Annotated in this window: 51 protein-coding genes (2 of these 51 running past the window's edge); 21 read left to right on the top strand and 30 right to left on the bottom strand. The window is 72.4% G+C overall.

Translation table 11 applies throughout. The annotated features are described in order from the left end of the window. Positions 1-437, bottom strand: partial view of a DUF3151 domain-containing protein gene (locus tag ACNTMW_RS11075; RefSeq protein WP_426633453.1) — the 5' portion only. It extends 19 nt beyond the left edge of the window; only the first 437 of its 456 coding nucleotides appear in the window; its start codon is at positions 435-437; its stop codon lies off the left edge, out of view. Positions 438-562: 125 nt separating this feature from the next. On the opposite strand from ACNTMW_RS11075, the gene ACNTMW_RS11070 reads away from it, so the two are divergent. Then, complete coding sequence (locus ACNTMW_RS11070) at positions 563-1759, top strand: LOG family protein (RefSeq protein ID WP_426633346.1); 1197 nt, start codon at positions 563-565, stop codon at positions 1757-1759. Between the two features lie 60 nt (positions 1760-1819). Here ACNTMW_RS11070 and fbaA read toward each other — a convergent pair whose 3' ends face one another. Next, positions 1820-2845, bottom strand: coding sequence for a class II fructose-bisphosphate aldolase (gene fbaA, locus ACNTMW_RS11065; protein ID WP_426633345.1), 1026 nt, complete (start codon positions 2843-2845; stop codon positions 1820-1822). A 202-nt stretch (positions 2846-3047) separates the two neighbouring features. Here fbaA and ACNTMW_RS11060 point away from each other — a divergent pair, with 202 nt between their 5' ends. Then, a complete protein-coding gene (locus ACNTMW_RS11060; RefSeq protein WP_426633344.1) occupies positions 3048-3353 on the top strand; it encodes a hypothetical protein in 306 nt (101 codons plus the stop codon). Between the two features lie 7 nt (positions 3354-3360). Here the strand turns inward: ACNTMW_RS11060 and ACNTMW_RS11055 are convergent, their stop codons facing one another. The 5 genes from ACNTMW_RS11055 to amrS all read right to left on the bottom strand — a co-directional run bounded on the left by ACNTMW_RS11055 (position 3361) and on the right by amrS (position 8582). Then, positions 3361-4743, bottom strand: coding sequence for an FAD-dependent oxidoreductase (locus ACNTMW_RS11055; RefSeq protein WP_426633343.1), 1383 nt, complete (start codon positions 4741-4743; stop codon positions 3361-3363). Between the two features lie 93 nt (positions 4744-4836). Continuing rightward, positions 4837-5931, bottom strand: a complete 1095-nt coding sequence (locus ACNTMW_RS11050) for an LCP family protein (protein WP_426633342.1) — start codon at positions 5929-5931, stop codon at positions 4837-4839. Then, positions 5931-6434, bottom strand: coding sequence for a SigE family RNA polymerase sigma factor (locus ACNTMW_RS11045; RefSeq protein ID WP_426633341.1), 504 nt, complete (start codon positions 6432-6434; stop codon positions 5931-5933). The genes ACNTMW_RS11050 and ACNTMW_RS11045 overlap by 1 nt, the downstream gene beginning before the upstream one ends. 226 nt (positions 6435-6660) lie before the next feature. Beyond that, a complete protein-coding gene (gene amrB / locus ACNTMW_RS11040) occupies positions 6661-7452 on the bottom strand; it encodes an AmmeMemoRadiSam system protein B (RefSeq protein ID WP_426633340.1) in 792 nt (263 codons plus the stop codon). A 32-nt stretch (positions 7453-7484) separates the two neighbouring features. After that, complete coding sequence (gene amrS / locus ACNTMW_RS11035; RefSeq protein WP_426633339.1) at positions 7485-8582, bottom strand: AmmeMemoRadiSam system radical SAM enzyme; 1098 nt, start codon at positions 8580-8582, stop codon at positions 7485-7487. 171 nt (positions 8583-8753) lie between these two features. Here amrS and ACNTMW_RS11030 point away from each other — a divergent pair, with 171 nt between their 5' ends. After that, positions 8754-9491, top strand: a complete 738-nt coding sequence (locus ACNTMW_RS11030; protein WP_426633338.1) for a DedA family protein — start codon at positions 8754-8756, stop codon at positions 9489-9491. Positions 9492-9495: 4 nt separating this feature from the next. Here the strand turns inward: ACNTMW_RS11030 and ACNTMW_RS11025 are convergent, their stop codons facing one another. From ACNTMW_RS11025 to ACNTMW_RS10990, 8 genes are all read right to left on the bottom strand, one after another. After that, entirely contained in the window at positions 9496-11145 is a 1650-nt protein-coding gene (locus ACNTMW_RS11025; protein WP_426633337.1) for a substrate-binding and VWA domain-containing protein, read from the bottom strand. A 198-nt stretch (positions 11146-11343) separates the two neighbouring features. Further along, on the bottom strand, positions 11344-12030 hold the full coding sequence (locus ACNTMW_RS11020; RefSeq protein WP_426633336.1) for a class II aldolase/adducin family protein: 687 nt from the start codon (positions 12028-12030) through the stop codon (positions 11344-11346). Between the two features lie 31 nt (positions 12031-12061). Next, positions 12062-12442 carry an ArsR/SmtB family transcription factor gene (locus ACNTMW_RS11015; RefSeq protein ID WP_168074893.1) on the bottom strand — a complete coding sequence of 127 codons (381 nt, stop codon included), beginning with the start codon at positions 12440-12442 and terminating at the stop codon, positions 12062-12064. 57 nt (positions 12443-12499) lie between these two features. Continuing rightward, complete coding sequence (pyrE, locus tag ACNTMW_RS11010; protein ID WP_426633334.1) at positions 12500-13039, bottom strand: orotate phosphoribosyltransferase; 540 nt, start codon at positions 13037-13039, stop codon at positions 12500-12502. A gap of 251 nt (positions 13040-13290) precedes the next feature. After that, on the bottom strand, positions 13291-14073 hold the full coding sequence (locus tag ACNTMW_RS11005; RefSeq protein WP_426633452.1) for an SDR family NAD(P)-dependent oxidoreductase: 783 nt from the start codon (positions 14071-14073) through the stop codon (positions 13291-13293). Positions 14074-14168: 95 nt separating this feature from the next. After that, on the bottom strand, positions 14169-14522 hold the full coding sequence (locus ACNTMW_RS11000) for a hypothetical protein (RefSeq protein WP_426633333.1): 354 nt from the start codon (positions 14520-14522) through the stop codon (positions 14169-14171). Positions 14523-14645: 123 nt separating this feature from the next. After that, entirely contained in the window at positions 14646-17237 is a 2592-nt protein-coding gene (clpB, locus tag ACNTMW_RS10995) for an ATP-dependent chaperone ClpB (protein WP_426633332.1), read from the bottom strand. Positions 17238-17503: 266 nt separating this feature from the next. Beyond that, positions 17504-18055 carry a DUF1707 SHOCT-like domain-containing protein gene (locus ACNTMW_RS10990; protein WP_426633331.1) on the bottom strand — a complete coding sequence of 184 codons (552 nt, stop codon included), beginning with the start codon at positions 18053-18055 and terminating at the stop codon, positions 17504-17506. A 211-nt stretch (positions 18056-18266) separates the two neighbouring features. Here ACNTMW_RS10990 and ACNTMW_RS10985 point away from each other — a divergent pair, with 211 nt between their 5' ends. Then, complete coding sequence (locus tag ACNTMW_RS10985) at positions 18267-18698, top strand: hypothetical protein (protein ID WP_426633330.1); 432 nt, start codon at positions 18267-18269, stop codon at positions 18696-18698. A gap of 38 nt (positions 18699-18736) precedes the next feature. Here ACNTMW_RS10985 and ACNTMW_RS10980 read toward each other — a convergent pair whose 3' ends face one another. From ACNTMW_RS10980 to dnaK, 4 genes are all read right to left on the bottom strand, one after another. Then, entirely contained in the window at positions 18737-19180 is a 444-nt protein-coding gene (locus tag ACNTMW_RS10980) for a heat shock protein transcriptional repressor HspR (RefSeq protein ID WP_426633329.1), read from the bottom strand. Further along, positions 19177-20388 carry a molecular chaperone DnaJ gene (gene dnaJ, locus ACNTMW_RS10975; protein ID WP_426633328.1) on the bottom strand — a complete coding sequence of 404 codons (1212 nt, stop codon included), beginning with the start codon at positions 20386-20388 and terminating at the stop codon, positions 19177-19179. Before dnaJ ends, ACNTMW_RS10980 begins: the two co-directional genes overlap by 4 nt. Positions 20389-20480: 92 nt before the next feature. Further along, positions 20481-21242 (bottom strand): nucleotide exchange factor GrpE, encoded by a 762-nt coding sequence (locus tag ACNTMW_RS10970; protein ID WP_426633327.1) that lies wholly within the window; start codon positions 21240-21242, stop codon positions 20481-20483. Beyond that, complete coding sequence (gene dnaK, locus ACNTMW_RS10965) at positions 21239-23089, bottom strand: molecular chaperone DnaK (protein ID WP_426633326.1); 1851 nt, start codon at positions 23087-23089, stop codon at positions 21239-21241. Before dnaK ends, ACNTMW_RS10970 begins: the two co-directional genes overlap by 4 nt. Before the next feature lie 216 nt (positions 23090-23305). On the opposite strand from dnaK, the gene ACNTMW_RS10960 reads away from it, so the two are divergent. The 7 genes from ACNTMW_RS10960 (at position 23306) to ACNTMW_RS10930 (ending at position 33605) form a co-directional block, all read left to right on the top strand. Continuing rightward, a complete protein-coding gene (locus ACNTMW_RS10960; RefSeq protein ID WP_426633325.1) occupies positions 23306-25222 on the top strand; it encodes an ABC transporter in 1917 nt (638 codons plus the stop codon). Further along, the gene (locus ACNTMW_RS10955) at positions 25219-26889 is read left to right on the top strand and encodes a GTPase (RefSeq protein ID WP_426633324.1); all 1671 of its coding nucleotides are present in this window, start codon (positions 25219-25221) and stop codon (positions 26887-26889) included. Before ACNTMW_RS10960 ends, ACNTMW_RS10955 begins: the two co-directional genes overlap by 4 nt. A 10-nt stretch (positions 26890-26899) precedes the next feature. Further along, positions 26900-27775, top strand: a complete 876-nt coding sequence (locus tag ACNTMW_RS10950; protein WP_426633323.1) for a fructosamine kinase family protein — start codon at positions 26900-26902, stop codon at positions 27773-27775. Between the two features lie 61 nt (positions 27776-27836). Beyond that, a complete protein-coding gene (gene moaA / locus ACNTMW_RS10945) occupies positions 27837-28856 on the top strand; it encodes a GTP 3',8-cyclase MoaA (protein ID WP_426633322.1) in 1020 nt (339 codons plus the stop codon). 9 nt (positions 28857-28865) lie between these two features. After that, entirely contained in the window at positions 28866-29105 is a 240-nt protein-coding gene (locus ACNTMW_RS10940) for a MoaD/ThiS family protein (protein WP_426633321.1), read from the top strand. Beyond that, the gene (locus tag ACNTMW_RS10935) at positions 29102-30337 is read left to right on the top strand and encodes a metallophosphoesterase (protein WP_426633451.1); all 1236 of its coding nucleotides are present in this window, start codon (positions 29102-29104) and stop codon (positions 30335-30337) included. Before ACNTMW_RS10940 ends, ACNTMW_RS10935 begins: the two co-directional genes overlap by 4 nt. 16 nt (positions 30338-30353) lie before the next feature. Then, the gene (locus tag ACNTMW_RS10930; protein WP_426633450.1) at positions 30354-33605 is read left to right on the top strand and encodes a UvrD-helicase domain-containing protein; all 3252 of its coding nucleotides are present in this window, start codon (positions 30354-30356) and stop codon (positions 33603-33605) included. Between the two features lie 8 nt (positions 33606-33613). Here the strand turns inward: ACNTMW_RS10930 and ACNTMW_RS10925 are convergent, their stop codons facing one another. Further along, a complete protein-coding gene (locus ACNTMW_RS10925) occupies positions 33614-34225 on the bottom strand; it encodes a prepilin peptidase (RefSeq protein WP_426633320.1) in 612 nt (203 codons plus the stop codon). A 517-nt stretch (positions 34226-34742) separates the two neighbouring features. Between ACNTMW_RS10925 and ACNTMW_RS10920 the strand changes: the two genes are divergently transcribed. The 4 genes from ACNTMW_RS10920 to ACNTMW_RS10905 all read left to right on the top strand — a co-directional run bounded on the left by ACNTMW_RS10920 (position 34743) and on the right by ACNTMW_RS10905 (position 40215). Continuing rightward, on the top strand, positions 34743-36356 hold the full coding sequence (locus ACNTMW_RS10920; protein ID WP_426633319.1) for an LppU/SCO3897 family protein: 1614 nt from the start codon (positions 34743-34745) through the stop codon (positions 36354-36356). Positions 36357-36521: 165 nt separating this feature from the next. Continuing rightward, on the top strand, positions 36522-37730 hold the full coding sequence (locus tag ACNTMW_RS10915; RefSeq protein ID WP_426633318.1) for an AAA family ATPase: 1209 nt from the start codon (positions 36522-36524) through the stop codon (positions 37728-37730). A gap of 100 nt (positions 37731-37830) precedes the next feature. After that, positions 37831-38565 carry a DoxX family protein gene (locus ACNTMW_RS10910; protein ID WP_426633317.1) on the top strand — a complete coding sequence of 245 codons (735 nt, stop codon included), beginning with the start codon at positions 37831-37833 and terminating at the stop codon, positions 38563-38565. A 234-nt stretch (positions 38566-38799) separates the two neighbouring features. Beyond that, positions 38800-40215: a glycosyltransferase 87 family protein gene (locus ACNTMW_RS10905; RefSeq protein ID WP_426633316.1), complete on the top strand. Its 1416-nt coding sequence runs from the start codon at positions 38800-38802 to the stop codon at positions 40213-40215. A 22-nt stretch (positions 40216-40237) separates the two neighbouring features. Here the strand turns inward: ACNTMW_RS10905 and ACNTMW_RS10900 are convergent, their stop codons facing one another. From ACNTMW_RS10900 to moaC, 4 genes are all read right to left on the bottom strand, one after another. Next, positions 40238-40666 (bottom strand): molybdenum cofactor biosynthesis protein MoaE, encoded by a 429-nt coding sequence (locus ACNTMW_RS10900; protein WP_426633449.1) that lies wholly within the window; start codon positions 40664-40666, stop codon positions 40238-40240. A gap of 2 nt (positions 40667-40668) precedes the next feature. Beyond that, positions 40669-41850, bottom strand: coding sequence for a molybdopterin molybdotransferase MoeA (locus tag ACNTMW_RS10895; protein WP_426633448.1), 1182 nt, complete (start codon positions 41848-41850; stop codon positions 40669-40671). A 135-nt stretch (positions 41851-41985) separates the two neighbouring features. Beyond that, positions 41986-42474 carry a MogA/MoaB family molybdenum cofactor biosynthesis protein gene (locus ACNTMW_RS10890; protein WP_426633315.1) on the bottom strand — a complete coding sequence of 163 codons (489 nt, stop codon included), beginning with the start codon at positions 42472-42474 and terminating at the stop codon, positions 41986-41988. Beyond that, positions 42456-42932 carry a cyclic pyranopterin monophosphate synthase MoaC gene (moaC, locus tag ACNTMW_RS10885; RefSeq protein ID WP_426633314.1) on the bottom strand — a complete coding sequence of 159 codons (477 nt, stop codon included), beginning with the start codon at positions 42930-42932 and terminating at the stop codon, positions 42456-42458. The genes ACNTMW_RS10890 and moaC overlap by 19 nt, the downstream gene beginning before the upstream one ends. Positions 42933-43521: 589 nt before the next feature. Between moaC and ACNTMW_RS10880 the strand changes: the two genes are divergently transcribed. From ACNTMW_RS10880 to ACNTMW_RS10870, 3 genes are read left to right on the top strand one after another with little or no spacing between them, the layout of a single operon-like run. Continuing rightward, positions 43522-46044, top strand: coding sequence for a putative bifunctional diguanylate cyclase/phosphodiesterase (locus ACNTMW_RS10880; protein WP_426633313.1), 2523 nt, complete (start codon positions 43522-43524; stop codon positions 46042-46044). A gap of 18 nt (positions 46045-46062) precedes the next feature. Beyond that, a complete protein-coding gene (locus ACNTMW_RS10875; protein WP_426633312.1) occupies positions 46063-47343 on the top strand; it encodes a glycosyltransferase family 87 protein in 1281 nt (426 codons plus the stop codon). Then, the gene (locus ACNTMW_RS10870; RefSeq protein WP_426633311.1) at positions 47340-48002 is read left to right on the top strand and encodes a phosphoribosyltransferase; all 663 of its coding nucleotides are present in this window, start codon (positions 47340-47342) and stop codon (positions 48000-48002) included. Before ACNTMW_RS10875 ends, ACNTMW_RS10870 begins: the two co-directional genes overlap by 4 nt. Positions 48003-48027: 25 nt before the next feature. Here the strand turns inward: ACNTMW_RS10870 and dnaB are convergent, their stop codons facing one another. Further along, positions 48028-49455: a replicative DNA helicase gene (dnaB, locus tag ACNTMW_RS10865; RefSeq protein WP_426633310.1), complete on the bottom strand. Its 1428-nt coding sequence runs from the start codon at positions 49453-49455 to the stop codon at positions 48028-48030. 393 nt (positions 49456-49848) lie between these two features. Here dnaB and ACNTMW_RS10860 point away from each other — a divergent pair, with 393 nt between their 5' ends. Further along, positions 49849-52449, top strand: coding sequence for a hypothetical protein (locus ACNTMW_RS10860; RefSeq protein WP_426633309.1), 2601 nt, complete (start codon positions 49849-49851; stop codon positions 52447-52449). 107 nt (positions 52450-52556) lie between these two features. On the opposite strand, the gene rplI is transcribed toward ACNTMW_RS10860, so the two are convergent. From rplI to ACNTMW_RS10835, 5 genes are all read right to left on the bottom strand, one after another. Then, positions 52557-53009 (bottom strand): 50S ribosomal protein L9, encoded by a 453-nt coding sequence (rplI, locus tag ACNTMW_RS10855; protein ID WP_426633308.1) that lies wholly within the window; start codon positions 53007-53009, stop codon positions 52557-52559. A 13-nt stretch (positions 53010-53022) separates the two neighbouring features. Beyond that, the gene (gene rpsR, locus ACNTMW_RS10850; RefSeq protein WP_426633307.1) at positions 53023-53262 is read right to left on the bottom strand and encodes a 30S ribosomal protein S18; all 240 of its coding nucleotides are present in this window, start codon (positions 53260-53262) and stop codon (positions 53023-53025) included. A 22-nt stretch (positions 53263-53284) separates the two neighbouring features. Then, positions 53285-53797, bottom strand: a complete 513-nt coding sequence (locus tag ACNTMW_RS10845; RefSeq protein WP_426633306.1) for a single-stranded DNA-binding protein — start codon at positions 53795-53797, stop codon at positions 53285-53287. Between the two features lie 96 nt (positions 53798-53893). Continuing rightward, positions 53894-54184 (bottom strand): 30S ribosomal protein S6, encoded by a 291-nt coding sequence (rpsF, locus tag ACNTMW_RS10840; RefSeq protein WP_168113688.1) that lies wholly within the window; start codon positions 54182-54184, stop codon positions 53894-53896. 281 nt (positions 54185-54465) lie between these two features. Continuing rightward, the gene (locus tag ACNTMW_RS10835) at positions 54466-55284 is read right to left on the bottom strand and encodes a hypothetical protein (protein ID WP_426633305.1); all 819 of its coding nucleotides are present in this window, start codon (positions 55282-55284) and stop codon (positions 54466-54468) included. A gap of 129 nt (positions 55285-55413) precedes the next feature. On the opposite strand from ACNTMW_RS10835, the gene ACNTMW_RS10830 reads away from it, so the two are divergent. Beyond that, a complete protein-coding gene (locus ACNTMW_RS10830) occupies positions 55414-56184 on the top strand; it encodes a deoxyribonuclease IV (protein ID WP_426633304.1) in 771 nt (256 codons plus the stop codon). Between the two features lie 19 nt (positions 56185-56203). Continuing rightward, positions 56204-57671, top strand: the 5' portion of a protein-coding gene (locus ACNTMW_RS10825) for a hypothetical protein (protein WP_426633303.1). 410 nt of this gene lie beyond the right edge of the window; 1468 of the gene's 1878 nt are visible here — the first part of the coding sequence; the start codon lies at positions 56204-56206; its stop codon lies beyond the right edge, outside the window.

Here is a 57671-nt window from a genome sequence, read left to right as displayed (position 1 = left end):
CCGGCGGCCGGATCGCAGTCGCGCAGCAGTTGGGCGCAGCGCGCCGCCTCGTCGGACTCGCCGATCGCGTCGGCGGCCAGGGCAAGGACGTTCACGCAGCGCAGGAAGCCCTGGTTGGGGACGTGCGACCACGGTACCGGGCCGTGCCCGCGCCACCCGTTGCGACGCAGTTGGTCCAGCCCCCGGTGGTAGCCGGTCCGGGCGTACGCGTACGCGGTGACCGGGTCACCGGCGGCGAGTGCCAGGTCACCGAGGCGGGCCCAGGCGGCGCTGTAGGTGGGGAACCTGGCCGCGACCGCCTTCAGGTCCGACCAGCCGCGATCCGCACCGGCCGGGACGGTGTCGTCGTCACCCGCCCCAGCGGCGTCGAGCGCCGCGTCGGCGTCCTGGTCGGCGGGCAGCAGCGTGGGCGGCGGTGGTGGTAGCAGGTTCTGCATGTCGCCATTCAACTCCTGGGCCGGCGGCGTCGATGGCTGAAGGGCTGAGGTATTCGTCACGCCTACGGATACTGTGCCCACCGCCGCTCCACCACATCCACCGGCGACTACGGCAGGATGACCGGGTGCCGACACCACCACCCACCGATGTCATCGCGCTCCACGACGACACCCCGCACGAGATCGAGACGCGCGCCGAACTCGAGATACACCTGTCCGCCGGTACCCTCGGCGGCCTCGTGATCCTGGACCTGGACCTCGACGGCACGGCTGCGACGGCGGCGCTGTCCAGCGTGGACGTGCGCGACGCGCTCTTCGTCGGCTGCCGGTTCGCCTCGCCGGAGGTCAGCGCCGACCTGGTCCGTCGCGGCGCTCTCGTGGTGCCGTCGTTCGACGGCGTGCCGTACCCGACGCACCCGGGGCGGCTGTACACACCGGACGACCTCGCGGCCGGGTTCGCCCGGGGCGGTTTCGACAGCATGTACGACACGGTCGTCTACCACCACTTCCGCGCGGCGGGCGGTGCGCAGCCGGCGCCACGCGAGGCACTGGTGCAGCGGCTGCACGACAGCGGGATCGACAACGCACTGGCCGCCACCACCGACAGCTGGGTGGGCGCACACGGGCGGTCTGCCGCGATCGGGGTGATGGGTGGGCATGCGGTGCTGCGCGGCTCGACGACCTACCGGCTGGCCGCGACGCTGGGCCGGGAGCTGGCGCGGGCCGACCGGCTGGTCGTCACCGGCGGTGGGCCCGGCGTGATGGAGGCCGCGAACCTGGGCGCCTTCCTGGCCGAACGCACCACCGAGGACCTCGCCGCCGCGGTCGACACGCTCGCCGCCGCGCCGGACTTCCGCGACCACGACCCGTACACCGCCGCCGCGCTCAAGGTCCGCGCCGACTTCGCGGCGGATTCCGACGGCGGTCTCGGCTGGGCGCGGCACGGCGGCCTGTCGATACCGACCTGGCTGTACGGGCACGAACCGGCGAACCTGTTCGCCGCCCGGATCGCCAAGTACTTCTCCAACGCCATCCGGGAGGACACGATCCTGCGACTGTCCCGCGGCGGCATCGTCTTCGCGCCGGGCTGGGCCGGCACAGTTCAGGAGATCTTCCAGGCGGCGACGAAGACGTTCTACGCCACCGACGGGGTCAGCGGGCCGTACGTCTTCCTCGACACGGCGTACTGGACGCAGCGACTGCCGGTACGCGCACTGCTCGAACCGCTGCTGGCGAACGCGCCGGTCGGTGACCTGAGCGGCCTGATCCACGTCACCGACGACGTGGCCGAGGCGGTGGCGCTGCTGACCGCCGCCCCCTGACCGCGATCTTGGACACGTGGACCGGCCGTGGGCGGTCCACGTGTCCAAGATCGCCGGAAATCACTTGCTCATGCTCGTGCCGACCGAGCGCAGGTGCTGGCAGGCCTCCACGACCCGCTTGGCCATGCCCTCCTCGGCCGCCTTGCCCCACGTGCGCGGGTCGTACGACTTCTTGTCGCCGACCTCGCCGTCGACCTTCAGCACGCCGTCGTACTTGCGGAACATGTGGTCGGCGACCGGGCGGGTGAACGCGTACTGGGTGTCGGTGTCGATGTTCATCTTCACCACGCCGTAGTCCAGCGCCGCCCGGATCTCCTCCAGCAGCGAGCCGGAACCGCCGTGGAACACCAGGTAGAGCGGCTTCTCCCGGCCGTACTTCTTGCCGATCGCCTCCTGGATCTCCTTGAGGATCTCCGGCCGCAGCTTCACGTTGCCCGGCTTGTAGACGCCGTGCACGTTGCCGAACGTCAGCGCCGCCATGTAGCGGCCCTTCTCGCCCAGCCCGAGCGCCTCGACGAGGGCGAGCCCGTCATCGACGGTGGTGTACAGCTTCTCGTCGATCGCGCCGACGATGCCGTCCTCCTCACCGCCGACGACCCCGACCTCGACCTCGAGGACCACCTTCGCGGCGGCGGCCTCGCCGAGCAGTTCCTCGGCGATCTGCAGGTTCTCCTGCAGCGGCACCGCCGAGCCGTCCCACATGTGCGACTGGAACAGCGGGTCCTCGCCGCGCGCCACCCGGTCGGCGGAGATCGCCAGCAGCGGCCGGACGAACTTGTCCAGCTTGTCCTTCGGGCAGTGGTCGGTGTGCAGGGCGACGGTCACCGGGTACTTCTTGGCGACCTCGCGGGCGTACGCGGCGAACGCGGCGGCGCCGGTGACCATGTCCTTGACGGTCGGGCCGGACAGGTACTCGGCACCCCCGGTCGATACCTGGACGATGCCGTCGCTCTCGGCCTCGGCGAAGCCGCGTAGCGCGGCGTTCAGCGTCTGCGACGAGGTGACGTTGATCGCCGGGTACGCGAACGCACCGGCCTTGGCGCGGTCGAGCATCTCGGCGTAGGCATCTGGCGAAGCGATGGGCATTGCGGTGCTCCTTGGCTCTCAGGTCCGTCGGGGGACCCCGCTGTCCTCGACCCGCAGTATCCCGCAGCACTCCCGCCGACCGCGCGCCGACCCGGGCAACTCAACGGCTCCGGCAACCACCGGGTGGGTATCGGCCGGTTCGGAGAGCGCCAGCCCGTGTCTGGTGCGTACCGTATGAATGGGACGAGCGGTGGAGGCAACCATGACGCAGTCTGACGAGGTCTTCCCGGGCGACGGCAACGGCGACGACATCCCCGCGCCGGCGACCGAGGACCTGGAGGCGCCGCCGGCGGACGCGTTCGAGCAGACGATGCCCGTACACCCGGAGGACCTGCCGGAGCGCCCGCACGTGCCGCTCGACGCCAGCGAGGGCGACGCGATCGAGCAGGCGCTGCTGGCCGTCCCCGGCCACGAACCGGACCGGCCGCGGGTGCCCTTCGAGGCCAGCGAGGGCGACGCGGTCGAACAGGCGCAGACCGTAGAGTTCGACGACGACTACGACCGGTGACCGGCCGCTACGCGGGGTCGTCGGCCGTCTCCACGGCGACGGCCGCCTTGCGGGCCGCGACCAACACCGGGTCCCAGACCGGGGCGTACGGCGGCGCGTACCCGAGGTCCAGGGCGGTCATCTCCTCCACCGTGGTCCGGTGCCACAGCGCGGTGGCCAGGACGTCGATCCGCTTGGCGGCCTCGGACCGGCCGACGATCTGGGCGCCCAGCAGCAGGCCGGTACGCCGCTCCGCGAGCAGCTTGACCGTCATCTGCTCCGCGCCCGGGAAGTAGCCGGCCCGGTTGGTCGAGGTCACGACCGCGGTCACGTACTCGTAGCCGGCCGCCGTGGCGTCGCGCTCCCGCAGGCCGGCACGCCCCACCTCCAGGTCGCACACCTTCGTCACGGCCGTGCCGACCACTCCGGGGAACGTCGCGTACCCGCCACCGATGTTGATCCCGGCGACCCGGCCCTGCTTGTTGGCGTGGGTGCCCAGCGGCACGTGCACCGGTCGCCCGCTCACCCGGTGCACCGTCTCGACGCAGTCACCCGCCGCCCACACCCCCTCGGTCACGCGCATCCGCAGGTCGGTGACGACCCCGCCGGTGCGGCCGACCGGGAGCCCGGCCGCCCGCGCCAGGTCGGTGGCCGGGCGTACGCCCAGGCCCAGGACCACCACGTCGGCCGGTAGCACGCCGGCGTCGGTGACCACGCCCGACACCCGGCCGTCGCGCTCGCGCAGGCCACCCACCGTGACCCCGGTACGCACCGCGATCCCCAGACCCTCGACCGCCTCGCGCACCAACGCGCCCATGTCGGGGTCGACGGTCGACATCGGCTCGCTGGCCCGCTCGACGATCGTCACCCGCAGGCCCCGCCGGACCAGCGCCTCGGCCATCTCGACGCCGATGTAGCCGGCGCCGACGACGACCGCCTCCCGCGGCCGGGGATCGGAGTCCAGCCAGGTCATCAGGGCCGCGCCGTCGTCGAGGGTCTGCACGCCGAACACACCCGGCGGCTCGCCGTCGGCCCACTCCGGGCGTACCGGAACCGCGCCCGGCGCGTACACCAGGTCGTCGAACCGCTCGTGGACGGTTTCCCCACCGCGGTCGAGATCGCGCGCGACGACCTGGCGGCCGTCCAGGTCGATCGCGACGACCTCGTGGCGCAGCCGGACGTCCATGGCGTACTCGTCGCGGAACGTGGCGGGGGACCGCGCCACGAGGTGGTCGGGGCCGTCGACCAGACCACCCACCCAGTACGGGATGCCGCAGGAGGAGTACGAGGTGAAGTGGCCCCGCTCGAAGACCACGATCTCCAGGTCGTCGCGGCCACGGCGGCGGCGGGCCTGGGAGGCGGCGGACATCCCGGCGGCGTTCCCGCCGATCACCACAAGTCGTCGGGCCATCGCACCATTGTCTATGCCGGGGTCCACGTCGTCGGAGTCCGGTCCCGGCCGCCGGTCCTCCGAGCACTGCCCCGGACGCCGGTCGACGGGGCCCTACCTCGTCGGGCCTCCGTCCGGGACGACGATCATCGGGGTTGCGGACGGGGAAGCCATCATCAACTGCCTGTGGGCCAGCCACCGGTCGATGTTGTCGTCGCGGAGCGCGGCGAACAGCTCGGCGGCCTTGGGCGTGGCCGTCAGGGCCGAGACACCGGACTGCTCGTCCTGGACGACCGGCACCTCGTCGCCGTCCAGACGGGTGTCGGGCAGGTCGCGCAGCTCCGCGACCAGGTCGACCAGCTCGAAACGCGGCAGGGTGAGCGTCATCGCGTCGCCGACGGCGCGGAGGACCCGGTCCAGCGTCACCGGGTTGGTCAGCAGGTCGGTGTGGCCGGCCTCGTCGAGCAGCGCCGCGATGAACTGCCGGGCGTGCCGGTCGCGGTCGAGCGCGCCACCGGGCAACCCGTACCGCTGGCGCAGCAGGTCGAGCGCCTGGTCGCCGGACAGTCGCTGGCACCCTGGCTCGAACACCCGGTCCGTGTGGATCGACACCACGCGCTGGTCGAGACACATCGGTACGCCGCCGAGCGCGTCGGTGAGCCGGCTGAGCCCCTCGAACCGCATCTCGGCGGTGCCGTCGACGGTCAGCCCGGTCAGGTTCTCCACGGCCTTCCGGGCGAGGTCCGCGCCACCGAACGCGTACGCCGCGTTGATCTTGTCCCGGCCGTGACCGGGGATGTCGACCAGCAGGTCACGGGGGATGGAGACGAGGTACCCGCGATCATGCGACGCCGGGATGTGCATGATCATGATCGTGTCGGCCCGGACCGGATCGGCCGCCGCCTGACCCGGCCTCCGGTCCAGCCCGAGGACGAGGAGGTTGAGCGGGCCGGTGACGGCCGCGGCGCGGGTCCCCCCGCCGGCCGCGGTCCCGACCCCGGGCGCGTACCGGTCGCGGAGCAGGTGGGGCACCAGGACCGGCCCGGCCGTCACGACGAGCGCCGCGCACGCCGCCGTGACCGACGTCCACACCGCGCGCCGCCGCCGCACCCGCCGGACGCCCGCGTCGATGGCGGGGCCGAGCAGCGCCGCGTCCGGTACCAGGTCCTCGTGCCGGGCGAAGGTGGTCCGCAGTTCGTCTTCGATCATCACTTCGCATCCCCACTGACAGCCATGGCGGGCACCATCCGGGTCCGTAGCGTCGCGAGCGCGCGCGAGACGTGCGCGCGCACCGTACCGACGGCACAACCGAGAACCTCGGCGATCTCACCGTCACCGAGGCCCTCGTAGTAGCGCAGTACCAGGGCGGCGCGCTGGCGGCGTGGCAGCCGGGCCAGCAGCGCCCACATCTCGTCCCGCGCGGCCGTCCGTTCCGCGTGGTCGCCGGTGCGTTCGCGCGGCTCGTCCGGGTCCGCCCGCAGGGTCACCAGTCGCAGCCAGGAGCCCCGACGCAGGTCGATGTATGCGTTGGTGAGCATCCGCTGCACGTACCGCTCGGGCTGGTCGGCCCTCGACACCCGGCGCCACTTCAGCTGTACCCGGATCATGGTCTCCTGGACCAGGTCCTGGGCGGTGTGCGGATCGCCGGTGAGCATGACGGCGTAGCGCAGCAGCGCCTGCAACCGGGAGCGGACGAACTCCTCATATGTCACGCGTACCTCCGAAGGCCTCACCTCATAGACGGGCCGAGTCCGCCGCTCTGTTGCACCCGCCGTCAATTCCCCGTCGACAGGTCCGGCCGTGGGCTCTCACGGAGGTGTACGGCAACGCCCGGCCGGACCCCGGTCCGGCGACCCTACCCCCGGTCCGGCGGCCCTGGGTCCTGGTCCGGCGGCCCTGGGTCCTGATCCGGCGATCCTGGGTCCTGATCCGGCGGTCCTAGTCCGGCGCGAAGGCGATGGCGGCGTAGCCGACCACCCGGGTCGGGTCGCCGGTGCTCTCGGCGCTGGTCGAGTAGTCCAGCAGCCGCGCCCGCAGGTCGTCACGGCGAGCCCACTCCACCAGGCCGCGCAGTGCGAACACGCCGCACGCGTCGGACACCCCGATGGCGTCGGCGGCCAGGTCGTCGACCGCCCGGAGGGTCTGCCGGTCGTGCCGGCGGGCCCGTTCGTCGGGCAGGTAGTGCGACAGGTCGGTGCTGCACAGGACGACCGTGCCGGCCGGGTCCGGCGCGACGGCGGCCCGGACCGCGTCGGCCACGTCGGCCGGCTCGGCCCGGCCGACCACGACCGGCAGCACCGGTACCTCGCCCAGCGCCCGCCGCAGGAACGGCAGTTGCACCTCAAGGGAGTGCTCGGCGGCGTGCGGAACGTCGTCGACGGCCGCGTACCCGGCCGACGCCAGGCTCTCGGCGCGCCGGTCGACCGGCAGCCCGCCGAGCGGGGTGTCCCACCGCTGGGCACCGGGGACGACGCAGCCCCGTACCGGTTGCCGGTGCGACGGGCCGGCCACGACCACGCGGTCCACCTCGGCGGCGTGGGCACGCAGCCGGGCGTACACCTGCGCCGCGGTCGGGCCGGAGTACCGGTAACCGGCGTGCGGTACCACGTACGCCGGCGCCAGCACGTCGTCGTCCGGTACGGCGACCGCCTCGAGCAGGTCATCGATCTCGGCGGCGAGTTCCCGTGGGTCGGCCGGGTAGAACAGCCCGGCGACCGCGGGCGGACGCACGGTGGTGACGGCAGTACGGGGGCGCAGCGCCATCACAGCCCCAACCGCACCGGTACCCGCCGTGGCCCCCACGCGCCGACCGGGCCGTCGAACCGGCCCGGCAGGGCGGTACCGCAGGCGGTGCACCGGCCGTCGTCGGTCAGCCGGTAGTCGTCGATGACGTACCAGTCACGCACCACGACCGGCTGGTGGCAGCCCGGGCAGGTGGTGGTCTGGCCCTCCGGGTCGTGCACGTTGCCGGTGTAGACGTAGCGCAGGCCGTGCTCCCGCGCGATGTGCCGGGCCCGGCGCAGGGTCGCCGGTGGCGTGGGCGGGACGTCGCGCATCTTGAAGTCGGGGTGGAACGCGGTGAAGTGCAGCGGCACGTCCGGACCGAGGTGCTCGGCGAGCCAGGCGCACTCGTCCGCGATCTCGGCGTCGGAGTCGTTGTGGCCGGGGATGAGCAGCGTGGTGATCTCGAACCACACGTCGGTGCCGCGCAGGTACTCCAGCGTCTCCAGTACGACCGGAAGCTTCGAGAACGTGATCTTTTGGTAGAAGGACTCGGTGAAGCCCTTGAGGTCGATGTTGGCCGCGTCCATGTGCCGGTAGAACTCCGCGCGCGGTGCCGGATTCATGTACCCGGCGCTCACCGCCACCGCCCTGATCCCGCGCTCCCGGCAGGCGTCGGCCACGTCCATCGCGTACTCGATGAAGATCACCGGGTCGTTGTAGGTGAACGCGACGCTGCGGCAGCCGAGGTGCTCGGCCGTCGCGGCCAGCGCCGACGGCGCCGCGGCCGAGGTGAGCGTGTCGATCTCCCGGGACTTGGAGATGTCCCAGTTCTGGCAGAAGCGGCAGGCCAGGTTGCAGCCCGCGGTACCGAACGACAGCACCGCCGAGCCGGGCAGGAAGTGGTTGAGCGGCTTCTTCTCGATCGGATCGACGCAGAACCCGCTGGATCGGCCGTAGCTGGCCAGCACCACCCGGTCGTCGACCCGGCCGCGCACGAAGCACAGGCCGCGCTGGCCCTCGTGCAACTTGCAGGCCCGGGGGCAGACGTCGCACTGGATCCGCCCGTCGGCGAGCCGGTGCCAGTACCTCGTGGGCACCGTGTACGGGTCATCCAGGCTGAGCGTGTCAGCCGCCACGGCTCCCACGCTACGCCCGCGCCGGCCTCGCGACGACGGGTATCCGGCCGGGCGGCGCGGGTATCCGGCCGCGCGGCGGGATGGCCCCGGATCGGATGAACCGGACCACCCGGTACGGGCATACCACCGGTAACCTGGTTGCCCGTGGATACCGCCGAGAAGACACGTGCCTTGAGCGACACCCTTTCGCTCAACCCGCTCGATGCCAAGGGCCTGCTCAAGACGTTCGGCCTGGTCGGCATCTGGGTGATCATGTTCGCCGAGACCGGCCTGATGGTCGGCTTCTTCCTGCCCGGTGACTCGCTGCTGTTCCTGGCCGGGATCGCGGCCTCCCCGGTGGCGGAGGAGATCGTCAAGGTCAAGCTCTCGCTGGGCTGGATGCTGCTGGTCACGCCGCTCTGCGCGATCGCGGGCGCCCAGGTCGGGCACTGGCTCGGGGCGCGCTACGGCCGGCCGCTGTTCGCACGCCCCAACTCGCGGCTGTTCAAGCAGGAGTACGTGGAGAAGGCGGAGTACTACTTCAACAAGTACGGGCCGGCGAAGGCGGTCGTGCTCGCGCGGTTCATCCCGATCGTGCGCACGTTCCTCAACCCGGTCGCCGGCGTCCTGCGGATGCCCGCCCGGGAGTTCTTCATCTGGAACGTGATCGGCGGCATCCTGTGGACCGACGGGATCATCCTGGCCGGCTGGGCCCTGGCCAAGCAGATCACCAACGTGATCCCGCCGGAGAAGATCGACTCGTACATCATCCCGGTCACGCTGCTGATCGTGGTGCTGTCAGCGATCCCGATCATGATCGAGACCGGTCGCGGCTATGCCGAGCGCCGGCGTAACCGGGCCGCGGCCGGGCGGCACGAGGCCGCCACGGCCCGCCGCGAGCCGGTCGCCCCGCGCCGCGACGAGGTCTGACGGTTCAGCTACGCAGGAGCGCCTCGAGGAAGATCGAACCGATCTCCTCCGGGCGCTCCACCTTGAAGGCCTTGCCCCCGGAGGTCTTCGCGATGGCGTTCAGCTCGTCGAGGTTGACCTCCGGCCCGAAGCCCAGCAGCACCACCCGGATCGGTTTGGTCGGGTCGGTCAGTTTCTCCAGTTCGAGCTGGACGTCGTCGAGTGTGAGCCCGTCGGGCTTGGTGTTGCCGCCGCTGGTGAACACCAGCACGGTGTTCGAGCGGTCCGGGTCCCAGCCGTCCCGGACCGCCCGGTACCCGGCGAGCACCGTCTCGTAGAGCCCCCGCTCGGTCGTCGGCACCGACTGGCTGCTCATGATGCCAAGGTTGATCTTGTCGCGTTGCACCGCGCCGAGCTGCCCCATCGGCACCTTCTCGCGGTAGGCCCGGCCGCCGTCCAACCCGGCCGCGAACTCCCAGGTCGCCATCTCGCTGTCATCGGTGAAGAGCTTGAGGCCCTCCAGCTGGGTCTTCTGCACGATCTGCAGCAGTGGCGGCCCACCGGGTACCAGCGGCCCGGCCGTGGCAGCCGTGATGTCCGTGGACGACACGATCCGGGACGGGATCTTCGCCGCGCTCCAGACGCCGAGTACGTCGGCGATCTTCTTCGGGTCGTCCAACGGATTGCCCGCGACCGGATCGGCCGTGACGCCGTGACCGGTCGGGAAGCCCGCGTCCGCCGCGCCGCTCGGGTCCCGGAACGCGGCCCTGGCCAGCACCTGCCGGGCTGCCGGCGCCTGGAGCGCCGCACGGAACAGGTCGGCCGCCCGGGCGACCGCCCGGGGCTTGCCCGCGACCCGCGCGTACGGGTAGTCCAGGACGTACCCGGCATCCAGCGGTACCGCGACGAGCGGCGTGGCGGGCGAACCGGCGTCGTGGGCGACGACGGCCTGCTCGGTCAACGGGGCCACCGTCTGCCCCTGGCCGAACCCGGCGAGCACGGCGGCCCGGTCGGCACCGACGGCAACCGTGCGGTACGCACCGACGAGCGCTGGGAGCTGGGCCGGGCCGGTGGCCACCGCGTCGTACGTCAGGACCGCGCCGACCAGGCCGGCGGCGTCCCGACGAGGCTCTGCGATCCCGAGCCGGACGTCCTTGTCCTGCCCGCGCAGCGAGCGTCGCAGCAGGTCGGCCACCTCCTGGCCGGTCAGCCGGCGTGGCGCGCCGCCGGTGACCGTCCCGGCGAGCGGCTCCGGCATCGCGAGGACGACCGGGCTTGTCGCCACGGACGCAAAGTCGTCGTCGAAGGCGTCCCGGTTGACCGCCCGGACCCGGCCGGTCCACGAGCTCGAGTCGGGGATCCAGACGGCGGGTACCTCGTCGTCGGCCGGCGTGGGCACCGGCCTGGCCGCGACGTTGATGTAGGCGCCGGCACCCGCGCGGACCGCGAGCGCGTTCGCGACGTCGGCCGCCGGTACCGGGTTGACCTGGATCCGGATGCAGTTGTCGTCCACCCGTGGGTCGGTGGCGGCCCACCGCGCCGCGATCTCACGTACCGGCGGGTAGATGTCGGGGTTGACGGCGACCGTCAGGGGCACCCCGGCGGTGCAGCCGGCCGCGCCGGCGGTGACGGCACGGACGGCGACGACCGTGCCGGCGACGAGTAGGACCACCACGCCGAGGCCCACGGGCCCGCGGATGGAGCGGCCACCGGGTCTCTGCCCGGTCGCGGCGTGCCGAGGCTCCACAGTTCCCCCTGCTCAGACCGTTGGCTCCGGCGCAAGCTTAGGGGTAGATCGAACGAACACGATAGGTACGCGGCGCAACAGCCACCCGAGATGACGCAGCGCCGGCCGCCGCCTCACCCAGCGTGGTCAGACGGTGCCCTGGGTACCCGCTTCAACGGCCCGGACGAACTCCGGCGGGCAGTCGGGCAGTGCGTCGCCACGCCCCAGCACGAGCGCCTGATACGTCAGCCGGGCCGCCTCCTCCAGGTACAGCGCCCGCTTGTGGGCCAGCTCGACACTGTCGGCCAGCACGGAGCAGCCGTGGTGGGAGAGGATCACGCAGTTGGTGCCGTCGCCGACTGCGCGCGCGACGTCGTCGGCCAGCTCGGCGGTGCCCGGCAGCCGGAACGCGGTGGTGACGATCCGGCGCAGGTAGAAGGCGTGGTCGGTGGTGACCAGCCGGATCCGCTCCCCGAGGGCGTCCAGCAGCAGCACGGTCTGCGGGTGCAGGTGGACGATCGCGGCCACGTCGGGGCGCTGCCGGTACACGGCGAGGTGCAGCGGCAGTTCGGAGGTCGGCGGAGGGCCGGCCGCGGGTCCGGGCCGGGCGTCCGTCGCGGTCGGGACCGTGGCGCCGTCGGAGACGCGCACGCGTGCGAACGCCGCGCGGTTCAACCGGTCGAGCCAGGTACCGGCGGCGGTGACCCAGAAGTCGCCGCTGTCGGGGACCCGGGCGGACAGGTTGCCGCCGGAGCCGACGACGAGACCCGCGCGGACCATCTCGCCCCCCACATGAGTGAGCTGGTCGCGCGGATCTCCATCGCTGTAGTTCACGTCCGCCCCGGATCAGGGGCGCGGTGTCCGGTCAGCGCGCCGACTTCTTGGTGGCGCGCTTACGCGGCGGCGTGAGCAGGTCGGCAATCGTCCCGATCGCAGCCGGAACGATCCGGTAGAACGCCCACACGCCCCGCTTCTCCCGCTCGAGCAGTCCAGCCTCGGTCAGGATGCGGAGGTGGTGGCTGACCGTCGGCTGGGACAGGCCCAGCGGAGCGGTCAGGTCGCAGACGCAGGCCTCGCCCTCCGGCGCCGACTGGATCAGGCTCAGCAGCCTGAGTCGGGCCGGGTCGGCGAGCGCCTTGAGCACCCCAGCGAGGCGCTCGGCGTCGGCACGGTCGATCGGTTCGCCGGCAAGCGGCGAAATCTGAGGCATTGTCATCTCGGCCAGCGCAGTTCCCACGAAATCCATCCTTCCACCAACAGCATCGACCCGCCTGCATATCCGCAGGTCCGAATCGACAATTTTTCAGACCGCAAGGCCGAGGTCGGTCAGCGAGAATACTGAGCGGTAGTTCAGCCCCGCGGTCCGAACGGCATCCCCCGCTCCGCGATCCACGATCACCGCCACGCCCACCACCTCGGCTCCTGCCTGCCGGAACGCCTCCACCGCCGTCATGACGCTCTTACCGGTGGTAGAGGTGTCCTCGACGGCGAGCACCCGACGTCCCGCCACGTCGGGGCCCTCAATCCGCCGCTGCAAGCCATGGACCTTCTCCGCCTTGCGCACGACGCACGCGTCAACCGCCCGGCCACGCTCGGCAGCCGCGTGCAACATAGCCGTGGCGACGGGATCAGCACCCAGCGTCAACCCGCCCACGACGTCGAACTCCCAGTCCGCGACGAGATCGAGCATCACTCGCCCCACCAGTGGTGCGGCTGCGTGATGAAGGGTGATCCGGCGAAGGTCCACATAGAAATCCGCCTCGCCACCCGAAGACAAGCTCACGCGGCCGTTTACCACAGCTAGTTCAGTGATGAGTTTACCGAGATCGTCACGTTCGGTCATGCTGAAAAGCGTACTGGTCACACGGTCGACGGACACGAACGCCCCACTATTCCGGCAGTCACATTCTTCCAGTTGGTGGCAGTCACGGCCACTACAACACCGACGACACGCCGGATACTGACGCATATCGTTGTGACGAGCGTCGCTTTCTTGGCGATCAGACCAGCTTGTCGGCACCGGTATGGTAGAGACGCCCGAAATATCCCAAATGTTATTGGTTCAAATGAATAATTTGCGCAAAACGGGGTAGGTCACTGCCGGCCACGTGCATCTTTTGACACGGTTCGTACCAGCCCCTGCGGAAGATGACGCATGCCGAACACCGCGACTTTGTACTTCCAGTCCGGCACGCTCACGATCTTTCCGCGCCGTAGATCGCGCAGCCCGTCCCGGACCACCTCTTCGGCGCTCAGCCACAACCACCCGGGCATCATCGACATGTTTATCCCGGCACGATCGTGAAATTCAGTACGGGTGTAGCCGGGGCAGAGGGCCATCACCCGTACCCGTGACGACCGGACCGACTCGGCGATCGACTGACTGAAGTTCGTCACCCACGCCTTGCTCGCCGAGTACGTCGACCCGGGCATCGGCGCGCCGAACCCGGCGACCGACGAAACGTTCACGATCTCGCCCCGTCGGCGCTCCACCATGCCCGGCAGCGCCGCCAGGGTGAGCCGCATGACGGCGTGCACGTTCAGCCTCAGCAGCCGCTCCTCCTGTGCCACCGTCGAGCGCAGGAACGGCGTGTTGAGGCTGATACCGGCGTTGTTGACCAGCAGGTCGACCGGCGCCGCCGGGTCGGCGAGCCGGGCCTGGACCCGGTCACTGCCCTCGGCCGTGGACAGGTCGGCCGGCAGGGGAGTCACCCGTACGTCGTGCCGTTCGGTCAGCTCGGCGCCGAACGTGCCCAGCCGCGCCTCGTCGCGCGCGACCAGAACCAGGTCGTACCCCTCGACGGCGAGCCGGCGCGCGAACGCCGCGCCGATACCGGCGGTGGCCCCGGTGACCAGTGCGGTCTTGGTCAAGGTGATCTCCTCGATGGCAGCGCGGATCCCCGCTGGCAGCGAATATGTCAGACCATGGGCGCGCAGGGAAAGCGGTCACCCCGGCCGTGGGCGAAGGGGGATCAGGCAGGCTCGCCCTCGGGCCGGGCGGCCGCGTACTCGGCGACGGTGGTGCGGTTGCGCAGGCAGCCGACGAACGTCTCGACCGGGGAACGGTCACCCGCCAGCCGCTGCCACGCGTCCTGGCCGGCCTGCGGGTCGAGCCGGCCGAGCAGAACCGCTGCGTACACCCGGCCGGCCGGCGAGCCCCGGTCGAGCAGCCGGTCCAGGCGTGGCCGCAGCGACGGCGACAACCGTTCGGTGACCAGGTCGAACGCCCTGGTCACGTCCAGTACCTGGCCGGCGAAGCCGACCCCGCCGAAGGCCACGACGTCGGCCCGCTCCAGCTCCCGCAGGCACCGCTCCAACTCGTCCATCCGCCCACCCTCCTTGTAGATCTTGGACTCCGACCGGTCCGGCCGCGGGCTCCGCCGGGCGGCCCGGACCGGTCGGTTGACGGGCGCGTGGCACCGCCACGTGTCCAAGATCGGTGGAACCGGTCACGCCGCGCGGACCGTCAACGACCTCTTGTCGTCAGCCAGGTCCACCACGACCCGATCGCCGTCGCGAACCTCGCCACCCAGCAGCGCCTTCGCCAACTGGTCGCCGATCGCGGTCTGGATCAGCCGGCGCAGCGGCCGGGCACCGTACACCGGGTCATACCCGTTACTGGCCAGCCAGTCACGGGCCGGGTCGGACACCTCCAGTTCCAGCCGGCGGTCGGCCAACCGCCGGGCCAGCCGGTCGAGCTGGATGTCGACGATCGACTTCAGGTGGTCGCCGGCGAGGGCGGCGAAGACCACGATGTCGTCGAGGCGGTTGAGGAACTCGGGCTTGAAGTGGCTCCTGACCACCGCCATGACCGCGTCGCGGCGCTGCTCCTCAGTGAGGGTCGGATCGGCGATGACCTGGGAACCGAGGTTCGAGGTGAGTACCAGGATCGCGTTGCGGAAGTCGACCGTACGGCCCTGGCCGTCGGTGAGCCGGCCGTCGTCGAGTACCTGCAGCAGCACGTCGAACACGTCGGGGTGGGCCTTCTCGACCTCGTCGAGCAGGATCACCGAGTACGGCCGGCGGCGCACCGCCTCGGTGAGCTGGCCGCCCTCCTCGTACCCCACGTAGCCGGGCGGGGCACCGAGCAGGCGGGCCACCGAGTGCTTCTCGGCGTACTCGCTCATGTCGATGCGTACCATGGCCCGCTCGTCGTCGAACAGGAACTCGGCGAGGGCCTTGGCCAGCTCGGTCTTACCGACCCCGGTCGGGCCGAGGAACAGGAACGACCCGGTCGGGCGGTCAGGGTCGGCGATGCCGGCGCGGGCCCGCCGTACCGCGTCGGAGACCGCCGCGACGGCCTCGTCCTGGCCGACCACCCGTGAGCGCAGCGAGTCCTCCATGCGCAGCAGCTTGGCGGTCTCGCCCTCGAGCAGGCGGCCGGCGGGGATACCGGTCCACGACCCGACGACGGTCGCGATGTCGTCGGCGCCGACCTCCTCCTTGAGCATCGCCCCGTCGTCCTGGAGCGCCGCCAGCTCCGCCTCGGCGTTGGCCAGCCGGCGCTCCAGCTCCGGGATGCGGGCGTACCGCAGCTCGGCCGCGCGCTCGAGCTCGGCGTCGCGCTCGGCGCGCTCGGCCTCGCCGCGCAGCCGCTCCAGCTCCTCCTTGGTCGAGGAGATCGCGGCGATGTGCTGCTTCTCGAACTGCCACCGCTCGGTCAGCGCGGTCAGCTGCTCGCGCCGGTCGGCCAGCTCGGCGCGCAGCTTCTCCAGCCGCTGGGCGCTCGCCGGGTCCGGCTCCTTGGCCAGGGCCATCTCCTCGATCGCCAGCCGGTCGACGGCCCGCTGGATCTCGTCGACCTCGGTCGGCCGCGAGTCGATCTCCATCCGGAGCCGGGACGCGGCCTCGTCGATCAGGTCGATGGCCTTGTCCGGCAGAAACCGGTCGGTGATGTACCGGTCGGACAGCGCGGCCGCCGCGACCAGGGCGCCGTCGGTGATCCGCACGCCGTGGTGCACCTCGTAGCGCTCCTTGAGGCCCCGCAGGATGCCGATGGTGTCCTCGACGCTCGGCTCGCCGACCAGGACCGGCTGGAAGCGCCGCTCCAGCGCCGGGTCGGCCTCGATGTGCTCGCGGTACTCGTCGAGCGTGGTGGCACCGACCATGCGCAGCTCGCCGCGGGCGAGCATCGGCTTGAGCATGTTGCCGGCGTCCATCGAGCCCTCGGCCTTGCCGGCACCGACGATGGTGTGCAACTCGTCGAGGAACGTGATGACCTTGCCGTTGGAGTTCTTGATCTCCTCCAGGACGCTCTTGAGCCGCTCCTCGAACTGGCCCCGGAACTGCGCACCGGCGACCATGGCAGCGAGGTCGAGCGAGACCAGCCGCTTGTCGCGCAGCGACTCCGGCACGTCGCCGGCGACGATCCGCTGGGCCAGTCCCTCGACGATGGCGGTCTTGCCCACGCCGGGCTCGCCGATGAGAACCGGGTTGTTCTTGGTACGCCGGGAGAGCACCTGGATGACCCGGCGGATCTCGGAGTCGCGCCCGATGACCGGATCGATCTTGCCGTCACGCGCCCGCTCGGTCAGGTCGACGCCGTACTTCGCCAGGGCCTGGTACGTCTCCTCGGGATCGGCGCTGGTGACCCGCCGGTCACCGCCCCGCACCTGGGGGAACGCGGCGACCAGGCTGTCTTCCGTGGCACCGGCGCGGCGCAGCAGGTCGCCGACCGCGCCGCCGACCCGGGCCAGCCCGGCGAGCAGGTGCTCGGTCGACACGTACTCGTCGCCCAGCGGCCGGGCGATCTGTTCGGCCGACCCGACGGCGTTGGCGAACTCGCGCGAGACGCTGGGCTCGGCCACGGAGGAACCCCGGGCGGAGGGCAGCTTCTCGACCGCGCGAACGGCCTCACGGCGTACATCGGCGGGGTTCGCGCCGACCGCCCGCAGCAGCGCGGCGGCGGTGGAGCCCCCGGTGTCCAGCAGGGCGAGCAGCAGGTGCCACGACTCGACCGTGGCGTGGCCGCGGGTGGCGGCGATATCGACAGCCGCCTTGATGACCTCACGACTCTTGGTGGTCAGACGTTCGGCGTTCATCGGCTCCTCGGGCTTCGTCAGGGTGCCACGTTCGGACTTGAGTCTATCCAACTCAACTTTCCGTCCGCCATGAGAACGGACACACGTCACCCCCAGGTCAGTGGGTACGCGTCACCCGGTCAGCGGACACCCACGCCAGTCCACCCAGAGGGCACACGCCATCCCCGCGCAGACATTCCCGCGCAGCGGGTACGGCGCGGTGACGGCGACCGCGACCGCGGTGCCGCAGGGGGAGCCGGTGTGCTGCCGACAGCAGACCGGCGGTACTACCAGCGCCAGCGGAGGAAGCGGTACCGGTAGCGCACCTTCAGGCTGCCGGCCTTCTGCGAACCGGTCACCACGAAGTGCGGCCGCCCGCCGGGCAGGTCGTACCCCGTCGGCACCGTCGACTTCGCGCTACCGGCCACCATCTGCACGTCGTCGACGTCGGCCGTCGCACCGTCGGGGAGGATCAGCAGGGTCGAGCCGGCCATGACGTCCAGGTCGATCTCCACGACGGGGTGGTCGATCACGGCCTCGGCGAAGTTGAGCTTGACCGAGCCCGCCTTGTTGCGCACGACGAGGCGGCGCGGGACGGGCCAGCGCCCGCGACGCGTGATGCTCGAGGCGACGTTGCGCAACTCGGTGACGTCCCGGGCCGGCCGCGCGGCCGGCGTCACGCCGACCGGCAGGTCGGCCAGGTGCGGCTCCACCTCGCGGTACGTCCTGGCCCGCAGGACCGCGTCGACACGCTCCTCGAACTCCGCCAGAGTCAGCCGCCCCTCGGCGAGAGCGGTGTTGAGCCACCCGACCACGCGTTCCCGGTCAGCGTCCGACATGCGCAGTTCTGGGTTCTGGGGGGCAAGGTCACCGGTCACACCAGGACCATACCGGCGCGGACCGGTGTCCCTCACCGCCCGATCATGCGCAGCCGGTGTCCGAATGGCGAAGTCGTTGCTGGTCAGCCCTTCCGTAGACAGGCACCGACCGGCTACGGTGACGCGGATCCTGCCAGGACGCGCGGAATCAGACTGGCCACAGGAGATAGCAGTGAGTGTGCAACCAGCGACGTTTCGCGGTTTCGCGAACTCTGTCGATCCCACCCCGGTAGAGCTTCGCGCCTGGGCCTACCACCCCGACGCGGCGCTGCTCCACACCCTGCCGCCCGACTGGGACCTGCTCGTCTCCAGTGACCGGCTCATCGGCACGCTCTTCGAGCTCGCCGGCGACACGTCCTGTCCGTCTCGCCGGTTCGCCCTGCACTGCCTGTACATCTACGCTGCCGACGGCGTACGCACCAACTTCCGCGCGCACCCACGCCGCCGGCTGCGCAAGTTCGTCGAGAGCGCCGAGCACGGCGGCGACGAGATGCTCGTGGTCTGGGCGCACAACGTCCGGATGCTGCTGACCCGGCCGGAGCTGTTCGACTACCACGACTGGTGTGAGGGCGGTCTGGTCCGCAATCCCCGCCGCATCGGCTGACCCGGCCGCGGGTGCCGGGCCGGTGCGGGTGACCGCGCCTACTGCCCGCCCGCCGGGCGGCGCGGGCGCCACACGACCAGCGCCGTCTGGGTGTACGAGGTCGGCACCAGCTCGCCGCGCGAGAACCTGGTCGCCTCCAGCTCCGCGATCCGCTGCCGCGCCTCGGCCAGCTCCGCCTGGGCTTCGGCCAGCCGCTCCTGCAGGTCGACGACGAGCTGCTCCAAGCCGATGATCCGCTTGATCCCGGCCAGGTTGACCCCGTCCTCCTGGCTGAGCCGCTGGATCTCCCGCAGCAGCGCAACGTCGCGCGGGCTGTACCGCCGGCCACCGCCCGACGACCGACCGGGCTGCACCAGCCCCAACCGGTCGTACTGGCGCAGCGTCTGCGGGTGCATGCCCGCCATCCGGGCGGCCACCGAGATCAACAGCACCTTGTCGTCGGACTCGATACCGATCACGATCTGGTCGATCTGTTCGGTCATGACCTGCTCCCTCCGGTCATCCGGCGAACGGCGGCCTCGAGGCGCTCGCGCGGCGCGGGCGGAGCCGCGTCGGCGAACTCCTGCAGCGCCTTCCGGGCCTGCTCGGACAGGTCCTTGGGGACCTGGACGTCGACCGTGACGAGCAGGTCACCGGTCAACCCGGTACGCGTGGTGACGCCCTTGCCGCGGACCCGTAGGGTGCGCCCGGCCGGCGTGCCCGGCGGCACCCGTACGGTCACCGCGCCGTCCATCGTCGGCACGCGCAGGTCGGTGCCGAACACCGCCTCCGCGAACGTGACCGGCACGGTCAGCGCGAGGTCGTCGCCCGTGCGCTGGAAGAGATCGTCCGGCTTGACCCGGATCAGCACGTACAGGTCGCCGGCGGGGCCGCCGCGCTCACCCGGCTCACCCCGGCCGGACAGCCGGATGCGCTGGCCGTCGTCGACGCCGGCGGGGATGCGGACGTTGAGCGTACGGGTCTTGGTGACCCCACCGGTACCGCGGCAGTCGGGGCACTTCTCCTCGACGACGGTGCCGACGCCCTGGCACTCCCGGCACGGCTCGGAGAAGCTGAACGCGCCCTGATTGCTGGTGACCAGCCCGGAGCCGTGGCAGGCTGGGCACTGGCGCGGGGAGCTGCCGGCGGCCGCACCGCTGCCGCGGCAGGTCTCGCAGACGCCCGGCGTCCGCAGCGTCAGTGGCATGGTCACGCCCCGCACCGCGTCGGCGAACGACAGCGTCACCTCGGCCTCGACGTCGCGCCCGCGGTTGGCACCGCGGCGGCCGGCGCCACCCCCGCCGCCGGTGAAGATCGAGCTGAACAGGTCGGAGAAGCCCGTACCACCGAACCGGCGGTCACCGGCGCCCGCCGTCGGCCCCGCCCCGGCGCCGCCGAACAGGTCGGACAGGTCGAACGGCACGCCCCCACCGCCACCGGCTCCGGCCCGGGCGCTGCGACGGAACGCGCCCGACCCGAACAGGGCGCGCATCTCGTCGTACTCCTTGCGCTTGCGCTCGTCGGAGAGGACGCCGTACGCCTCGGAGACGTCCTTGAAGCGCTCCTCGGCCTTCTTGTCACCCGGGTTGTGGTCCGGGTGCAGCTCACGGGCCAGCCTGCGGTAGGCCTTCTTGATCTCGTCGGTGGAGGCCGACTTGGCGACGCCGAGGACGGCGTAGAAGTCCTTCTCCAGCCAGTCCTTGGAACTCACCGGGTGCCTCCTGGTTGAAGTGATCCCCGGTCGCGGGGGCCCGCCCGCGGGGGCCCCCCCCCTCGGCCCCCCGCGACCGGCGAGATGTCTGATCACTCGGGGTCGGCGACCGCGACCAGCGCTGGGCGCAGCAGCCGCTCGCCCTGCAGGTAACCACGCCGCATGACGTCCACGCAGGTCGGCTCGGTCACCTCGGGCGAGGTCTGGTGGGCGACGGCCTCGTGCCGGTTCGGGTCGAACGGGTCGCCCTTCGACCCGAACGGGGTGAGCCCGAACTTCGACAGCACGGCGGTCAACTGGTCGGCGACGGAACCGAACGGCCCGACCAGGTCACCGTGGTCACGGGCCCGGTCCAGGTCGTCGAGCACGGGCAGCAGCGCGGTCAGCAGGTTGCCGGTCGCCTGCTCCCCCACCAGCGCGCGGTCCCGCTCGACCCGCTTGCGGTAGTTGGCGAACTCGGCACTGACCCGCTGCAGGTCCCGCGTCCGCTCGTCGAGCTCGGCCCGCAGCGACTCCAACTCGGCGCTGAACGGCCGGCCCTGGTCGGCCGGCCCGCCACCCGGCTCGGCCGGTTCGGCCGCCGTCGTGGCTCCGACGGGCTCGCCGGCTGGCGGCTGCGCCTCGGCCACGGTCGGCCGGACGTCGTCGACCGGCGTCTCGCCGTCGGGCGTGGTCGTACTCTTCGTGTGCTTTCCGTCAGACAATTTGATCTTCCGTTTGTCCCGAATGACGACCCGTTCCGCCTCCTGCGGCCCGTCCGCGGCGTGCCGGCCGGATTCACCGGCGCCCGGCCGGCGCGACGAGGTCGCGCCGGGCCGGGAACCCTGGTCGGTGTGGCGGGGACCCTCGGTCACCGCTTGTCGTCCTCGTCGACGATCTCGGCGTCCACGACGTCGTCCTTACCGGCCTGCGCGCCCGCGCCGCCGGCCGTTCCGGCACCCGCGCCGGCGTCCGCACCGGCCGCCCCCTGCTGCTCGTACAGCGCGGTGCCGGCCTTCTGCGATACGGTGGCGAGCTTCTCCTGGGCCTGCTTGATCTTCTCGATGTCGGAGCCGCCCAGCGCGCCACGCAGCTCGCCGAGCGCCTCGTTGATCTCGTCCTTCACGTCGGACGGCAGCTTGTCGCCGCTCTCGGCCAGGAACTTCTCGGTCTGCCACTGCAGCGCCTCGGCGAGGTTGCGGGTCTCCGCCTCCTCCTTGCGCCGCTTGTCGTCGTCGGCGTGCTCCTGGGCGTCGCGCATCATCCGCTCGATGTCGTCCTTGGGCAGGGCCGAGCCACCGGTGATGGTCATCGACTGCTCCTTGCCGGTGCCCAGGTCCTTCGCCGAGACGTGCACGATGCCGTTGGCGTCGATGTCGAAGGTGACCTCGATCTGCGGCACGCCGCGCGGCGCCGGCGGCAGACCGGTCAGCTCGAAGGTGCCGAGCTTCTTGTTGTAGGCCGCGATGTCGCGCTCGCCCTGGAACACCTGGATGAGCACGGACGGCTGGTTGTCGTCGGCGGTCGTGAAGATCTCCGAACGCTTGGTCGGGATCGTGGTGTTGCGCTCGATGAGCTTGGTGAAGATGCCACCCTTGGTCTCGATACCGAGCGACAGCGGCGTGACGTCGAGCAGCAGGACGTCCTTGACCTCGCCCTTGAGCACGCCGGCCTGCAGCGCGGCACCGACGGCCACGACCTCGTCCGGGTTGACGCCCTTGTTGGGCTCCTTGCCGGTCAGCGACTTCACCAGGTCGGAGACGGCGGGCATCCGGGTGGAGCCACCGACCAGGATGACGTGGTCGACGTCGCCGATCTTGATCCCTGCGTCCTTGATCGCCTGCTCGAACGGGCCCTTGCAGGCGTCCAGCAGGTCCTGCGTCATCCGCTGGAACTCGGCGCGGGTGAGCTGGGTGTCCAGGTGCAGCGGGCCGGCCGGGCCGGCGGTGATGTAGGGCAGGTTGATGCTGGTCGTGGTCGCGGCGGACAGCTCGATCTTGGCCTTCTCGGCCGCCTCCTTCAGCCGCTGCATCGCCATCTTGTCCTGGGACAGATCGATGCCGTGCTGGCCGCGGAACGTCTTGACCAGGTGGTCGATGATGCGCTCGTCCCAGTCGTCGCCGCCGAGGTGGTTGTTACCGGCGGTCGACTTGACCTCGATGACCCCCTCGCCGAGCTCCAGCAGCGAGACGTCGAAGGTGCCACCGCCCAGGTCGAAGACCAGGACCGTCTGCTCCTTGGAGCCCTTGTCCAGCCCGTACGCCAGCGCGGCCGCGGTGGGCTCGTTGACGATGCGCAGCACGTTGAAGCCGGCGATCTCGCCGGCCTCCTTGGTGGCCGTGCGCTGGGAGTCGTTGAAGTACGCCGGGACGGTGATCACCGCGTCGGTGATCTGCTCACCGAGGTATGACTCGGCGTCGCGCTTCAGCTTCATCAGCACCCGAGCGGAGATCTCCTGCGGGGTGTACTTCTTGCCGTCGATGTCGATCGACCAGTTGCTACCCATCTCGCGCTTGACGGAGCGGATGGTCCGGTCGGGGTTGGTCACCGCCTGACGCTTCGCGACCTCGCCGACGAGCACCTCGCCGTTGCGGGCGAAGGCGACGATCGACGGTGTCGTCCGGGCACCCTCGGCGTTGGCGATGACGGTGGGCTCGCCGCCCTCCAGGACACTGACCACCGAGTTGGTGGTGCCGAGGTCGATGCCGACCGCACGTGCCATGTTCTTCGTTCCTCCAGTGGCCGGGGGACTTCCCCGTCTAAGTTGAGTGGACCGGGCTCAATGATGCCACAGTTGAGCCACGTACACGCAACCTACGCCGCGAACTGGTGATCTGAACGACAGACGGGGACCGGTCTCGGGGGAAACAGGCAAAGGTATCGACGCATCGGGACCCCCGCATTGTCTGTGCCGGGCGTGATCGTGCACGCTTGACACGTGACTACGCAGGGCGAACCGGCGCTCGCGCAGACCAGTCGGCCACGGCCGGCGGACGCGCCGGCCGCCGTCGTGCCCGCGGCCAGGTCCGGCGGCCGGGTCGAACCGGACACCGCGGGGTACCCCGAAGGCGTGGACCGCCTGGTCGACGCCTTGAACGCGCTGCGCGACACCATCTCCGGGGTCCGGTACCCGCTGGTACTACCCGAGGCGGAGCGGGCGACCGCGGCCGCCGCGGCCATCCGGGCACAGCTTGACGACTACCTGCTCCCCCGGCTCGCCCGGCTGGACGCACCGCTGCTGGTCGTCGTCGGCGGCTCGACCGGCGCCGGCAAGTCGACCCTGGTCAACAGCCTCGTCGGGGCACCCGTCAGCGAAGCGGGTGTACTCCGCCCGACCACGCGGGCACCCGTCCTGGTCTGCCACCCCGACGACGCGGCATGGTTCGGGGAAGCGCGGCTGCTGCCGGGACTGGCCCGCACCACCGACCGGCCGAGCGGGACCGACAGCCTCCAGGTCGTCACGGCCCCGTCGCTGACCCCCGGCCTGGCGCTGCTGGACGCTCCGGACATCGACTCGGTCGTGGAGGCCAACCGCGCACTGGCCGCGCAACTGCTCGCCGCCGCCGACCTGTGGCTGTTCGTCACCACCGCGGCCCGGTACGCCGACGCCGTGCCGTGGGAGTTGCTGCGCACCGCGCGCGATCGGGGCACCGCCGTCGCGCTGGTCCTCGACCGGGTACCGCCGGGCGCCGCCGACGCGATCGGACCGCACCTGACCGGCATGCTGCGCGCGGCCGACCTCGGCGGGACACCGCTGTTCGTCCTGCCCGAGACCGACCTGGAGCCGGCGGGGCTGCTGACGGACCGGATCGTCGCGCCACTGCGGGCCTGGTTCGCGGCACTGGCCAGGTCCGCCGCCGCGCGGGCCGCGGTCGTCCGGCAGACCGTGGACGGGGCCATCGCCGCGCTGGGCCCCGCGGTCGAGCGGCTCGCGGCGGCCGCCACCGAACAGGTCGACACCGCCGACACCCTGGCGGCCGGGGTCACCGCCGCGTACCGGGCCGCCGAGGCCGGCGTCGAGCAGGGTGTTCGCGACGGCGCGCTGCTCCGCGGCGAGGTGCTCGCCCGCTGGCAGGATCTGGTGGGCACCGGCGACCTGATGCGTGGCCTGCAGGCGCGGGTCGGTCGGGCGCGCGACCGGATGGTGGCGATGGTGACCGGGCGGCCCGAGCCGGGTCAACGGCTGCAGGCGGCTCTGGGCTCCGGGCTGGTGGTCCTGGTCCGCGACGCCGCCGCGGAGGCCGCCGAGCGGGTCGTCGCCACCTGGCGGGCCCACCCGGCCGGCGCGGCGCTGGTGGACCGGATCCCTCCCGGCGAACCGACGGCGCCCGACGGCCCGGCGCAACCGGGGGCCACGGCGCCCGCCGGCGACCTGCCCGAGCGCATCGAACGGCTGGTCCGCGACTGGCAGCGCGGCGTGCTCGACCTGGTACGCGCGGAGGCCGGCGACAAGCGCGCGTTGGCCCGCGCCGGCGCCTTCGCGGTCAACGCCACCGGCCTGCTGGTGATGGTGAGCGTCTTCGTCGCGACCTCGTTCATCCCGACCGGCGTGGAGATCGCCGTGGCCGGCGGTACCACGGTCGCCGCGCAGAAGGTGCTCGAAGCGATCTTCGGCGACCAGGCCATCCGTACCCTGGCCGACAAGGCACGGCGGGACCTGCTGGCCCGCATCCACGAACTGTTCGCCGCGGAGGCCGACCACTTCCTGTCCGTGCTCGACAACGCCGGTATCGACCCGACCGCCGCCGACCGGCTGCGCCGGGCGGCGGCCGCCGCGGAGGCCGCTCGGACGGCCACGCCGCTGCCGGGGGGTACCGGGCTGCCGCAGCCGACCCTGAACGGGGCGCAGCCATGATCCTGGAGACGTCGTGGCGCCGGGACACCGTGCGCGGTTCCGGCTCCGACGTCCCCGATCGGGTGGACGCGCTGCGCCGGTTCCTGCGCGCCGCCGGGCCGCACCTGCCCGAGCAGCACCTGGCCCCGGCCCGCGCCGTGGTCGACCGTGCCGGTGAGCGGCTGACGCTGTCGCGCGAGCACACCGTCGTCGCGCTCGCCGGTGCGACCGGCAGCGGCAAGTCCAGCCTGTTCAACGCGCTGGCCCGGCTGCAGCTGTCGCAGGTCGGCGTGCGCCGGCCGACCACCGGAGTGGCGCACGCCTGCGTGTGGGGCGCCGAGCAGAGCGGCGACCTGCTGGAGTGGCTGGGCGTACCGCCGTCGCGCCGGTTCCGGCGGGAGAGCGCGCTCGACGGCGACGACGAGCGGAAGCTGCGCGGGCTGATCCTGCTCGACCTGCCCGACTTCGACTCGGTCGAGGAGTCCCACCGCGTCGAGTCCGACCGGCTACTGGCCCTGGTCGACCTCGTGATCTGGGTGCTCGACCCGCAGAAGTACGCCGACCGGGTGGTGCACGAGCGGTACCTGTCGCACTTCGCCCACCACCGCGACATCACCGTGGTCGTGCTCAACCAGACCGACCGGCTGTCGCCGGCCGACACCGAGCGCTGTCTCGACGACCTGACGCGGCTGCTGACCGCCGACGGGCTCGACGGGGTACCGGTGCTCGCCACCTCGACGGTGGACCGGCCGGGGCCGCAGCCGCTGCGGGACCTGCTGGAGACCACGGTCGCCGGCCGGCAGGCGGCGTTGCAGCGGCTCGGCGGCGACGTCGACGACGTGGTCACCGACCTGGAGCCGTTGCTCGGGCCCGAGGCGGCCGAGCACACCGTCGACCGGGAGACGATCGAGGCGCTGACCGCCGCGCTCGCCGGCGCCGCGGGGGTACCGGTCGTCACGGACGCCACCGGCCGCGCGTACACCCACCGGGCGGTCGGGGCGATGGGCTGGCCGGTATCGCGCTGGCTGCGCCGGCTGCGCCCGGACCCGCTGCGACGGTTGCGGCTGGGCGGGTCGCCCGCCGACGTCGCCGCCGCCGCCGCCGAACCGACGGTACCGACCTCGCTGCCCAGGGCGGCGCCGGCCGAGCGCGCCGCGGTGGGGCTCGCGCTGCGGTCCCTCGGCGAGCGGGCCGGCGCCGGCCTGCCCGACCCGTGGCCGGCCGCGATCCTGGCCGCGGCGCGGTCGCGCGCCGACGACCTGCCCGACGCCCTCGACACCGCGGTCGCGCGCACCGACCTCGGGATGGCGCGGCAGCCGTCGTGGTGGCGCTTCGTGGGGGTGCTGCAGTGGCTCGCTGCCGCCTGCGCGCTGGCCGGCCTCGCGTGGCTGGCGGTCCGGTACGTGTTCTTCGCCCTCGGCCTGCCCGAACTGCCCGGCCCGCTGGTCGACCGGGTGCCGCTCGCGACCGTTCTACTGCTGGGCGGCCTGCTCGCCGGCCTGCTGCTGTCGGTGGTGGTCCGGCCGTTCATCCGGTTGGGCGCCCGGCGGGCGGCAGCGCGGGTGGAGGCCCGGCTGCACGCCGCGGTCCGGGAGGTGGGCCGCGAACTGGTGGTCGCCCCGGTCCGCGAGGTGCTGCACGGCTACGCGGACGCCCGGTCCGCCCTACGGACGGCGGCGGGCCGGTAACGTCGGTTGCGTGGATCTGGCGTACCTGCGCGAGCACCCGCACCACCTGCCGACGTTCCTGACCCATCAGCGCATCCGCGAGACGCCGGTCGCGGGCGGTTCCATCTGCGCGGCCAGCCGGCTCACGTTCGACACCGGGGAGTCGGTGTTCGCGAAGTCGCGCGACGGCGCGCCACCGGACTTCTTCGCCGCCGAGGCGCACGGGCTGCGCTGGCTGCGGGCGGCCGGGGCGGTGGCGGTACCCGAGGTGATCGCCGAGCTACCCGGGATGCTGGCGCTGGAATGGGTCGAGCCGACCGAGCCCCGGCCCGAGGCCGCCGACCGGCTCGGGCGGGAGCTGGCCGCGCTCCACCGGGCCGGCGCACCCGCGTTCGGCGCCGACTGGCCCGGCTACATCGGGTCGCTGCCACTGGCCAACGACCCGTCGCCGGGGCCCTGGCCGGCCTGGTTCGCCGCGCACCGGCTCGCGCCGTACCTGCGGCGGTCGGTCGACAACGGCGCACTGTCGTGCGCCGACGCGGCCCGGATCGACCGGATCATTGACGACATCGACGGGTACGCGGGGGAGTCGGGCACCGAGCCGCCGGCCCGCGTCCACGGCGACCTGTGGCCGGGCAACCTGCTGTGGTCGGGGGATCGGGTGTGGCTGGTGGACCCGGCGGCACACGGCGGCCACCGGGAGACCGACCTGGCGCTGCTGTCGCTGTTCGGCGGCGCACCGTACTCCGACCGGATCGTCGCCGCCTACGACGAGGCGTGGCCGCTGGCGGCCGGCTGGCGCGAACGGGTGCCACTGCACCAGCTGTACCTGCTGCTCGTGCACACTGCCCTGTTCGGTGGGGCGTACCGGGCCGCGGTGCTGGCCGCCGCCCGCGCGGTCGGTTGACGACGGTCCACGCGCGCGGTCGACCGACGGTGCTGTCGTACGCACGGGGTACCGTTCCACCATGACCCCCGATGCGGCGCTGATCGACCGGTACCGGCGCGTCGCCACCGATCTGCGCGTGTCGCTGACCGACCGGTGCAACCTGCGCTGCACCTACTGCATGCCGCCGGAGGGGCTGCCCTGGCTGCCGGGGCCCGACCTGCTGAGCGACGCCGAGGTGGGGCGGCTGGTGCGGGTGGCGGTGGAGCGGCTCGGCGTCCGTGAGGTCCGGTTCACCGGCGGTGAGCCGCTGCTGCGCCCGGGCCTGGTCGGCATCGTCGCGGCCGCCGCGGCGCTGGACCCGCGCCCTCGCCTGTCGCTGACCACCAACGCGATCGGCCTGGACCGGCTGGCCGGGCCGCTCGCGGCCGCCGGGCTGGACCGGGTCAACGTCTCGCTGGACACGCTCGACCCCGACCGCTTCGTCCGGCTGGCGCACCGCCGGCGGCTGCCCGACACCCTGGCCGGGATCGCCGCCGCCGAGGCCGCGGGGCTGCGCCCCGTCAAGATCAATACAGTACTCATGCGCGGCGTCAACGACGACGAGGCGGTGCCGTTGCTGGCGTTCGCGCTCGCGCACGGGTACGAACTGCGCTTCATCGAGCAGATGCCGCTCGACGCCGGCCACACCTGGCGGCGTGACCACATGGTCACCGCCGCCGAGATCCTCGACCGGCTCACCCGGGCCTACGACCTGCTACCCGACCCCGCCGAGCGCGGCGGCGCGCCCGCCGAGACCTGGCTGGTGGCCGGCCACACCACGCCGGACGGCGCGCCGGCCCGCGTCGGCGTGATCGCCAGCGTCAGCCAGCCGTTCTGCCGGGCCTGCGACCGCACCCGGCTGACCGCCGACGGCGCGGTCCGCTCCTGCCTGTTCAGCCGGGAGGAGACCAGCCTGCGCCAGGCGATGCGGTCCGGTGCGTCCGACGACGAGCTGGCCGACCTGTGGCGCGCGGCGATGTGGGGCAAGCCGGCCGGCCACGGCATCGACGACCCGACGTTCCTCCAGCCCGCCCGACCCATGTCGGCGATCGGGGGCTGATCGGAGCACATGGTCACGGTGCGGTACTTCGCCGGCGCGCGGGCGGCGGCCGGCGTCACGGAGGAGAAGGTCGAGGCGGCGACGGTGGAGGAGCTGCTCGGGTTGCTCGAAGCCACGCACGGCGCCGGCCTGGGCCGGGTGCTCGCCGTCGCGTCCTTCCTGGTGGACGAGGTGGTCTGCCACGACCGGCGGGCCGCGTTGCCTGACGGGGCCCGCGTGGACGTCCTCCCACCGTTCGCGGGCGGCTGATCGTGGTCGGTGTCTTCCTGCTGCTCGTCGTCGCGGTGGTGGGCCTGGTCCACTGGTATCTGTGGCGCCGCCTGGTCCGCGACGTGACCGCCCCCGGCCGGTGGCGCCGCACCGGCACCGTCGTCACGGTCGTACTGGCCGCGCTGCCGGTGGCCACCGTGGCGGCCCGGGGACTTCCGCTGGCGCAGCAGCGCTGGCTTGCCTGGCCGGGTTATCTGTGGCTGTCGGTGATGTTCCTGGCGTTCAGCACGCTGCTCGTCCTGGAGCTCCCCCGCCTCGCGCTGCGCCCCTGGCTGCGCCGGCCGCACGCGGCGATCACGGAGCCCGCGCCGGCCGTGGTGGCCGCGACCGGCGACCACGGCCCCGCCGGTACCGCGCCGGCCGCGCCCCCGGAAACCACCGCCGGACCCGAGCCGTCGCGACGGCTGTTCCTGGCCCGCTCGCTGGCCGCGGTCACCGGTGTGACGGCGCTCGGCGCGACGGCGGTCGGGGTGCACACGGCGATGGGCCCGCCGGTCCTGGCCCGGCGGCAGATCACCCTACGCAAGCTGCCCCGGAGCATGGACGGATTCCGGATCGCGGTCGTCTCCGACATCCATCTCGGGCCGCTGCTGGGCCGGGGCCACACCCAGCGCATCGTGGACACGATCAACCGGCTCGATGCCGACCTGGTGACGGTCGTCGGCGACCTGGTCGACGGCAGCGTCGCCGAACTGGGCCACGCCGCCGAGCCGCTGGCACGGCTGCGCAGCCGGCACGGGGCGTTCTTCGTCACCGGCAACCACGAGTACTTCTCCGGCTCCCAGGAGTGGATCACCGAGGTCGAGTCGTTCGGCCTCACCGTGCTGCGCAACGAGCTCGTCGAGATCGACGGCATCGACCTCGCCGGCGTGAACGACGTGACGGGGAGCGCCTACGGCGACGCGCCCGACTACGACCGGGCACTGGCCGACCGCGACCGGGCCAGGCCGGTCGTGCTCATGGCCCACCAGCCGATCCAGGTACACGAGGCGCAGCGGCACGGCGTCGACCTGCAACTGTCCGGGCACACCCACGGCGGTCAGATCTTCCCGTTCAGCTACCTGGTCCGCCTGCAGCAGCCGGTGGTCGCCGGGTACGCCCGGTTCGGCGACACCCAGCTCTACGTCACCCGCGGAGCGGGCTTCTGGGGGCCACCGGTCCGGGTCGGCGCCCCACCCGACGTCACCCTGATCGAGCTGCGGTCCGCCTGACGACAGGGCGTGCCGACTGCCGGGTACGACACGCGCTGTGACAGGATGGCTCGTGCCCTCGTACGTGGCGGACCTGCACATCCACTCCAAGTACTCTCGTGCCTGCAGCCGTGACCTCAGCCTCGACACGCTGAGCTGGTGGGCCCGACGCAAGGGCATCACCCTCTTAGGCACCGGCGACTTCACCCACCCCGCCTGGTACGACCACCTCCGCGAGTCGCTGGTCCCCGCCGAGCCCGGGCTCTACCGCCTGCGCACCGACCGCGAGGCCGACGTCCTGCGAAAGCTGCCGCCGCGGCTGGCCGCCGCGGATGTACCGGTGCGGTTCATGCTCTCGGTGGAGATCTCCACGATCTACAAGCGCGGCGACCGGACCCGCAAGGTCCACCACCTGATCTACCTGCCCGACCTCGACGCGGTCGGCCGGTTCAACACCGCGCTGGGCCGCGTCGGCAACCTCGGCGCCGACGGCCGGCCGATCCTCGGGCTGGACTCCCGCGACCTGCTGGAACTCGTCCTCGAGGCCAGCCCGGACGGGTACCTGGTGCCCGCGCACATCTGGACGCCCTGGTTCTCCGCGCTCGGCTCGAAGTCCGGCTTCGACGCGATCGCCGACTGCTACGCCGACCTGGCCGACCACGTCTTCGCGGTCGAGACCGGGCTGTCGTCGGACCCGGAGATGAACTGGCGGGTCTCCAGCCTCGACCGGTACCGCCTGGTCTCCAACTCCGACGCCCACTCGGCGCCGGCGCTGGCCCGCGAGGCCACCCTGCTCGGCGCCGACCTCGACTACTTCGCCGTACGTGAGGCGCTCCGCACCGGCAACGGGCTGGCAGGCACCATCGAGTTCTTCCCGGAAGAGGGCAAGTACCACGCCGACGGGCACCGGGCCTGCGGGGTCAACTGGGAGCCCGCGCGCAGCCGCGACGCCGGGGGCCGCTGCCCGGAGTGCGGAAAGCCGCTCACCATCGGCGTGCTGCACCGGGTCGAGGAGTTGGCCGACCGGCCTTCGGAGTTCCGGCCGGACGGAGCTCCGGCCGTCGAGCACCTGATCCAGCTCGCCGAGATCCTGGGCGAGATCAACGGCGTCGGCGCCAAGTCGAAGACCGTCGACGGCCAGCTCAACACGCTCGTCGCCGCGCTCGGGCCGGAACTGTCGATCCTGCGCCACGTCCCGCTGGACGAGATCGGCCGGGTCGGTGGTGAGCTGCTCGGCGAGGCGGTCAGCCGGCTGCGCGCCGGCCGGGTGCACCGCACCGCCGGCTACGACGGCGAGTACGGGGTCATCCGGCTCTTCACCCCCGACGAGTTGCGCGCCGGCTCCGAGGACACGCTGTTCGACGTACCCGTGCCGAAGCAGCGGCCGAAGCCGAAGCCGGCCGACGGCGAGCGCACGAAGGCCAAGAGAACCGCCCCGAAACAGCGCAAGAGCGAGGCGGCACCGCCGCCGCTCCCGCCCCCGGCCCCGTCCCCCCACGAGCCGTTCGAGCCGATGCTCGCCGGCATGGAGGAGGTCGGCACCGGGCTGCTGGATCGGCTGGACGCGATGCAGCGGGTCGCCGCCTCGGCACCCGGTGGCCCCATGCTGATCGTGGCCGGGCCCGGCACCGGCAAGACCCGCACGCTCACCCACCGGATCGCGTACCTGTGCGCCGAGCTGGGCGTCTATCCGGAGCAGTGCCTGGCGATCACGTTCACCCGGCGGGCCGCCGAGGAACTGCGGCAGCGTCTGGACGGGCTGCTCGGGCCGGTCGCCGAGGACGTGACCGTCGCGACGTTCCACTCCCTGGGCCTGTCGATCCTGCGCGAGAACGCCGCCACGCTCGGGCTGTCCCCGCACTTCCGGATCGCCGAGGAGGACGAGCGCCGGGCGGCCGTGGCCGAGGCGGCGGGGCTGGGCGCGGCGCCGGCCGAGCGGGACGTCCGGCGGGCGTTCGCCGCGCTGCCCGGTGACGAGGCGCTGCGCGAGGAGTACGCGAAGACGCTGCGCTCGGTCGACCTGGTCGACCTGGACGAACTGGTGTCGCTGCCGGTGGCGCTGCTGTCGGCCGACCCGGCGCTGGTCGAGCGGTACCGGGACCGGTGGAAGTGGATCTTCGTTGACGAGTACCAGGACGTCGACCCCACCCAGTACGCGCTGTTGCGGCTGCTGAGCCCGCCGGCCGGCAACCTGTACGCCATCGGCGACCCGGACCAGGCGATCTACTCGTTCCGGGGCGCCGAGGTGTCGTTCTTCCTGCGGTTCTCCGCCGACTTCACCGACGCCCGGATGGTGCGCCTCACCCGCAACTACCGGTCTAGCGCACCGATCCTCGCCGCCGCGGTGCAGGCCATCGCCCCGACGACCCTCGTGCCGGGGCGCCGGCTCGACCCCGCCCGGGTGGATCCCAACGCGCCGCAGGTCACGGTGTACGCCGCGGCGTCGGTGGCGGACGAGGCCGACTTCGTCGTCCGCGGCGTCGACGCGCTGGTCGGCGGCGTGTCGCACCGGTCGCTGGACTCCGGCCGGGTGGACGCCCGTGCCACGCCGGGCGCGGCGCTGTCGTTCTCCGACATCGCGGTGCTGTACCGCACCGACTCCCAGGCCGCGCCGATCGTCGACGCGCTGTCCCGCGCCGGCATCCCGGTACAGAAGCGCTCGCACGACCGGCTCGGCGACCGGCCCGGCGTCGCCGCGCTCGCCCGGGAGCTGCGCTTCGCCACCGGTCTGGCCGGTTCGCTCGCGGCCCGGGTACGGCTGGTCGGCCAGCTCCTCGCCGAGCGGTGTGCCCAGCCCGCCCTGGACGACGCCGACAACGGGTTGCGCGCCGAGGACGTCCACATCGCCATCGAGCTGCTCGCCCCGCTCGCCATCCGCTGCGGCGACGACCTGGAGCGGTTCCTGCACGAGCTGGCCACCGGAGCGGAGGTCGACGCGTGGGACCCCCGGGCCGACCGGGTCACCCTGCTCACCCTGCACGCCGCGAAGGGCCTGGAGTTCCCGGTGGTCTTCCTGGTCGGCTGCGAGGACGGGCTGCTGCCGCTGCGGCTGCCCGGCGCGGCGCCGGCCGACGAGGACGTCGCCGAGGAGCGCCGGCTGTTCTTCGTCGGCCTGACCCGGGCCCAGGACCGGCTGTTCGTCAGTCACGCCGCGCGGCGGTACCGGCACGGTTCGGAGCGGGACACGGGGCCGTCGCCGTTCCTGTCCGCGATCGACCCGGGCCTGCTGGAGCGGCTGGGCGGCAACGAACCGCGCCGGCCACGCGACCGCCAGTTGCGCCTGATCTAGGCACCGGCTCATCCCGTCAGTACGACCGCTAGCAGCGCACCGACCAGCATGAACGGACCGTGGGCCAGCCGTTCGTCGCGGGAGATCCGGCGGGCGGTCAGCAGGACCAACGCGTACCCGGCCGCGAGCACCAGTCCGGCCAGCGCCCCGAGCAGGACGACGGGTCCACCGAGCCAGCCGAGCACCGTACCCAGACTGAGCGCGAGCTTGGCGTCCCCGGGGCCCATCCCGGCCGGGTTCATGAGGACCAACGTCGCGTAGAAACCCGACAGGGCCAGCCCGGACAGGACCGCCGTGCCGAACGCGGCGAGCCGGTCACCGTGCAGCGCCTGGACACCCAGCAGCGGCAGCGCACCGGCGAACGCCGCCATCGTCAGACGGTCGGGGAGCCGGTGCGTGGCGGCGTCCACGAACCCGAGGACGACACCGAGGGCGGCGACCCAGCAGAACGCCGCCAGCGCCGGCCCGGCCGGCAACCGGTAGGCCAGCAGCCCGAACGCCGCGGCCGCGGCCGCGGTCACCAGAACGGCCGCGGGCGGCCGGGCGTACCCCGCGATGCACCGGTGCAGCAGCGGTCCCACGGCGGCACCGGCGGCGGCGGTCAGGACGATCCGGAGCACAGGCGCACCCTAGTGCCGAGGTCCCCGCCCCGGTGCAACGTTGTGGAAAACGTCGCCGTCGGCTGTGGATAACTCAGTGAACAACGCTCTGACGTGCGGGTTTGTCCGGTCGTAGCTGTGGATGATCCGGTGGACGGCGCTCATCCTTTCCCCCGTTCGGTGGATGCCGCGGTGGCAGGCGGCGCGGTCGGGACCGGATCCGACCGGCTCTCAGCGACCGGCCTGCCGGGTCGCGGATGCGGTGCGACGGCCGGCCGATACGCGGCCACGCCTAGCCCATGTGCGGGTGATGTCGCCACCGCACAGAGGAAAGTCTCCGGGATGGGTTTGGAGTGCCCGGTGCGGTGGAAAGTCGTCGGCGCGCGGGTGGAAAGTAGCCTCCGAGTCGCCGGTACCCGGTGCGTTCACGTGTGATGAGCGCGGTATCGGATCACGCTACGGTGGCCGGTGACAGCCGCGTCGCCCCCGGATCCGGTGGGGTGCAACCGCTGCCGCATGAGCGAAGAGGAGCCCGCACATGTCAATGTCCGGACCGCCCGGCGGACCGCACCCCGCAGGTCAGCCGCAGACCCCATGGCGGGAGGACACACCGCCGGACCCGTACGCGGAGCCGGCCGGTCCGTCTGCGGCCTACGGCGACCCGCACCGTCCGGTCGGTACCCCGCCCGGACAGCCGGGCAGCGCGTGGGAACCGGCCGGACAGCCGGGCAGCGCGTGGGAACCCGCCGGACAGCCGGGCACCGCGTGGGAACCGGCCGGAGTGGCCTTCGGCCAGCCGTGGGCGCCGGGGGAGGCGTGGGGTGGGTCGGAGCCACCCGTGGGTGACCCGCACGCTCAGCAGTCGCGGTATCCGGCGGTGGCGCCGTACCCGGTGCCACCGCAGTACGCCCAGGAACCGGAGCCCGCTCCGGACCAGTACGGGCAGCCGCCCCGGTACGCCCAGGAACCGCAGTACGGTCAGCCGGACTACGCCTGGCCGGATCTCGGCCAGGAGTCCGACCATGACCAGTGGACCGGGACCCTCCGGCAGCCGGGGTTCCTGGGGGAGCCGCCCAGCGGGCAGGCGTCGCCGTACGGGCAGACACCTCTTCAGGAGCAGGCAACGGGCTACGCCCCGGCTCCGGCCACCGAGCAGCCGTCGACGTACGGCCAGCCGGCCGCCTACCGGCCGCCCGTCGACGTCGCCCAGCCGTCGGCGTACGGCCAGCGGGAGCAGTGGGAGCAGTGGGAGACCGACCAGCCGGTTCGGGAACCGGGGCAGGCGCCGTGGGAGGCCACGCAGACGCCGTGGGACACCCGGCAGGCCGCGGGCGAGTTCCCACCGGCGCCGTGGGACACCGGACAGACCGCGGGTGAGTTCCCACCGGCGCCGTGGGACACCCGACAGACCGCAGGTGAGTTCCCACCGGCGCCGTGGGACACCCGACAGACCGCGGCCGAGTCTCTCCAGATGCCGTGGCAGCCGGACCAGATGTCGTGGCAGCCGGAGCGGACCGCGGCCGAGCCTCCCCCGGTGTCGTGGCAGCCGCAGCAGAGCGCGGCCGAGCCTCCGCACATGCTGTGGCAGCCGCAGCAGACCGGCGAGCAGCAGCAACCGGTCCGGGAACCGGAGCGGACCGACTCCGCGCCCACGGCGCCGGAACCGGCCACGCCCTCGGAGCCGGCCGGGGAACCGGACCGACCGAAACGACGCGGTGCGGTCGTGGCCACGGTCGTGGCCGTGATCGTGCTGCTGGGCGGCGGCGCCGCCGTGGCCGGCTGGTACACGCTGGGCAACAAGGGCTCCGGCGACGACACCACCCCGACCGTCGCGCAGCCGACGACACCGGCACAGGCGCAACCGCCCACCGGGCAGTCACCGACCGTGCCCGCCGCCGACACCGGTGCGGTCAGCAGCGACGCGTTCAACGCCGTGCCGGGCGACTGCCTGGTCAACGACGGCACCGACGAGGCGCCGAAGATGCGCATAGTCGCCTGCGCGAAGGACACGTTCGAGGTCCTGGAGCGGTTCCCGGGCACGACCGACAAGGACAAGTGCAATGGCGTACGGGGGTACACCCACAACTACTTCTTCGACAGCCCGGACAACACCAAGGATCTCGTGCTGTGCCTGAAGCAGCGGAAGTCCTGACGCAGCGACGTCCTGACGCAGCGGAAGTAGCGCCCTCTAGGGGTATCTAGCTGATTTCCTAGAAACCACAAGAATTATCTCGACGACGGGGCCGCCCGACGCCCGCACCGAGAGGGATATATGAATGTCTAGCGCCACCGCTAGACATGCCGATAACGTGCCATCGTGGATCCGGTTCGGAACCCGTACGCGCCCGGTGCCGGGCAGCGACCGCCCGAGCTGGCCGGGCGCGATCGCGAGCTGGAGATGTTCGACGTGGTGCTCGAACGGATCGCGCGTGGCCGGCCGGAGCGGTCGCTCGTCCTCACCGGACTGCGCGGTGTCGGCAAGACCGTCCTGCTCAACACGCTGCGCTCGCAGGCGATCGGGCGACTGTGGGGCACCGGCAAGATCGAGGCCCGGCCCGACCAGTCGCTGCGCCGGCCGGTGGCGGCCGCACTGCACATGGCCATCCGGGAACTGGCACCGCACCACCGCGCCCCCGACCGCATCGACGAGTTCCTCGGCGTCCTCAAGGCGTTCGGGGCGAGGTCCGTGCCCGACAACGCCAAGCTGCGCGACCGGTGGAACGCCGGGATCGACGTGCCGGCCGCGCGTGGGCGCGCCGACTCCGGTGACATCGAGATCGACCTGGTCGAGTTGTTCACCGACGCCGCCGGCGTCGCCACCGACGTCGGCACCGGAATAGCCCTGTTCATCGACGAGATGCAGGACGTGCCCACCGACGACGTGTCCGCCCTCTGCGCCGCCTGCCACGAGCTGTCACAGACCGGGGCCCCGCTGATCGTGGTCGGGGCCGGGCTGCCGCACCTGCCGGCCCTGCTGTCGGCGTCCAAGTCGTACTCCGAGCGCCTCTTCCGGTACCAGCGCATCGACCGGCTCGACCGGATCGCCGCCGACCGGGCGCTCAGCGCGCCCGCGGCACGCGAAGGGGTCGGGTACGAACCGAAGGCGCTCGACGTCCTCTACGAGACCTCCGGCGGGTACCCGTACTTCGTCCAGGCGTACGGCAAGGCGACCTGGGACCACGCGCCGCGGACCCCGATCACCGCGGCCGACGTGCGGGTCGCGGCCCCGGAGGCCGAGGCGGAGCTCGCGGTCGGCTTCTTCGGTTCACGCTACGAACGGGCCACCCCGGCCGAGCGGGAGTACATGCGCACCATGGCCACGCTGGCCGAGGCCGACGACATGGACACGGCGGTGCCCACGGCGGAGATCGCCAAGGCGCTGGGGCGCCGGCCGGCCAGCCTGTCCCCGGCGCGGGACGCCCTGATCAAGAAGGGCCTCATCTACTCCGGCGAACGGGGAACGGTGGCGTTCACCGTGCCGCACTTCGGCCGGTACCTGCGCGCCCAACCGTCGGCCGAGACCTGACCGGTCCGGACCTCCACCGTGGACCCACCAGCGTCCGCCCGGCGGCAACTATTCACGCCCGTCGGGCGTAAAGCCGGTCGATGACGGGTAAAGGCGGGGCATGAAACCAGTTCGTACCGTGGCTCGCGCCCTGCTCGCGACGGTCTTCGTCCGCGGTGGGCTGGACGCCTACAACAACCCCGACCGCTACCGGGACGGCGCGCAGGCGGTGGTCGACCGGCTCGGTGCCACCCTCGACTCGATCGGCCTGCCCACCGACCCCCGCTCGCTCGCACGGGTCACCGGAGCCGTGCAGGTGGTCGGTGGACTACTACTGGCCACCAACACGGCCGTACGCCCGGCGGCGATCGCGCTGGCCGGTTCGCTGATTCCGTCCACACTGGCCGGACGGGACGTCTGGGCGCGCGAGGAGGGTGAGAGAGCCGGGCAACGGTTCGTCGACCGCCCGGAGCTACTCAAGAACCTGGGCCTGGTCGGCGGCCTGCTGCTCGCCGCCGTCGACACCCAGGGCCGGCCGGGCCTGGCCTGGCGTACCGAGCACCTGGCCGAGCACGCCCAGGACTCGGTCAGGCGGGCCGCGGCGACGACCGCGAAGGAGACCAGGCGGGCCGCCCAGAGCACGGCCAGGGAGGCCAAGCGGGCCACCCACCTCACCGCCAAGGAGGCCAAGCGCGCGGCCCACGTCACCGCCAAGGAGACCCGGCGCGCCGCCCACCTCACCGCCAAAGAGGCAAAGCGGGCGACCGGCGACGCCCGGCGGGTCGCGCGTACCGCGGCACGCGAGACCAGGCTCGCGGTGAAGGCCGCGACGCCGGGAGGACTGCTGGCCGGCTGACGTACGGATCGATCAGCGCGAGACCATAACAACAAGGTCTCGCGCTGAGTATTCGTCCCTCCAGTGGTGATAACCCTCGCAAACAGCGAGGAGTTAACACACGCGTACAGATCACCGGCTCGTGTGCGATGGGACACGGTCGGATAACGCTGGAGGTGGTGCGTGACCGACCGTTCTAGGCTGCTTGTCGGACCCGGGCGAAATAACCGACAGCAATACGGGGGTGGCAACCGTATGCCGGCGACGGTCGACAGACGGCCATCTCTCATCGGCACAGCTCACCGGTTGGCTCGCCAGATCTGGTCGACCACGGCCGTGCGCCTGGGCGTCGTCGCCGTCACCGCGCTCGTCGCCGTATGGGCCGTGCGCACCTACGGTCGGCAGTACGACTTCTTCGACCTGCGGATCTACCACGGCGCGGTGGTGTGGTGGACCAGGGGCGGCGACCTCTACCAGTTCGTCGCGCCCAGCACGATGCTCGGCTTCACGTACCCCCCGTTCGCGGCCCTGGCCATGCTGCCGATGGCGGCCCTGGGCACCCAGCTGGCGGGCTGGGTCAACGCCCTGCTCAACCTGACCGCGCTGGCGGTGATCCTGTTCGCGATCGCGGGCCCGATCGCCGACCGGTACGGTCTGCCGCGCTGGTTCGCCGTGGGTGTCGCCGTGCCGCTCGCCGGGGCCACCGAGCCGGTCCGCGAGACGATCGGCTTCGGCCAGGTCAACCTGATCCTGGCCGGCCTCGTGATCGCCGACCTGATCGCCCTGCGCTGGCGCGGCCGCGCCGCGGTCAGCCGTACCCGGGAGGCCGGCCCCCGCCTCGACCTGTCCCCGCTGGCCTGGCTGCGGCACGCCTGGCTGACCGGCGCCTTCGCCGGTGTGGGCGTGGGCCTGGCCACGGCGGTCAAGCTGACGCCCGGCCTGTTCATCGTGTACTTCCTGGTGACGCGCCAGTGGCGGGTCGCGTTCACGGCGATCGGCGCCACCATCGGGGCCACCCTCGTCGGGTACGTGTTGGCCGGCGCCGAGTCCGTCACGTACTTCACCAGCGTCGTCTGGGACACCAACCGGGTCGGTTTCGTGGACGCGACCCCCAACCAGTCCCTGGCGGGGCTGCTCGCCCGCGCCTACGACTCCCCGACCACGCCCACGCTGATGTGGCTGGCCTTCGCCGTGCTGCTGCTCGCCGTCGGGCTGTCACGGGCCAACACCGCGCACGCCGAGGGCGACGAGCTGGCCGCGTTCACCATCGTCGGCCTCACCGCCAACGCGATCTGCCCGATCTCGTGGACGCACCACCTCGTGTTCCTCGTACCGGCGCTGGTGATCCTCGTCGACGTGGCGCTGCGCCGCCGGAGGGCCGTACGCGGCTTCAACATCGGCCGGTTCCCTGCGCTGGCCGGGCTGCGCCACGCGGCGGCGGCCCTCGGCCTGTACCTGCTGGTGGTGATCTCGCCGATGTGGCGCTACGAGCACCGACTGCCGCAGGTGTCGCACTACGCCGACGGCCGGTACGGCGCGCTGATGGAGAACTCGCTGGCCCTGGCCGTGATCCTGCTGGTCGTGCTGCTGCCGTGGCGGCAGGGCGCCGAGCCGGTGTTCGACGCCAAGCCGGCGAGCCCCAGCCGCAGCCTGGCCCGCTCGTCGGCCTGACGGCAGCCGCCGGTCCGCCGGCTCAGGGACAGTTGACCCACTCCTCGGTGCCGTCGGCGAAGACCTGGCGCTTCCAGATCGGCAGCCGCGCCTTCACCTCGTCGACCAGTCGCGCGCAGGCCGCGAACGCCGCGGCCCGGTGAGCGGTCGACACCGCCGCGGCGAGGGCCACGTCACCGATCTCCAGCCGGCCGACGCGGTGCGAGACGGCCACCGCGTACACCGCGGGGTCCGCGGCCACCTCGGCGGCGACCTCGGCGAGAATGCGCTCGGCGGTCGGGTGGCCCTCGTACTCGAGTTCCAGCACGCCACGTCCGTGGTCGTGGTCGCGCACGACCCCGGCGAACGACACGACGGCCCCGGCCTCGGCCCGCGCGACGAACCGCTCGTGCGCGGCGAGATCGAGCGGGCCGGTGGTCACCGCCACCGTCGTGGTCGAGTCCTCGGCAATGGTCACGACCGTTCTCCATCGAGCAGGGGCAGGGGTACGAGCGGAACCGTGGCACCCGGCGCGCCGTCCGTACCCGGCGCGATCATGGCGAAGCCGACCGACCGGGCCAGGCCCCGCAGCATGGACGATCCGACGTGCGGGACGGGGTGGGCCAGCCCACCCTCCATCCGGACCAGGGCCAGGTGGGTGTACGAGCCGCGACCAGGGATCGGCGCGCCCAGGGTCACCGTCGGCAGGGCCGGCTCCGGCCGGCCCTGCAGCCCGGCCAGCAGCGGCGCGACCAGCGACGCCAGCGCGACGACGGCCGACTGCGGGTTGCCCGGCAGCCCGGCGAGGAACTTCCCGCCGGGCAGCCCGGCCAGCAGCATCGGGAAGCCGGGCCGGACGGCCACGGTGTTGACCACGTAGGAGGCGCCCAGTTCGGCCAGCGCGGGGTGCAGGTGGTCGACCGGCCCGTGCATCGTGCCGCCGGTGGTGCAGACCAGGTCCGCGCCGCTGTCCAGTGCCGCCCGGACCGCGTCGACGTGCGCGTCGAGGGTGTCCTTGACCGGCCCGACGGCGGTGTCCGTGGTGGCGCCGAGCCGGCGCAGCCAGGCCGGGATCTGCGGGCCTAGGGAGTCCCTGACCCGGCCGGCGCCGGGCGTACCGGACGTCAGCAGTTCGTCGCCGAACACGAGCACGGCCGCCCGGGGCGCCGGCCGGACGGCCAGCGTGTCGTACCCGCACGAGGCGGCCAGCCCGATCACGCCCGGTGTCGCGGGCGTGCCGGCCGGTAGCAACTCCTCGCCGCGGGAGGCCTCCTCGCCGGGGACGCGCCACTCCGGGTGCGGGCGAGGTCGCCCGGTGACCAGGTCACCGTCGCGGCTGGACTCCTCGATCCGAAGCACGTGCTCGGTGCCGGCGGGCACCATCGCGCCGGTGGCGATCTCGACGCAGGTGCCGTCGCCGGGTAGCGGCGCCGCGGTGTCCCCGGCGAGCACCCGTCCGGTGACCCGCCAGGGCGCCGGCCCCCGCACGGCCCAGCCGTCGACACTCGAGGTGGCGAACGCGGGCAGGTCGGTGAGGGTCGTCAGGGGCTCCGCCAGGGTCAGGCCGTCGGCCTCGGCCAGCGGCACCTCGACGGCCGGTCGGGCGGCGTCCGCACCGGCCCGGTAGGCCGCCGCGCGCGCATGCTCCCAGGGCATCGACGTCACGGCTTCGAGCCTAGTGGCCGGTATGACGAAACGGACCGGTGGCCGGCGCGTCGGACGGCCGGCACGCGCCGCCGCCCGGTTTCCCGGTGGCCTGCCGAGGTCCGGTGCCCAGTCGCCGCCGAGGCACTACGGCCGGTGGTCGCCGCCGCAGAGCTGGTCGACCGCGTGGGCCAGGATCGGTCCGAGCACCGCCAGGCCGTCCCTGGCCCCGCCGGTGGAGCCGGGCAGGTTGACGATCAGGGTGCGGCCGGCGACGCCGGCCACCCCGCGCGACAGGACCGCGGTCGGCACCTTGTCACGGCTGTAGGCGCGAATGGCCTCGGCGATACCGGGGATCTCGTAGTCGAGCACCCGCCGGGTCATGTCGGGCGTCGCGTCGGTGGGGCTGATACCGGTGCCTCCGCTGGTCACCACCGTGTCCATCCCGTCGGCGAGCGCGGTGCGCAGCGCCTCCTCCACGGGCGGCCCGTCGGGTACGACGACCGGGTCGCCGACCTCGCAGCCCAACGCGCGCAGGCCGGCGACAAGCAGCGGGCCGCTGGTATCGGCGTACACCCCGGCCGAGGCCCGGTTCGAGGCGACGATCACCCGCGCCTTCACGACGGACGCTCCCACAGCCCGGTCTTGCCGCCCTCCTTGCGCAGCACCCGGACCCGGTCCAGGGACGCCGCGGGGTCCACCGCCTTGACCATGTCGATCAGGGCGAGCCCGGCGGCTGCGACGGCGGTCAGGGCCTCCATCTCGACGCCGGTACGGTCGGCGGTCTTGACCGTGACCTCGATGTCGACGCTCGCCTCACGCGGGGTCAGCTCGACCTGGACGCCGTGCAGCGCGATCGGGTGACACAGCGGGATCAGATCGGGCGTCCGCTTGGCGCCCATGATCCCGGCGACCCGGGCGATCCCGAGGGCGTCGCCCTTGGGCAGCGCGTCGCGCCGCAGCAGCGCGACCACCTCCGCGGTCGTGGTCACGGTGCCGGCGGCGACCGCCAGGCGTACCGATACATCCTTGCCCGACACGTCGACCATGCGCGCCGCGCCGGTCTCGTCGACGTGTGTCAGCCCCTCGCCCACGCCGTCGAGCGTACGGGTACGGCCGGGGTGATCGGCGTCCGGCCGCGGTGCGGTACGCCGTACCGGATCACGGCGGTACGCAGTGTCCTGTCACAGCGATCCGACGGGCGGTCCGCGCCGTACTAATCACCTGGTGCGGATTGTGGACATCGACCCGACGGGTATCACCGCGTCACCATCGCTGGGGAGCCGCATCCAAGGAGGCGGTTAGCGACTCTCCGTAGTCGTTTAATCGGACTTCTGTTACGAATTATTACTAAGTTCGCAGATGCCGAATCCTGCGACAAATTAATTAGGCGTCGGCAAGGACATCCCCCTAGTCTCAGGTCAGAGCGCTCTAGCGAACCAAGGACATCGCCGGGGGTCGCTGGAATGATATCCGGCGACGACACAAGGAGACTACAATGCGTGACAACGGCTGGCAGTGAGTCGAATGACGGTGGTCCCCGCCGCGGGACGCACCGCACGGGACGACCGGGCCGCGATCGGCCAACCTCCACATTGCTGATAGAAGTCGTCTCCGCTCGCTGGGTTGACATCCGTACCCGTTTGAAGGGCACGATGCTCAGACGACGAACGGACGACGCTGATGAGAGCGACGAACAACGATGACGTGACCAACCGGCGCCTCTGGCTGCTCGTTGGTCTCGTTGTCGTGGCCGGGGCGGGCCTGCTCGCCTGGTCGGTCCGCCAGATCGTGCTGGCCCCGGACTCCGGCCACTACCCGTTGGCGCTGCTCGCCCTGAGCGCGGTGGCCAACGCCAGTGGCTTCCGGATCCGGATCCGCGCCACCAACCATCACTTCTCGGTCACATCGGCGGCGGTGCTGGTCGCCGCGGTCCTCGAACCGATGTGGTGGGTGACGGTCTGCGCGGCCGGTGGTGTCCTGATCTACAACCTGATCGGCCGCACCTCGCCCGAGAAGCTCGCTTTCAACGTCGCCAAGGAAGCTCTGTGCGCCGCTGCCGCGTCGGGCGTCACCCTGCTCGTGCTGGGCACGACCCCCGCCCCGTCCCAGGATCTGACGGGCGGGTTCCCCCGGATCATGGTCGCCCTGGCGGTCGCGGCCGTCGTGTACGCCGCCGTCGACGACAGCCTGTTCTTCCCGGTCCTGTCACTGGCCAGCGGTACCCCCCTCCGGCAGCGGATCGGCACCCACCTGGACGTCCGCGTACTGGCCCGGCTCGGCGCCTTCGGCGTGGCCGTCGCGCTGGCCGCCGTCGTCACCGCCGACCAGCGCGTCCTGATGGTCATGCCACCGCTGCTCTGGGCGCTGCACCTGCTCATGGCCGGTCGGGTGCGGGGGCGCGAGGAGCGGGAAGCGTGGCAGCAGCTGGCCCGCGCGACCGACGAACTCAACGGAGTCGAACTCGACGGGGTGCTGGAGACCGCCGTCCACCGCGCGGCCGAACTGTTCTCCGCGAACGAGGCGGAGGTGGAGGGCGACCCATCGTCCCCGATCGGACGGCGCCTGGTCCGCGGCGACGCCGACCGTATCCGGTACGACGGCCCGCCCGAGGCGGCCCCCACCACCAGCGGTCAGGAACTGGTGATCCCGCTGGAGGGCCACGACACGTCCAGCCGGATCGGCGAACTCCGGCTGCGCTTCCAGGGGAAGGTGGAGCTCTCCGAACGCGAGGGGTACACATTCCGCACGTTCGCGGCGGCACTCTGTACCGCCATCCGGAACGCCTCCGCGCACGCCGAGACCCGGCGCCTCGCCGAGAGCCACGCCCGCGCCGCCGCCCAGGACCCCCTCACCGGTCTGGCCAACCGCCGGCGGCTGGAGGAGTACGCGACCGAGGTCCTGGGCGGTCCCGTCCACGGCGTCACCGCCCTGATGCTGCTCGACCTCAACCGGTTCAAAGAGGTCAACGACACCCTCGGCCACCCCGCCGGTGACACCGTGCTCATCGAGGTGGCCCGCCGACTGGAGACCATCGCCACCCCCGGCGACCTCGTCGCCCGCTTCGGCGGCGACGAGTTCGCGATCCTGTTCACCGGCCTGCCCGCGCCCCCGGTCGCGACCCCACGGGCACAGACCGTACTCACGGCGATCGCCACTCCGATGGACCTCGACGGCATGCGGATCAGCGTCGAGGCCAGCGCCGGCATCGCCGTCGCCGACGGCACCGCCGACATCGCCGAACTGCTGCGCCGCGCGGACATCGCGATGTACCAGGCCAAGAAGAGCGGACAGCAGGTGACCCGGTACGCCGCCAACCGCGACACCGCCGACGTCGACTCGCTCGTCCTCGGTGGCGACCTGGCCCGGGCGCTGGCCGAGGAGGAGTTCACGGTGAAGTTCCAGCCGATCGTCGACCTGGGCACCGCCGAGGTGATCGCGGCCGAGGCCCTCGCCCGCTGGAACCATCCCGACCACGGCGACCTCCCACCCGCCAGGTTCCTCGACGCGATCGAGCGCTCGACCCAGCTGGCCACATTCGCCGAGTCCATCCTCCACCAGGCGCTCGCCGCCGCGGTGACCTGGCGCGGCGCCGGCTTCCAGATCCCCGTGGCGGTCAACGTGTCGCCGCGCAGCCTGCTCGACCCCCGCTTCCCCGACACGATCACCGCCAGCCTGGAACGGCACGGCCTGCCCCCGGAGGCGCTGGTCATCGAGGTCACCGAGTCGCTCACGCTCAGCCAGCTCGAGGTGGTCGACGAGGTACTCGGTGCGCTGCGCGAGGCCGGCATCGTGCTCGCCCTCGACGACTTCGGCACCGGGTACTCGTCGCTGTCGACGCTGGCGCGGGTACCCGTACAGGAGTTGAAGATCGACCGGGGCTTCGTGTCGAAGATGGACTCGCCCGCGGAGGCCGCCGTCGTCCGGTCCACCATCGAACTGGGGCGCAGCCTGCAGGTCATGGTCGTCGCCGAGGGCGTGGAGAGCGAGGAGCAGCGGCGCCGGCTGTGGGAGCTGGGCTGCCCGGCCGGGCAGGGGTACCTGTTCGCCCGGGCGATGCCCCTGGACGCCCTGCTCGGCGCCCTGGCCCGCGGCTTCGGCGGCCGTCCCGGTCGGCTGGCCGAGTCACTGCACGAGGCCGGTGAGGTCGTCCGCATCCCGAAGCGGACCCGCAACGGCAGCCAGCGCCTCGACCGCAGCAGCTGATCTGCCAAACTGACCCGCATGGTCGAACCGCTGCGTGGCGTCACGGCCGCCGCGGCCCGTCGGATCACCCGGGCCACGCCGGCCGCCGGGCTCGGCGTCGACCTCGCCCTGTACGGCCTGTCGGCACTCTTCGCGCTGGCCACCGCCGTCGCTTCGACGCTCGCCCCGCACCGCGCCTGGGGTTCGATCGCCGTCGTCGGGTACGCGGCGGCGACCCTGTGCGTCCTCGTCCAACTGCGGTGGCGGCGATCGGGCGTGACCGGCCGGGCCGCCGTGACCGCGCTGGCCTGGGTGGCGACCGCGCTGGTCCCGCTGGTGGTCGAGGCCGCCCGAGGCCAGGAGCAGGAGGAGGTCACCGTCGTCGAGCACGCCGGCCGCCGCCTGCTGGAGACCGGGACGCCGTACCTCGACCGGGCCGCCATCGCCGCCCTGCCGGTCGACGAGCGGCTCCTCGGCTACGTGCCCTACCAGCCCGGCATGGCGTTGTTCGGGCTGCCCCGAGCCGCGGCCGGCGAGGCCTGGTGGACCGACGCCCGGGTGTGGTTCGCGCTCGTCACCGCCGCGGCGCTGGGCTGGGCGCTCGCCGTCCTGGCACCCCGCGCGTCCGGCGCGGCGCTGGTCCGCGCGGCGCAGGCGGCGACGGTCCTGCCGCTGTGCGCGCTCACCCTCGCCGCGGGCGGCGACGACCTGCCGGTACTGGCGCTCTGCCTGCTCGCCCTGGCCTTCGCCGCGGTGGACCGGCCGCTGGCCGCCGGGGTGGCGGTCGGGCTGGCCGGGGCGCTCAAGCTGTTCGCCTGGCCGGTCGCGCTTGTCCTGCTCGCGTTCACCGCCACCCGGGGCCGGCGGGCGGTCACCCGCTGCGCCGTCGGGGCACTCGGACTCCCGGTCGCCGCCGTGCTGCCGGCCCTCGCCGTGGCTCCCGGCGCGGCGGTGGAGAACCTCGTACGCTTCCCGCTCGGCCGGGGGCTGGTCGGCAGCCCGGCCGCGTCGCCCTTCCCGGGACACCTCATCGCGGCCGCCCTGCCCGCCGGCCGGGCCGTCGCGACGGCGCTGCTGGTCGTCGCCGGCCTCGTGATCGGCTGGTGGCTGCTGCGCCGGCCGCCGCGGGACGCCGGGAGCGCCGCGACGATCAGCGCGTACGGGCTGACCGCCGCGATCGCGCTCATGCCGGCGACCCGGTTCGGGTACCTGCTGTACCCGGTCGCGTACCTGGTGTGGGTGCCGGCGCTGCGGCCGGCGCGCGCCGCCGGGGCGGCGGACTCGCCGCCGGTGCTCGCCCGGCGTACACAGGGGGAGTGAGCTTCCCCGACCGCCGGGCGGGCGGTGTCGCCCTGGCCGCGGCGCTGGCCGGGTACGCCGGGCATCCGGACCTCGTCGCCCTCGGGCTGGTACGTGGCGGGGTGCCGGTCGCGGCGGAGGTCTCGCGGCTGCTGGCGGTACCCCTCGACGTCCTGGTCGTGCGGAAGCTCGGCGTGCCGTCGACCCCGGAGGTGGCGTTCGGCGCGCTGGGCCCCGGCGGGGTCTGCGTCCTCAACGACGGCATCGCCGCCGGGCTGTCCCCGGACGCGGTCGAGCGGGTGCTGCGACAGGAGACGGGGGAGCTCTGGCGGCGCGAGCGGTGGTACCGGCTGGGCCGACCGCCGCTGCGGCTGGACGGGCGGATCGCCGTACTGGTCGACGACGGCCTGGCCACCGGTGCGAGCGCCCGGGCGGGAGTGGCGGTCGCCCGACGGCTCGCCGCGCGGCGGGTCGTCGTCGCGGTACCGGTCGGCTCCCCGCTGGCCGTCGGCGAACTGGCGGCCGTCGCCGACGAGGTGGTCTGCCCCGTGCAGCCGCCTGAGTTCACCGCGGTGAGCTGCTGGTACGACGAGTTCGACGAGATCAGCGACGCGGAGGTGGCGGCGCTGCTGGCGGGTGCCCGCCCGGAGTCGGGTCCGCCCGGCCGACCGCCCGGCTGACGCACCGGGCCGGCCGACCGCCCGGCTAGATCGCCATGTCGACGAACCGCGACAGGTGCAGCTGCGCGGCCACGGTGATCGTGTCGGTCGGACCGTTACGGTGCTTGGCGACGATGAAGTCGGCCTCACCGGCCCGCGGCGACTCCTTGTCGTAGTAGTCGTCACGGTGCAGCAGGATGACCACGTCGGCGTCCTGCTCGATCGAGCCGGACTCACGCAGGTCGGACAGCTGCGGGCGCTTGTCGGTGCGCTGCTCCGGCCCACGGTTGAGCTGGCTGACCGCGATCACCGGGGCTTCGACCTCTTTGGCCAGCAGCTTCAGGCCACGCGACAGCTCGGCGACCTCCTGCTGCCGGCTCTCGGTGCGCTTCGGCGAGGTCATCAGCTGGAGATAGTCGACGACGATCAGCTTCAGGTCGTGCTTCTGCTTGAGCCGGCGGGCCTTTGCCCGGATCTCCATCAGGTTCATGTTGGGGGTGTCGTCGACGAAGAACGGCGCGTCGCTGATCTCACCCATGCAGCGGGCCAGCTTGGTCCAGTCGTCGTCGGAGAGCTGGCCCGAGCGCAGGACGTGCAGCGGCACCTTGGCCTCGGCCGAGAGCACCCGCATGACGATCTCGACCTTGCTCATTTCCAGGGAGAAGATGGCGCTCGCCGAGTTCGCCCGAATGGCCGCGTTGCGTGCGAAGTCCATTGATGCTGTTGACTTCCCAAGACCGGGCCTACCCGCAACGATGATCAACTGTCCCGGGTGCAGGCCGTTGAGGAGCCGGTCCAGGTCGGTGAACCCGGTCGGCACCCCGGTCATCACCCCACCCTGCGCGCCGACCGCCTCGATCTCGTCGAGCGTCGGCTGCAGGACCTCGGCGATGGACGCGAAGTCGTCACTGGTCCGACGCTCGGTGATCTCGTAGACGGACTGCTGCGCCAGGTCGACCAGCTCGTCGATGTCGCGACCCTGACCGGCAGCGCTGCCGAAGCCGAGCTGCACGATGCGGGTGCCGGCCTCGATGAGCCGGCGCAGCGTGGCGCGCTCGGCGACGATCTTCGCGTAGTACGAGGAGTTGGCCGCGGTGGGCACGCTGGCGATCAGCGTGTGCAGGTAGGCGGCGCCGCCGACGCGCGCCAGTTCGCCCGCGTCGTGCAGCGCGGCGGCAACGGTGATCGCGTCGGCCGGCTCGCCCCGACCGTAGATGTCGATGATCGCTTCGAAGATCGTCGTGTGGGCGGGCTTGTAGAAGTCGGTCGCCCGGACGATCTCGACAACGTCGGCGATCGCGTCCTTGGACAGCAGCATGCCGCCGAGGGTGCACTGCTCGGCCGCCACGTCCTGAGGTGGCGTGCGATCGAACGGCGCGTCGCCGGCGGGGCGCTCCTCGTCCCAGCGTGATTCGCCGCCGCGCCCGTTGTGTGAGCGTGGTCCAGCCGGCCGCACGTCATCCGAGATCGACATGCTGCGCCTCCGTGTTGTGTTGCTGTCCCGGTGACCCGGGAGTGCCAGGAAACCGCGGGGGTACGACAGTTTCCGGGCGAGACTGAACGACCACCGTAGAAAATCAGGTCGCCCGATCTCAATTCGGGCGGTGGACAGGTCTCGGGACAACTTGTGGACGACGGGCCACGACCGGTGGGCCGACCTGTGGACAGTCTGGGGAAAACTCTGCGGACGAGTGACCTGTACCGCCCTTGAGCTGCGAAGATCCATTCAACAGGTTGTGGACGGCACAAAGTAGGTCACGACACGCCGAAGAGTACGCGGTATCGTCGCCGGTGAACGGATCCACGTCACGGGGATTCCGGCTGCACGGAGATCGCCGCACCGTCACAGAAGGGTCACTGTCCGACTGTGGGCTACCGGGACAAGGGAGACCGACCGCGCGAAGGCCGGTCACGCCGACCGTCGAGCGCCGCCGAGTTCGGCGACGCGACGATCGACCGACCAACCCCGTTGAACGGCGCGCGCGGCCGCGCCGCCCGCGCGATCGAACCTGCCCCCCGCCGGTCCGATCAACCGACCCGCCGTGCCCGTTCCGACACCGCCGGCTGGGCGACCATCACCCCGGCCGACGACCCGCTCGACGACGACGGTCGCGGAGGCCGTCGCTACACCGACACCGAACGCGACACCGACACCGAACGCGACGACGCCCCGGTACGAGGCGGCCGCGGCGATGCCCTGTCCCGGCGCAGCCGGGCGATCACCGACCCGGACGACGAGCCACGTCGTCGACGTAGCCGCTACGCCGACGACGAACCCACGCTGACATCCGGCTCGGCGTCGTGGCGGGACCGGGTGACCGACCCCGACCGGTGGCGGACCGACGAGGAGCCGACCGGGTCCTACTCCACCGGGTCGGCGCGCGGCTACGACCGCCCACGCTGGCGTACCGCCGGCAGCGAACCGCCACGCGCCATCGACAGCGGACCGCAGCGGGCGGCGAACGAGGACCGCCTGCGGTCCCCCCGCGCGATCCAGGAGGACCCACTACGGTCCCCCCGCGCGATCGAGGAGAGCCCGCGCCGGTCCAGGCGGGCCGAGGAGGAGGCGGCCCGACTGGACCGCCAGGGCGGCGCCGAGTCGAGCCGGTTCCGGACGTCCGGCGATGACCCGGGCATCACCGTCGACCCCCTCGGTCTCGGCCCCCTCGACGGGATCACCGGCCTCGGATCGACCAGCGGAGCGGGCACCGCATTCGGGTCCACGATCAGCGGGTCCACGGGATTCGGTGCCACGGGACCCGGCGCCACGGCAGCAGCGGCACCGCTCGGCAGCGGTCGCGTCGACGATCCTGCCCGGCCGCGCCGGCGCGCCGCCGACGACGACCCGCTGGCCCTCCCCGATCCGCTCCGGCGTGCGGACGAGGCCTCCCGGGCCGGCTCCACCGACAGCTGGAACGGCTTCCAACCGCGCTCGCGGGGCTACACAGCCCCGGATCCCCTCGGCACACCGCTGACGTCCGGGAGCGACACCTGGCGCACCGAGCGCCCCGGCTCCACCACACGGGGTGCCGAGCTGAGCCCCTGGCGGGACCGGGACCCGATCGAGGTCGACACCGGCGACATCCTCGGCCGCGGCACCGGCTCCAGCGGTACGTTCGGCTCCGGCACCGGCGGTACGTTCGGCTCCGACACCGGGTACAGCTCCGGAAGTACGTCCGGCTCCACCGCGACGGGCCGGTACGGTCCCCGTGCGATCGGCTCGGGGGAGAGCGGCGGCGCCACCGGCAGGCATGCCGACCCGGACGAGTTGGAGACCTGGCGCACCGAGACCGGCACATGGCGCACCCAGGACACCGCCGAGACCGGGTCGTGGAAGCTCCCACCCGCATCGTCCGGCGACGTCCTGTCGCGCGACGCCGACACCGGCGAGTGGCGAGCGCTGACCACGCCGGAGGTCGGCTCGTGGAGCCGTAGTCGGGGTCAGTGGGTACCCCGCGTCGACGAGACCGGGGAGCAGCCGAGCTTCAGCATCCGCCGCTACGACGACACCGGTGAGATCTCGAAAGACCTGATCCGCGGTGGCGGCGGACGGGTGTTCGACTACGACGACTACTCCACCGCGGGACGGCGAGACGACGACCGGGCCGGGGGATGGCGCGACGACGGCGGCGAACGCCGGTCCGGCCAGCGGCGCGCGACCGGCGACGACGAGACCGACGGGCGGTTCGGCCGCCGGTCGACAGACCGGATCGGTGACGACCGGGCCTACCGGGCCGAGGACCGCGCGCCGGCTACGAGCCGCCGCTCCCGTACGGCACCGTTCTCCGGCATCGACGAGCGCGACGGCTACCGGGGCAGGGGCGACGACCCGGTACGGCGCTCCCGGTCGCGCGACGACGAGCCGCTGGCCGACGACGGACCCCGGTACCGTGCGCCCCGAGGCGGCGGTGCGGGGGCGGGTACCGGCCGGCACGCTCACGGCGGGTACGACGACGAGGACGACCGACGAGCCGCCCCGACCGTCGCCCGGCGGACGCCCGCGTACGCCGGCTCGCGCGGCTCAGGTAGCAGCGTGATCACACCCCGTGCGTCCGCCGCGCGGGCTGAACTGGTCCGCGTCACTCGCCGACCGACCACCGCGGTCGACGCCGACGGCGGTGCGGAGGAGACGGCGTACGGCTACGCCAGTGCCGGGTTCGCCTCGGTCGCCTGGTTCGGCCTGCCGATCGGGGCGTTCCTGCTGTGGGCCGTGCTACTGGGCGGCACGGCGCGGGCCGGCTGCGTCGACTCGGCCGGGCGGCCCTGTCCCGCGCCGCGTGACGCGGCGTTCACCACGTTCGCCGCTCACCTGCCGCAGGTCGGGGTCGCGATCGTGCTCAGTGTCATCGTGGCGCTGTTCATCCGACGGGTGTCGCCGTTGTGGCGGTCCGGGACGGTCGGTTTCGCCGCGTCGGTGGTGGGAGCCGGCGTGGCGACGGTTCTCTTCACGGTCCTCAACAGCGCGTGAGTCCGGCAGTCGCGTGAGTGCGGCAGTAACGTGCGCGGGATGTGCGCAAACGCAAGCGGGACAGGGCGGTACGGAGATCCGTACCGCCCTGTCCCGCTTGTCGCTGGTTACTTCTTCTCCGCCACCACGGTCAGCGTGAACGCCGCCGAGACCTCGGGGTGCAGACGGATCTGCACCTTGTAGTCACCGGTGGACTTGATGTGCCCGGGCAGCTCGAGCCGGCGCTTGTCCAGGTCGGGACCGCCAGCACGCTTGACCGCCGTCGCGACCTCGGCCGGGGTGACCGAGCCGTAGAGCCGGCCGCCATCGCCCGCGCGTACGGGGAGCTTGACCGACAGGTTCTCCAGGCTGGCCTTGACCTCGTTGGCGTGGCCCAGGTCGCGGATCTCGCGAGCCGCGCGGGCCCGCTTGATCACATCGATCTGCTTCTCCGCGCCGCGGGTCCACGCGATCGCGTACCCCTGCGGAAGCAGGTAGTTGCGCCCGTAGCCGCCCTTGACCTCCACGATGTCACCGGGAGCGCCGAGGCCGGACACCTCTTGGGTAAGGATGATCTTCACGTCGGCCCTCCTCTCAGCGGGTCGTGGTCGTGTACGGCAGGAGCGCCATCTCGCGGGCGTTCTTGACCGCACGGGCGATCTGCCGCTGCTGCTGGGCGCTGACGCCCGTCACCCGCCGCGCGCGGATCTTGCCGCGGTCGGAGATGAACTTGCGCAGCAGCGCGGTGTCCTTGTAGTCGATGTAGGCGATGCCCTCCTTGTCGAGAGGGTTCACCTTCTTCTTTGGCTTGCGCAGTGCCGCAGCCTTCGCCATTGCTCTTACTCCAGATGCCTAGCTAGAACGGGGGCTCGTCGTCGAAGGAGGAGCCCGATCCGCCGCCGGCCGGCGCGGCGCTGGCCCACGGGTCGTCGGCGTAGCCGCCGCCACCACCGCCGCCCTGGCGACCACCGCCACCACCGCCGAAGCCGCCACCACCGGAGCTGCGCGACATCTTCTGCACCTTCGCCGTGGCGTACCGCAGCGACGGGCCGATCTCGTCGACTTCCAACTCCATGACGGTGCGCTTCTCGCCTTCACGCGTCTCGTACGACCGCTGACGCAGGCGTCCGGTGACGATCACCCGGGCGCCGCGCTGCAGCGACTCGGCGACGTTCTCGGCCGCCTGCCGCCAGATGTTGCACGACAGGAAGAGCGGCTCGCCGTCCTTCCACTCGCCAGACGCCCGGTCAAGCGTGCGCGGGGTCGAGGCGATGCGGAACTTGGCCACCGCCGCACCCGACGGGGTGAAGCGGAGTTCGGGGTCGTCGGTCAGGTTGCCGACGACCGTGATGGTCGTTTCTCCTGCCATGGGTCGCTCCTCGCGCGCATTCGGCTGTTCGGCACCAGACTGTCACGCAGGTGTGACAGTCTGGCCCGGAGCGGGATCGGACTCGCCGGAGATGTCCTAGCGGACTTCCGGCCGGATGACCTTGGTACGCAGCACGGACTCGTTGAGTCGCAGCTGACGGTCCAGCTCGGCCACCGCCTGCGGCTCAGCCTGCAGGTCGATGACGGCGTAGATACCCTCGGTCTTCTTGTTGATCTCGTACGCGAGGCGCCGGCGGCCCCACACGTCGAGCTTCTCCACCGAGCCACCCGACGTCCGGATCACGTTCAGGTACGTGTCGAGCGACGGGGCGACGGTGCGCTCCTCGAGACTGCCGTCGAGGATCACCATGATCTCGTAATGACGCATGACGTGCTCACCTCCTCTGGTCTGGCGGCCACGGTCCTTCCGTGGCAGGAGGTCGTGCGTCCGTCCTTTCGGCACTGTGGGCCGAAGAACCGGTCAAGGATAGCGGCTCGGCCCACCAGGAGTGGAACCGGGCCGCCATCGACGGCGATCGGCCGGCGATGTCGCCGGCCGATCGCCGAGGAGAAACCGCGGGGCACCGCGTCCACATTCATAGGGTGGGACCTGGGGAGGAACGACCACACCAGCGAGAAGAACGGGCACCCCGCGGGGCTAAATGTACCTTACGCGTATCGCGCTTGGTTTGTACGTTTTGAGATGATAGCTCGTGTTACCGCCACCGTCACGCCTATCACGCAGATGGCGGCGAACAGCGCCAGTGGGCCGGAGGCGCTGTCACCCGTGGCACCGGAGGCCGTGACGACGGGCTGGACGGCCACCGAGTTCCCGTCGCCGCCCGGGCCGGGGGACACCCCACCGGTGGCGGGCCGGGCCTCGGTCGACGGGCCGGTCGTGGGCGACGGGGTCGTGGTCGGCGCCCCGACCGGTCCAGGCCCGGCGGTGGCCGTACCCCTCGCCGCCCGCGCCGGGGACGCGACCGGCCGCCCCGTGGCGCCGCCGCGCGTCGGCACCGGCGCGCCACCGGTGACCCCGACCGTCGGGCCGGTGGTGGGCGGGGGCGTCGTGCTCGGTGCCGGCGTCGCCGCGCGGGCTGCGGTCACGGACACCGAAACCGGCGAGAACCGCTCCATGACACCGGCCCCGCAGGCGAACGTCATCGACACCGACACGGGCCCATGGTGGAAAACCACCGGCGCGGCCTGGTTGGCGCCGACCCGTACCACGGGCCGCCCGTCCACCCGGAGCATCGCGGGCTGGCCCAGGCGGTTGATGAACACGACCCGCGACTCGGCCGGTACGGCCAGTCGGGCCACGCTCGGCTCCGACCTGCACACCACCAGGCCCAGCACGCTGCCGCCGGTGAAGTCGACCCGCTGCCCCTCCGCGGCATACGCGGCGGAGGCCACCAGAACCGGGCCGGCGACCAGGGCCGCGACCACGGCCGCGCCGGCGGTCCTCCGGTGTCCAGACAGGATCGGCATCCACATCCTCCGGTGCGCACCGGAGGCCGGTGCGGGCTCATACCTTCGTCCTGGTCATCGGACTAACGACGCGAATGGTGCATCGGTGACGCGTATGTCTATGTCGGCGGCCCGTCGTAGGCTCGCCACATGCGTATCGGGGCACACCTCGACTCCACCGACCCGCTCGCCGCCGCCACCGAGCGGTCGGCCGACGTCGTGCAGTTCTTCCTCTCCGACCCGCAGGGCTGGGCCTCGCCCGAGCCCCGCGCAGACGCCGCCGTGCTGCGTGACAGCGACGTCGACGTCTTCATCCACGCGCCGTACGTCATCAACGTGGCGACGCTCAACAACCGCATCCGGATCCCGAGCCGCAAGCTCCTGGTGACTCACGCCAAGGCCGCGGCCGAGGTCGGCGCGCGGGGGCTCATCGTGCACGGCGGCCACGTCAACAAGGGCGACGACGTCACGAAAGGCTTCGACAACTGGCGGAAGACCTTCGCGTACGCGGCGGAGTCCGGTGGTTTCGCCACCCGGATCCTGATCGAGAACACCGCCGGCGGTGACAATGCCTGTGCCCGGCGCTTCGACGCGCTCGCCCGGCTGTGGGACGCGATCGGCGAGTACGAGGTCGGATTCTGTCTGGACACCTGCCACGCCCACGCCGGGGGTGAGGACCTGCTCGGCATCGTGGACCGGGTGAAGGCGATCACCGGACGGATCGATCTCGTCCACGCCAACGACTCCCGTGACGCATTCGATTCGGGACGGGACAGACACACCAACCTCGGACAGGGCACCATCGATCCCGACCTTCTCGTCGCGGTGGTCCGCGCTGCCGGTTGCCCGGTCGTCGTGGAGACTCCCGGTGGTGCGGAGGGACAGTCGGCGGACATCGCCTTCCTACGCGGACGGCTCTAAAGACTCTCTAAGGCGGCCCATGAGCAGCGATCGGGACCGGGGGGAGACGGCGCGCGGCGCCGCTCCCGGTGGAAGCGGTACGGACACGGACACGGACACAGATCCGACATCGGCCGATCCCGCGAACACGCCGGGCCCGGCCGACGCCAACCCGTGGGAGGCCTTCGCGCCGGCGTCCGCCGCCGCACCGGGCCGACTGCGCCGCCGGGCCGGGCGACTGGGCCGGGCGCTCACCCACGAGTGGACCGTCGCCAGCGTCGTCGGTGTCCTGCTCTCGGTGGCCATGACCTGGCCGGCGGCACTGCACCCGGCGGATACGCTCCCCGCTGACCTGGGCGACCCGACGCTGGTCTCCTGGGTGCTGTCCTGGTCGGGTCACGCCCTCACGCATGATCCGAGCCAGCTGTGGCACACCAACGCGTTCTTCCCGAACCGGTACAGCTTCGCGTTCACCGACATGATGCTGGGCTACCTTCCGGCCAACCTGATCGGCACCGGCTGGGTGGCGGCCGTCGTCCGGTACAACGTACTGTTCGTCTTCGCGTTCGCGCTGGCATCGGTCGGGGCGTACGCCCTGGTCCGGCAGCTCGGAGCCAGCCGCGTCGCCGCCGCGGTCGCCGGGGTCGCGTACGCGTACGCGCCGTGGCGCTACAGCCAGGCCGGTCACCTGCACATCATGTCCAGCGGCGGGATCGTCCTGGCGCTGGCGATGCTGGCCCGCGGTCACGGGCTGTCGCTGCGCCACGGTTACCGGCGCGACCGGGTCCGGCCGGGCTGGGTCGTCGCCGGCTGGCTGGTGGCGAGCTGGCAGATCTCGATCGGGTTCGGTATCGGCATCCCGTTCGGGTACGTGCTGGCCGGCTGCGTCCTCACCGGCCTGGCCACCTTCGCCCTGCGGCGGTGGCGGGTGCCGGGCCGGGTGGTGCTCCTCGACCTGGCCGGCGGCCTCGTGTTCCTGGCCGTCACCGCGGTCACGGCGTACCCGTTCCTGCGGGTGCTCCAGACCTATCCGAAGGTGCAGCGCACCGAGGCCGACCTGGCGCTGTTCTCGCCCCCGCTGCGCGGCCTGCTCGTCGCCCCGGCGGACTCGGCGGTATGGGGCACGGCGCACACCGCGGTCCGCGAGAGCCTGCCGTTCCCACCCGAGATGACACTTCTACCCGGGTTCGCCCTGATCGGACTGGCGTTGACCGGCCTGTTCGTGTCGGCCTGGTCGATGCGCGCCCGGGTGCTCCTCACCGCCGGCGTCGTGGTGACCCTGGCCTGTGCGCTCGGCACGAACGGCCCGTTCCACGGCCAACTGGGCTACCTCGCGCTCTACCACCTGCCCGGCTTCAACGCCCTGCGCACGCCGGGACGCATGATCGCGTGGAGCACCCTGCTGCTCGGCATCCTCGCGGCCGGCGCGCTCACCGGGTTCGCCCGGCACGCTGCCGAAGCACGGGGCAACCGGGTCCCCGGCCGACCAGAGGCGCTGCTGCGGGTCG

Source organism: Planosporangium spinosum (assembly GCF_049999945.1).
In the GTDB taxonomy this organism is placed as follows: Bacteria; Actinomycetota; Actinomycetes; order Mycobacteriales; family Micromonosporaceae; genus Planosporangium; species Planosporangium spinosum.
The sequence above is the reverse complement of the archived record's forward strand: the minus strand, read 5'-3'. Positions and strand labels throughout refer to the sequence as shown.

What these genes read in the sequence shown, in the direction of transcription:
- fbaA (WP_426633345.1), bottom strand. Translation starts at nt 2,845, where the DNA reads ATGCCCATCGCTTCGCCAGATGCCTACGCCGAGATGCTCGACCGCGCC.
- ACNTMW_RS11060 (WP_426633344.1), top strand. Translation starts at nt 3,048, where the DNA reads ATGACGCAGTCTGACGAGGTCTTCCCGGGCGACGGCAACGGCGACGAC.
- ACNTMW_RS11055 (WP_426633343.1), bottom strand. Translation starts at nt 4,743, where the DNA reads ATGGCCCGACGACTTGTGGTGATCGGCGGGAACGCCGCCGGGATGTCC.
- ACNTMW_RS11050 (WP_426633342.1), bottom strand. Translation starts at nt 5,931, where the DNA reads ATGATCGAAGACGAACTGCGGACCACCTTCGCCCGGCACGAGGACCTG.
- ACNTMW_RS11015 (WP_168074893.1), bottom strand. Translation starts at nt 12,442, where the DNA reads ATGGATTTCGTGGGAACTGCGCTGGCCGAGATGACAATGCCTCAGATT.
- pyrE (WP_426633334.1), bottom strand. Translation starts at nt 13,039, where the DNA reads ATGACCGAACGTGACGATCTCGGTAAACTCATCACTGAACTAGCTGTG.
- ACNTMW_RS11000 (WP_426633333.1), bottom strand. Translation starts at nt 14,522, where the DNA reads ATGGACGAGTTGGAGCGGTGCCTGCGGGAGCTGGAGCGGGCCGACGTC.
- clpB (WP_426633332.1), bottom strand. Translation starts at nt 17,237, where the DNA reads ATGAACGCCGAACGTCTGACCACCAAGAGTCGTGAGGTCATCAAGGCG.
- ACNTMW_RS10990 (WP_426633331.1), bottom strand. Translation starts at nt 18,055, where the DNA reads ATGTCGGACGCTGACCGGGAACGCGTGGTCGGGTGGCTCAACACCGCT.
- ACNTMW_RS10980 (WP_426633329.1), bottom strand. Translation starts at nt 19,180, where the DNA reads ATGACCGAACAGATCGACCAGATCGTGATCGGTATCGAGTCCGACGAC.
- dnaK (WP_426633326.1), bottom strand. Translation starts at nt 23,089, where the DNA reads ATGGCACGTGCGGTCGGCATCGACCTCGGCACCACCAACTCGGTGGTC.
- ACNTMW_RS10955 (WP_426633324.1), top strand. Translation starts at nt 25,219, where the DNA reads ATGATCCTGGAGACGTCGTGGCGCCGGGACACCGTGCGCGGTTCCGGC.
- moaA (WP_426633322.1), top strand. Translation starts at nt 27,837, where the DNA reads ATGACCCCCGATGCGGCGCTGATCGACCGGTACCGGCGCGTCGCCACC.
- ACNTMW_RS10940 (WP_426633321.1), top strand. Translation starts at nt 28,866, where the DNA reads ATGGTCACGGTGCGGTACTTCGCCGGCGCGCGGGCGGCGGCCGGCGTC.
- ACNTMW_RS10920 (WP_426633319.1), top strand. Translation starts at nt 34,743, where the DNA reads ATGTCAATGTCCGGACCGCCCGGCGGACCGCACCCCGCAGGTCAGCCG.
- ACNTMW_RS10910 (WP_426633317.1), top strand. Translation starts at nt 37,831, where the DNA reads ATGAAACCAGTTCGTACCGTGGCTCGCGCCCTGCTCGCGACGGTCTTC.
- ACNTMW_RS10905 (WP_426633316.1), top strand. Translation starts at nt 38,800, where the DNA reads ATGCCGGCGACGGTCGACAGACGGCCATCTCTCATCGGCACAGCTCAC.
- ACNTMW_RS10895 (WP_426633448.1), bottom strand. Translation starts at nt 41,850, where the DNA reads ATGCCCTGGGAGCATGCGCGCGCGGCGGCCTACCGGGCCGGTGCGGAC.
- ACNTMW_RS10880 (WP_426633313.1), top strand. Translation starts at nt 43,522, where the DNA reads ATGAGAGCGACGAACAACGATGACGTGACCAACCGGCGCCTCTGGCTG.
- ACNTMW_RS10875 (WP_426633312.1), top strand. Translation starts at nt 46,063, where the DNA reads ATGGTCGAACCGCTGCGTGGCGTCACGGCCGCCGCGGCCCGTCGGATC.
- dnaB (WP_426633310.1), bottom strand. Translation starts at nt 49,455, where the DNA reads ATGTCGATCTCGGATGACGTGCGGCCGGCTGGACCACGCTCACACAAC.
- rpsR (WP_426633307.1), bottom strand. Translation starts at nt 53,262, where the DNA reads ATGGCGAAGGCTGCGGCACTGCGCAAGCCAAAGAAGAAGGTGAACCCT.
- ACNTMW_RS10845 (WP_426633306.1), bottom strand. Translation starts at nt 53,797, where the DNA reads ATGGCAGGAGAAACGACCATCACGGTCGTCGGCAACCTGACCGACGAC.
- rpsF (WP_168113688.1), bottom strand. Translation starts at nt 54,184, where the DNA reads ATGCGTCATTACGAGATCATGGTGATCCTCGACGGCAGTCTCGAGGAG.
- ACNTMW_RS10835 (WP_426633305.1), bottom strand. Translation starts at nt 55,284, where the DNA reads ATGCCGATCCTGTCTGGACACCGGAGGACCGCCGGCGCGGCCGTGGTC.
- ACNTMW_RS10830 (WP_426633304.1), top strand. Translation starts at nt 55,414, where the DNA reads ATGCGTATCGGGGCACACCTCGACTCCACCGACCCGCTCGCCGCCGCC.